This window comes from Erwinia phyllosphaerae (genome assembly GCF_019132875.1).
GTDB classification, from domain to species: Bacteria; Pseudomonadota; Gammaproteobacteria; order Enterobacterales; family Enterobacteriaceae; genus Erwinia; species Erwinia phyllosphaerae.
Window position 1 is genome coordinate 113,920 of record NZ_JAHSPF010000005.1, and the last position, 57,671, is coordinate 171,590.

Genomic DNA, 57,671 nt, shown 5'->3' on the forward strand with positions numbered 1-57,671 from the left:
AGGGAAGTTTTCTTCGGATCTTTCGAGGGGGATACTAACGACAATATGCTTATCGCTTCGGCTAAAAAGGGCGGTTATGCTTCCGGTCCGCAGCTGATGACGGCCTTTACCAGCGGCAAAATCAACATTGTCGATATTGTCGATATGATCCACGCGGCCGATCCGGCAAAACAGGCAGAAAGCTATGCGCAGGTTGCCCAACGGGTGATGGCAGCGGTAAAGGCAATTGCCCGTGACGCGCAGCAAAAGGGCGGGGGCAACGTGCTGGTTGTTACGCACGGCATGACGATTATGACACTGCTGCATGAGCTTGATGATAAAACGCTGACTCGTTCGCTCAGCAATGCCAGCGTCACCCGTATCCGCTATACCGATGCCGGGCAGTTTATTATCGAAGCCATTGACGATCTGAGCTATGTGCAGCGTGGCTCATAGCCGGAAGCCAGTATCAGGCACCGCCTGGTTACGGCTAGCCTGGGCTGCATAGCGCAATGGAGAAGCCCTAAAATTATTCCAGCGCGGCTAATCGTGGTTAACGTTACTGCGCTACGCCGCGCCGTTATAGCGAACGCAGCATGGTAACTTCGCAATCCACGTGGCCGGTGTTGCCCATCGGCCCGTCTATATGCTGGAAACCCAGATGCTCATACAGCCGCACTGCGCGAGTCAGCGAAGCGGTGGTTTCCAGATAGCAGCGCTTAAAGCCCCTTTCACGAGCGTAGTCCATCGCCTGCAGCGCCAGCGCTTTTGCAATACCCATGCCGCGCAGCTGCGGCATAAAATACATTTTTTGCAGCTCGCAAACGTCTGCATCGCTACCCTGTAGAGGCGCAACGCCGCCGCCGCCCATAATCTTACCCTCCAGCTCCACCACCCAATAGGCGCTGTTCGGCTGGCGATAGAGTTCACAAAGACGATCGAGATTGGGATCGGCCACCGTGAAGCCTTTATCGGCGGTCAGACCAAACTCGGCCGAAACGTCGCGGATGACGTTAGCGATAAAAGGGTTGTCTGCAGGCTCAATAGGTCGAACCCGCACGTTGTCCGGAAGCGTGTTAATCATAAAGCAGTGCCGTTTTTTTGGATTGTCTGGCAGTGTAATAACATCCGACGAATAAGGATGCAATCATCCGCTTTCCTGCCAGTCTAAGCGTCGGCCTGCCGCTGGGGCCTGAAAAAAGGCGGTTTTCGCCGTAGTACGGGCTTCTCGCCCCTTTTTTACCTGATACGCCGCGAAGGCATCATGCGCAGCAGCGTATTATCTTTGAGAAAATAGTGATGAAAGAGGGCGGCCAGCGCGTGCAGTCCGATTAGCCAGTAGCCTAAAGGCGCCAGCGTTTCGTGCCAGTGAATCAGCGTTTTCGCCAGTACCGGGTTGGGATTATCTGATGACGGCATGGCGATGCCAAACAGCCACCACTGACGGCCTGAAAGATAACGAGAGGAAAGGCCAAGTATGGGAAGCACGATAAACAATGTGTACAGCGCGCTGTGAACCGCATGTGAAAGCCCTTTCTGCCAGCGCGCTATCGGTGGCGTAATTGCCGGGCTGCGATGGCGACTGCGTAGCAAAAGACGCAGCAGCATCACCACCAGCACGCTAAAACCGGCGCTGAAATGCGTAACGATCAGTGCAAAACCTTGCCAGGAACCCCGTACGGCAAAGCCCCGCAGTTCAATCGCGGCATAGGCGATAGTCAGTAAAATCACCGTTAGCCAGTGAAAGGCAATCTGCGGCCTGGCATAGTTATCAGACATCTCTTTTATCCTTAAAAAATAACAGAACGCTAATCTACCACTATTTTCTTAAAGATATATTTGGACGGAATTTTGCGCAAAAAAAACACCTCGCCGGGCGAGGTGTTATTGGTAACGGGTTGAGCTAAGGTGCACCGATATTAAATTGCCCCGCCAGCAGGCGGGGCAAAAGCATTACAGCGCTTTGATAACCGCCTGCTGCTCAATCAGTTTGGCTTTCGCCTGCTCGAACTCGGTCATGCGCTCGCGCTCTTTCGCCACGACGGCTTCAGGTGCCCGGGATACAAAGCCTTCGTTAGAGAGCTTGCCTTCAATCTTGCCGATTTCCACTTCCAGCTTGCTCACTTCCTTCGCCAGACGCTCCAGCTCGGCGGTTTTATCCACCAGGCCCGCCATCGGGATCAGCAGCTCCGCACCGTCGATAATCTTGGTGACGGAGACCGGCGCTTTGTCGTCAGCGGTCAGACAGGTCAGGCTGTCCAGACGCGCCAGCGTTTTCAGGAAGTTGTGATTGTCGTTAACGCGACGCACCACGTCGGCGCTTGCGCCACGCAGCATCACTTCCAGCGGCTTAGAAGGAGCCAGGTTCATCTCGGCACGGATATTACGCACCGCGACAATCGCCTGCTTCAGCCATTCAGTATCGCTCAGTGCCGCTTCATCGACCTTCGCTTCTTCGAACTCCGGCATCGGCTGCAGCATGATGGTGTCGTCGCTGATATTTTTCAGCACTTTCACCTGCTGCCAGATGGTTTCGGTAATAAACGGAATAATCGGATGCGCCAGGCGCAGCAGGGCTTCCAGTACGTTAACCAGCGTATTACGCGTGCCGCGCAGCTGCGCTTCTGACCCCCCGTTCATTACCGGCTTGGCCAGCTCCAGATACCAGTCACAGAACTGGTTCCAGGTGAACTCATACAGAATGTTGGCAGCGATATCGAAACGATAGCTGTCCAGCGCGCCGCGATAAGCTTTCACCGTCTGGTTGAACTCGGCAATGATCCAGCGATCCGCCAGCGACAGTTCCAGCTCGCCGCCGTTAAAGCCGCAGTCCTGATCCTGGGTGTTCATCAGCACAAAGCGGCTGGCGTTCCACAGCTTGTTACAGAAGTTGCGGTAGCCTTCCAGGCGTTTCATATCCCAGTTGATATCGCGACCGGTAGAGGCCAGCGCGGCCAGCGTAAAGCGCAGCGCGTCGGTGCCGTGCGGTTCGATACCGTTCGGGAACTGTTTCTCGGTGCGCTTGCGGATTTTCTCCGCCAGCTGCGGCTGCATCATGTTGCCCGTGCGCTTGGCAAGCAGATCTTCCAGCGAAATGCCGTCAACCATATCCAGCGGATCGATGACGTTGCCTTTCGACTTGGACATCTTCTGGCCTTCTTCATCGCGGATCAGACCGGTCATATAGACGGTCTTGAACGGCACCTGCGGCTTGCCGTCTTCATCTTTGATGAAGTGCATGGTCAGCATGATCATGCGGGCGATCCAGAAGAAAATGATGTCAAAGCCGCTGACCAGCACGCTGGTTGGATGGAAGGTGCTCAGGTCAGGGGTCTTCTCAGGCCAGCCCAGCGTGGAGAATGTCCACAGGCCGGAAGAGAACCAGGTGTCGAGCACATCTTCATCCTGATTCAGCGCTACGTCTGCACCAAGGTTGTTTTCCGCACGCACTTCTTCTTCCGTGCGGCCCACGTAGACGTTGCCTTCGGCATCGTACCAGGCAGGGATGCGGTGACCCCACCACAGCTGACGCGAAATACACCAGTCCTGAATATCGCGCATCCAGGAGAAGTACATGTTTTCGTACTGCTTAGGCACGAACTGGATGTCGCCTTGCTCAACGGCTTCTACCGCTACTTTCGCCAGCGGCGCGGTGCGCACGTACCACTGGTCGGTCAGCATCGGCTCAATCACTACGCCACCGCGATCGCCGTAAGGCACGGTCAGGTCGTGCGGTTTGATTTCGTCCAGCAGGCCCAGCGCGTCAATAGCGGCAACAATAGCTTTACGCGCGGCAAAACGCTCCAGCTTCTGGAATTCAGCCGGAATATCGCTGGCATAAACGTCGGACTCTTCGCCGTTGGTATCGTAAACCTGCGCAACGTCGCGGATATCGCCGTCAAAGGTCAGGATGTTGATCATCGGCAGCTTGTGACGACGGCCAACTTCATAGTCGTTAAAGTCGTGCGCTGGCGTGATTTTCACGCAGCCGGTGCCTTTTTCCATATCGGCGTGTTCGTCACCGACAACAGGAATGCGGCGGTTTACCAGCGGCAGCACGATAAATTTGCCAATCAGATCTTTATAGCGCGGATCTTCCGGGTTAACGGCCACGCCGGTATCGCCCAGCACCGTCTCAGGACGGGTAGTGGCCACTACCAGATAATCTTTACCGTCGGCAGTTTTTGCGCCGTCGGCTAACGGATAGCGGATATGCCACATCGAGCCTTTCGACTCGCGGTTTTCCACTTCCAGGTCAGAGATAGCGGTGCGCAGTTTGGGATCCCAGTTTACCAGGCGCTTGCCGCGATAAATCAGGTTCTCTTTATACAGGCGCACAAATACTTCTTTTACCGCGTTGGAAAGGCCGTCATCCATGGTAAAGCGCTCGCGCTCCCAGTCCACGGAGTTGCCCAGACGGCGCATCTGGCGCGTGATGGTGCCGCCGGATTCAGCCTTCCACTGCCAGATTTTTTCGATAAAGGCGTCGCGACCGTAGTCTTTACGCGTTTTGCCTTCTTCAGCGGCGATTTTACGCTCTACTACCATCTGCGTGGCGATGCCCGCATGGTCCGTGCCCGCCTGCCACAGGGTGTTTTTTCCCTGCATGCGCTGGTAACGGATCATGGTATCCATGATGGTTTGCTGGAACGCATGACCCATGTGCAAGCTACCGGTGACGTTCGGCGGCGGGATCATGATGCAGAAGCTTTCCTGGCTGGTGTTGCCGTTCGGCTTAAAGTAGCCCTGCTGTTCCCAGTGCTCGTAGAGCGGCTGTTCGATATCTTGCGGGTTATATGTCTTTTCCATGTCTGCTATGTCGTTGGGGGCACGGGCGGCGTGGCCGTATTCAAGTGGAATCCGACGCTGCGATAGGCTTTATAGCGATCGCGCGCCAGCTGTTTCAATTCTTCTTCGTAAGGCACGAAGTCTATCACTTCCTGGAAAGCGGTGGCAAAATCTGCAAACTGCGGCAGCAGGCTGATCAGCAGATCTCTGGGCGCGTTGCCGCGACGCTGCGGCCAGGCCAGCTCGACCGGCGCGCCATATTTCGGCCCTTCGCCCGCCAGATTGTGCGGTACAAAGGCGTTGGCCGGACGCTGCCATAACGCTTCATCCAGGCGGATCGCCTGCGCTTCATCCACGCAGGCAACCAGCACTCGCTTTCCCTCGCGCCAGCGCGTTTCGGCCAGCTCGCAGACCAGCGCTTCCTGCGCGCTCAGCCCGTCAACCGGCGTATCGCTTTCCAGCAGATAGAAGGTGGCGTTTTTCATGTTTTAATCGTCGCCGTTCAGACCGGCGCGGTTCAGCAGGAACTGCGACAGCAGCGCGACCGGACGACCGGTGGCGCCTTTGGCCTTGCCGGAGCGCCAGGCGGTACCGGCAATATCCAGATGCGCCCAGTTATATTTACGCGTGAAGCGGGCCAGGAAGCAGGCTGCGGTAATCGCGCCGCCGGGACGGCCGCCAATATTCGCCATATCGGCAAAGTTGGAATCCAGCTGCTCCTGATACTCGTCCGCCATCGGCAGACGCCACGCGCGGTCGCCAGCCTGTTCGGAAGCACCGATCAGCTCGTGCGCCAGCGGATTGTGGTTCGACAGCAGGCCGCTGACGTGGTGGCCCAGAGCAATCACGCAGGCCCCTGTCAGGGTAGCGATATCAATCACCACTTCCGGATCGAATCGCTCGACGTAGGTCAGCGCGTCGCACAGCACCAGGCGTCCTTCCGCATCGGTATTCAGCACTTCAACGGTCTGGCCGGACATGGTGGTCAGCACGTCGCCAGGACGATAGGCACGGCCGCCAGGCATGTTTTCGCAGCCCGCCAGCACGCCGACGACGTTCAGCGGCAGGTTCAGCTCGGCGACCATACGCATGACGCCATAAACGGAAGCCGCGCCGCACATATCGTATTTCATCTCGTCCATGGCTTCGCCAGGCTTAATAGAGATGCCGCCGGAATCAAAGGTTACGCCTTTGCCTACCAGTACGATGGGACGGGCATCCGCATCCGGGCTGCCTTTATATTCAATAACCGACATCAGCGATTCGTTTTGCGAGCCCTGACCGACGGCGAGATAGGCGTTCATGCCCAGTTCTTTCATCTGCTGTTCGCCAATCACGCGCGTAGTGATGTTTTTCCAGGCGTCTGCCAGCTGGCGCGCCTGAGAGGCCAGATAGGCGGCGTTACAGATGTTTGGCGGCATGTTGCCGAGATCTTTCGCGGCCTTAACGCCAGCGGCGACGGCAAGGCCGTGCTGAATAGCGCGCTCGCCGCTGGTCAGTTCACGGCGGGTTGGAACGTTGAACACCATTTTACGCAGCGGACGACGCGGTTCCACCTTATTGCTTTTCAGCTGGTCGAAGCTGTAGAGCGTCTCCTTCGAGGTTTCTACCGCCTGGCGCACTTTCCAGTAGGTGTTGCGTCCTTTCACGTGCAGTTCGGTCAGAAAGCAGACCGCTTCCATAGAGCCGGTATCGTTCAGCGTGTTAATCGTTTTTTGAATTACCTGCTTATACTGGCGCTCATCCAGCTCGCGCTCTTTGCCACAGCCGATCAGTAAAATGCGCTCGGACAGGATGTTGGGCACGTGGTGCAGCAGCAGCGTCTGGCCTGGTTTCCCTTCCAGTTCGCCGCGGCGCAGCAGGGCGCTGATGTAGCCATCGCTGATTTTATCCAGCTGTTCAGCAATCGGTGACAGCCTGCGCGGCTCAAACACGCCAACCACAATACAGGCACTGCGCTGTTTTTCCGGGCTACCGCTTTTTACACTGAACTCCATGCACTCTCCTGAATCTTAAAGACAACGGCGCTTGCTGCGGCTAGAATGTAGCGCTTGTTGGCCGCATAGTGCGCGGAGCAACACGCCGTTAGCGTAACGGTCGTCAGATTTAGTTCGGATGATTTTTCCTTTCTGTCTGATGCTAAAACCGCGTTGGCTGCACAGTTTTCATCCCAGGCGTTTACGCATGAAATGAAGGTTTTGCCGCCTTGCTATAGCACCGGATAGTCTGGATAAAAGCAAAAATTTGCATCACCAGAACGTGATTATTGTCATACTAGTTTAGCTATGACCGAGGCCATTGATGAGAAAAAATGGCGTATAAGCGATGAAACTATCGATTTTCCTGCAAAAAGACAAGTTTTCACAGGCGTATTCAGCGTGATTATCATTAGATATCTGGTAAGAGAAACGCTCAAAAGCCAGCTGGCTATCCTCTTTATTCTGCTGCTGATCTTCTTTTGTCAGAAGTTAGTCAGGATCCTGGGAGCCGCGGCGGATGGCGAAATCCCCACAAATTTAGTTCTGACATTACTCGGCCTTGGCATTTCAGAGATGGCGCAGCTGATTCTGCCTTTAAGTCTGTTTTTAGCCATTTTGATGACGCTGGGGCGTCTGTACACCGAGAGTGAAATCACGGTGATGCACGCCTGCGGCCTGAGCAAGGCCGTGCTGGTCAAGGCGGCGATGGTACTGATGTTTTTCACCGCCGTGGTCGCAACGGCTAACGTCGCCTGGCTGGGGCCGTGGTCGGCGCGCTATCAGAACGAGGTGACCAAAAACGCCAAAGCCAATCCAGGCGCGGCGGCGCTGGCTGCCGGTCAGTTCCAGCAGTCCGGCGACGGTCAGTCAGTACTGTTTATCGAAAACGTCAAAGGCAACAATTTTGGCAATGTTTTCCTGGCGCAGCTGCGGCCTAAAGGCAACGCGCGTCCGTCGGTGGTGCTGGCAGATAAAGGCCATATGACGCAGCGAGCGGATGGCTCTCAGGTCGTGACGCTGGATAAGGGCACGCGCTTTGAAGGCACGGCGCTGCTGCGCGATTTCCGCATTACCGATTTCCAGAACTATCAGGCGATTGTTGGACACCAGGAAGTGCTGCTGGATCCGAACGACGCCGAGCAGATGAACTTCAACGCGTTGAAGCATTCCAGCAAGCCGGAGTTCCGCAGCGAGCTGCACTGGCGCCTGACGCTGGTTTTCTCGGTGCTGGTGATGGCGCTGATGGTGGTGCCGCTTAGCGTGGTGAATCCACGTCAGGGACGCGTGCTCTCAATGCTGCCTGCCATGTTGCTCTATCTGGTGTTCTTCCTGTTGCAGAGCTCGCTGCGCTCCAGCGGGGCGAAAGGGCGGCTCGATCCGGCTATCTGGATGTGGGTGGTCAACCTTTCTTATCTGGCGCTGGCGATTGTGCTCAACCTGTGGGATACGGTGCCGATGCGCCGCCTGCGCGCTCGTTTTACCAGAGGAGGCTCGGTCTGATGTTTGGCGTTCTCGACAGATATATCGGTAAAACGATTTTCAATACCATCATGGCGACGCTGTTTATGCTGGTGTCGCTCTCCGGCATCATCAAATTTGTCGACCAGCTACGCAAAACTGGCCAGGGCGACTACACCGCCCTGGGTGCCGGTTTGTATACCATCCTGAGCGTGCCAAAAGACATCGAGATTTTCTTCCCGATGGCGGCGCTGCTGGGCGCTTTGCTGGGCCTGGGCGCGCTGGCGCAGCGCAGCGAGCTGGTGGTCATGCAGGCTTCTGGCTTTACGCGGATGCAGATTGCCGCGTCGGTAATGAAAACGGCGATTCCGCTGGTGTTGCTGACGATGGCGATTGGCGAATTCGTGGCACCGCAGGGCGAGCAGATGGCGCGTAACTATCGTGCGCAGCAGCTGGTGGGCGGCTCGCTGCTCTCCACGCAAAACGGCCTGTGGGCAAAGGATGGCGATAACTTTATCTATATCGAAAGCCTGAAGGACAACAGCGAGCTGGGTGGCATCAGTATCTACAACTTCAACAAAGAGCGTCGCCTGCAGTCGGTGCGCTATGCCGCTTCTGCAAAATACGATAAGAATAAAAAGGTGTGGGAGCTGTCGGAGGTAGACGAGTCCGATCTGACCAATCCAAAACAGGTAACGGGCAGCCAGACGTTGACCGGCGAATGGAAAACCTCACTGACGCCGGACAAGCTGGGCGTGGTGGCGCTGGACCCGGACGCGTTGTCCATTCGCGGCCTGTATAACTACAGCAAATACCTCAAGCAGAGCGGACAGGTTGCCGGCCGCTATCAGCTGAATATGTGGAGCAAAATCTTCCAGCCGCTCTCCGTCGCGGTAATGATGCTGATGGCGCTGTCATTTATCTTTGGCCCGCTGCGCAGCGTGTCGATGGGAATGCGTGTGGTGACGGGGATTAGCTTTGGCTTCCTGTTCTACGTGCTGGACCAGATTTTCGGCCCGCTAAGCCTGGTTTATAACATTCCACCCGTGCTTGGTGCGCTGCTGCCGAGCGCCGCTTTTATGGCCATCAGCATTTATATGCTGCTGAAGCGCCGTTAGGTACTGCTGAGGCACCGGCCTACTGGTGCCATCAGGTTCTGCCGCCGCAGACGCTCGTCTGCGGCTTCTTCTGCCCGGTTCCCGCGCACTTTGTTCTGACTATCCTTTGTCAGGTTCTGGCGTACTTTGTTCTGATCATCCTTTGTCAGGTTCTGGCACGATTTTTCCCGTGCAGCAAAGCACGGTATTTACCCGTTTCGCTGTGGGCCTGTTTTCCTTTATTTTTAGCTGGTTGCGTACGCCATTCTCGCTTTATTAAAGGCAACGCGCATGCGCAGTCAACTATATTTGTCGTTAGTTCCGTTAATTTAAAAAAATAATTAATGTATATATAGTTAAGTCATTTACAAAATCTGTTACATTTTGCCGCTTAATTTGCCAGGCAATCCCGCAACAGTCTACTACTATTAATGGCGTGTGCAACAAAACATAGCGGCGAGCAAATAAATTGCTCATGATTTTAAATCTCAGAGGCTGATTTTATGGGAAATAAAAACGCGCCGCTTGCTGAAAAAATTGATGACGTTGTGTCGATGCCGCTTGCTGAAGAGCAGGCTCACATTACTAAGCAGCGCAAGGTTGACAGTCGGATTAGTCTGACCCGCTCTACGCACCACGTAGAGAAGTTACTGGAAACCGAGCTGGCCAGGGAAAATGTCGAAATCGAACACGTCGCAAAGAATTATCAGGTTGCCGATGATTATTCCGCTGAAATTCGTCAGGAAGGGGATGTGCTTATTATTCCCGTGATTGAAGAGCAGGTCGAAATAATCACAAAAAAAGTGCTTAAGGAAGAAATTCATATTCGCAAGCACGTTAATAAAGAAGAGTTTCAGCAGAAAGTCACTCTGCGTAATCAGGAAGTTAAAATTACGAAACAGAAACCTTAACCTATTTACGAGGATCTATTTATGTCACATGAAAAAATTGTCACCGCGTTTAACGAAGTTACTCAGGCGGAAGCGGCAAAACAGAAATTGATCGTCGAAGGTATTGCAGAGAAAAACATTGATATCATCTCCGGTGAGAGATTACGCGTAGAAGATAAAGAGATCCGTCACCCAAGCTTCTGGCAGCGCCTGTTTGGCGATGACGTTGATGACAACTACGCCAGCGAATACAGCAAAGCCCTGCGCTCAGGCGGCGTGCTGCTGACCGTTCGTGCACCGAAAGATGAAGCTGACCACATTGAACAGGAGTTAAGCGCCTTTGCTGCTGACTACTCTTCACTGAGCCACACGGACCGCGATCCGATTAATCGCAACTTTGCAGGCGAAACCAATGACCGTGGCCTGCTGTCCGGCAATCGCGATACGTCGTTAAATAACGATCTTAACACCACCAATAATATCGCGAATGGCGGCACGCTGGCAGACGACACGCTGATGGATAACCGTGATGCCATCAACGAACGTGACGCATTAAGAAACGAGCAGGATTCGCTGATCAATCGCGACCGTGCAGATATGGCCGTTTCCGAAACCAATCGTGATTCGCTGAAGCTGGCGGAAGAGCAGGTTGATATCGGCAAACGCCAGATTAACGACGGTTCCGTACGTCTGCGTCGCTTTACGGTAGAAGATGAAGTCTCGGAAGATATTTCGCTGTTCGATCAGCATGCAGAAGTATTCCGTCACGCGGTAGATGAGCCAGCCTATCTGAACGATGTGGACTGGTCAGATAAAACCATTGAGGTTGAGGAATCTCACGAGATCCCAACCGTGGCGAAAACCGCACGCATTAAAGAAGAAGTAGGCCTGCGCGGTGAAGAAACCGCCCGTGTTGAAACGGTGAAAGACAGCGTACGTCGTCAGGAAGTGGAAGTTGAGCATACCAATGAAAACCGTATGCAAAATAACCTGACCGGCAGTAACAACGCGCTTAAAGATGACGTGACTCTTAACGAGAACCGTCTGCGTGAAAACGAGCTGACCGATGACAAAATGGCACCAAACAACTTGACCGACAAGAAGTACTGATTCCCGGTAAGCTGACAACGCTTTAGTGGAAGATATGCAGCCCGCGTCCTGGTGACGCGGGTTTTTTTTATGCGGACGTAACCATGAATCGCTGACCAATCTGTTCTTTGCGGCAGGCCAGTAACATGTAAAACCCCTTGCCAGATTATCGTGACAGCAGCGCAGGCAGCAGCGACAGCACCCATAGCAGCAGGCCGATAGCGCCGCCAACCACGGTGCCGTTAATGCGTATCCGCTGTAGATCCTTGCCGATATTTAATTCCACCTGATGCGACATATCTCTGGCATCCCAGCTTTTTACCGTATCGCTGATATGACGGCTTAAAAATTCTGAAAACTCCGGCGCGACGCTAACGGCGGCTTCTTCCATGTGCTGGTTCAGCGAAGTGCGCAGCTGGGCATCCTGGGTCAGCGTTTCGCCCAGCCACTGCGCAGCGGCGCTAACCTTGCCGTGCAGTACCGAATCTTCTTTATCCAGATCCTGCTTCAGCCAGTTCCGCAAATCGCCCCAAATCTGGGCGATATAGGTGTTGAGCGCCTCATCCTGCTTCAGATAGGTTTTGATCTCTTCGGCTTTCAGCTCCATTTCCGGATCGCTGCGCAGCCGTTCAATCAGGCGCTGCACCGCACGGTTAAAGCCCAGACGCAGCTCGTGTGCGCCGTCCTGTTCGATATCATTGAGAATGGACTTCACCGCGTTCGCCGCCAGTTCGGCACTTTTTTCGCCAACCCATTCCGTCGGCAGCATTTTTTCTTTGATGGGATGCTCGCGCTTCAGCCAGCGCATCACCTGCTGCGCAATAAATTCGTGCGTGGTGGGCTTATTGACCAGATGCAGCAGCTGAGCAATTGCATCGTCGAGCAGCGCCTGATGACGGTTATTTTTGGTCAGGCTTTCCAGCACCATTGCGGCAGACTGGGTTAAATCTACTTTATCGATCGCTTTATGAATGGCACGACGCATAAAAGCCTGGATACGCGAGTCATCGGCCAGATCCAGGAAGCCGCGCCCCACTTTTAACAGATAGCCGCTAAGCCTGGCGGCATTGGCTGGCGCACTCAGCCAGCCAGCAATAATCTGTGCCGGATCGTGACGGCGGATCAGCGCCAACAGCGAATCGGTATTAAGGAATTTGTCCTGCACAAACAGCGCAAGGTTATCGGCGATGCGATCTTTATTGCGGGGAATAATGGCCGTATGGCGACCAACCAGCGGGATGGGTACGCGACGAAACAGCGCGCTGACCGCGAACCAGTCCGCCAGCGCGCCGACCATTGCCGCTTCGGATACCGCTTTTAACGCGCCGATCCACAGGTTCGCCGGTCGCCATAAGGGATAAAGCACCGTCGCGATAAACAGGAGAGCCGCGCCGCAAAGCAGCAGCAGCGGCAGACGTTTGGCTTTCGCCAGTTCGGTTTCTTTGTTCATAAAAGCGTAGCCCGGTTTAACCTTATAAAAAAACAACGCCATCAGGATGGCAGAAAAGAGCGGTTGCTGTAGTTTATTTATTTTTGTAGCGAGGAAAAAAATGGACGCGAACCTGATTGCAGTAGCCACGATATCCGGCGCGCTGGCGCTGGGCGCGATGAGCCCCGGCCCCAGTTTTATTCTGGTGGCGCGCACGGCGGTCGCATCTTCACGACGCGCGGGTATGGGCGCGGCATTGGGAATGGGCATGGGAGCAGTTGTGATTGCGCTGGTTGCCTTGCTGGGCTTGCATACGCTACTGGCGGCGGTGCCGTGGCTATGGCTGACGTTAAAAACCGTGGGCGGCCTCTACTTGCTGTGGATGGCGTTTAAGATGTTTCGCCATGCCCATAAGCCACTGGATGTGGACAAGAACGCCAGCGCGGGCAAAAGCTTTCGCCGTGCATTGATGAGCGCTTTTCTCACGCAAATCAGCAATCCGAAAACGGCGGTAGTTTTTGCCGGGATCTTCGCTGCACTGCTGCCGAGCCATATCACGCCAGCGATGTATGTAGCATTGCCGACTGCTGCGCTGGTTGTGGATGGTTTGTGGTACGCCTTTGTGGCCTACGCGCTGTCTTCCAGCGGCCCGCGTAAAACTTATCTGCGTTATAAGGCCGTATTTGATCGTATTGGCGGTAGCGTAATGGCGGCGCTGGGGGTTAAGCTGATTGTGAAATAGCGGATTGCCGAAAATGAGGGAAATAGCCAGGTTTCTATGAGTTGTGGCGACAGGGGCAGGGAACTCGAGCGGGTCGTAGCCATCCGTGGCCGGGGAAGGCAGGCGAGGGGACAGCCTCGCCAGCTTATTAAGAGATAAACTGTTTACTCTGTTTTAAGACCAGGTCGCAGGCCTTGGTTTTCACCTTTTTGCCCAGCTCCGTATTACCCAGGCTTTTCAGGTTCACCTGCTGGTCGCTGCCGGTATTCAGTAATCCCATCAGGCCCTGTTTATAGTCGGTAGTTTCCTGCGCTTTGGTGGTATCGGTCAGGCCCAGTTTGCTCATCAGCTGATCTTTAACCGAGCTAACGTTGTTGTTCACCACGTTATTCTGCACGCAGTATTGCAGCACGCCTGCGGCATTGGTCATGCTGTTGGAACTGAGCTGCTGGTTGCCGCCGTTCAGCAGGCCGCTCAGCGCGCCTAATGAAGTTGTGCCGTTTTGTCCGCTGTTCGCGGTAGTGCCAGAGTTGTTCTGGCTCAGCGAATTCGCTGCGCTGCTAAGCTGATCCTGCCAGCTGGCAGCAGAAGCCACACCGGCAAACAAGGATGAAGAAACCGTCAAGGCCAAAGCTATCTTAGTTGCTGCTTTCATTTTTATACCCTATTTGAATTGTCCGGCGCGATCCAACCCCGTCTCGCACCGATCTCCACAGTCGGACTACGGGATCTACATGGAGTTCCCGGCGGAGCGGTGTGCTGGTTCAGGTAGGGGTGATTTAAGAGTAGTCCTGGGCGCGGGAGAGAGTCGGATAACACATGGGGCTGTGAGTATGCGAGATTTCCATTTGCTGGAGTAAAGATAAGCGGCATGATTCAGTGTTGATAGCCTATGGCAGCTAAGCCTGGAAATGAGGCTGCATGAAAGATGGGATGGCGTTTTTTTCAGCGGTTGCGCATTTGCCTGCGGATAGGGGTTGCGGAAACAGAGGGTAAAGGTATAATCCACAACGTTTTCCGCATACCCTTCAGTGCCGAAGTGGCGAAATCGGTAGACGCAGTTGATTCAAAATCAACCGCCGCAAGGCGTGCCGGTTCGATTCCGGCCTTCGGCACCAGTATCCTGTCCATCCCCGTCCGGGGAAGTCCAAAAAAACCTTTAAAATCAATATGCAGCCTGATTTTATCATCCGGCGTCGTCCGAGCACATCCGTTGCAATCCAGACCCCACTGGGGGCATAATTGGGAGCATCCCCACTTCGATAAGAAATGTGCCCCAAAATCATGACGCGCCTCGCGTCTTTTTTGTGTTCGTGCTTCCTGGTGCCTACTTTTCGCGCAATGGGTTTCCTTCCCTTGCGCCTGTCGACTAATGGTGGCCCGGTAGGGGCTTCTCACGAAGCGCCGGTTTTCAATGTTGCCGGTTACGACAACCCTGTCTGGACCACCACCAATGAAATTGGCGTTTCTAGTGGTAGCTTTAACCAGCTAACCCTGAAGTCTGCCACTATGGTCGCAACCCTTATCCCTGCATGCTTGCAGTTCACCTTTTTATTTGCCGCCGTGCGCCGTGCCGACACCGCCGCCCGTCCCTGCATGCTGCGCACTACTGTCGAAACCGAATCCGCCGCCCGCCGTCTGCTGGCCCGCGATTACGTGCTGTCCTTTGCCGGTCGCCTGCCGCTCTGCGAGGTGGCTGCATGAATACTCTGTCAGCCCGACTCAACAACCACGACAGCTACCCCATTCCGCACGCCGATTTCCTGCGCCTTCAGCATGCCCACAGCGTGGGCGTGACCGTGCTCGACATGCTGAACGTTATCGAATGTTCCGGTAACCGCCGCAGCGGCCCGGACGGGGATGCGCTGGCGTCCGTGGTGGCGCTGCTCACCGACCAGCTCGGTAAAGTGGTCAGCACCTGTGAATCCGTCATGCTTAACGATATGGAGGTCTCCCGTGACAGCTAACAATTTTAATAATCAGTCCTGCCTGCCCGTTGAGGTGCGCACCGCCGTATACCGCCGTGCCGTGGCCCAGGGCTACCTGTCCGCCTGCGAGCACTACGGCCTCGACGTCTCCGCCTCGCTTGACGAAGTGCAGATGACCATCGCGCTGGAGCTGGAGGGCTATTACGTACGTAAATACGGCCCGGAAAACGGCATGGACATGGCCTGCACCATGCTCAGCGAAATGGTACAGCCTGACGTGCTGGTCGCCGCGCCGCGCCTGACGCGCATGGGGGAAACTATGATGGATGAACTGCTGTGCGGCCGCCTGGCCGCGTCCAAAGCCACGCTGCATTAAGGGGGCCGCATGAAACATATCGTCACCGACACCGTGCGCGCCGCCGCCGGTCACTGGCCTCAGCTGCTGCCCGCGCTGGGTATCAGTATCAACGCCGCCGGACAGCACTCGCCGTGCCCCGTCTGCGGCGGCAAAGACCGCTTCCGCTTCGACAATCAGGCCGGGCGTGGGACGTGGGTCTGCAACCAGTGCGGCGCGGGCGACGGGCTGGCGCTGGTTGAAAAGGCGCTGGACGTGAACACAAAGGAAGCCGCCTGCCGCGTGGCCGGGCTGATTGGCACGCTGCCGGTTAAGCTGGTGCAGGCACCCACGGAGAAAACGGACAAGGAAAAGGGGCAGGCACGCCTCAGGGCGGCAAAGGAAGCCGTCCGGCTTGTCGCCGGTGCGAAAGCGCAGGCCGATAACGCCTACCTGACCGGCAAGGGGCTGGCTGACGTATCCTCCCTGACGCTGACCACCGCAAAGCGCATCAGCGACACCACGTATCAGCCGGGTGACCTGATTGTGCCGCTGACGGACTTTACCGGTGAAACGGTCAACGCCCAGCTGGTTAACGCCAACGGCATCAAGCGCACGCTGGCGGGCGGTCAGGTGAAAGAGGCTTTCCACCGCCTGGGCGAACCCGGCGACACGCTCTGGCTGACCGAGGGCTACGCCACCGGCCTGACCGTGCACCGGCTGACCGGCCAGGCGGTTTACGTTGCCCTGAGCGCCAACAACCTGCCCGCGCTGGCCGAACGCCTGCACGCGGAATACCCGGAGGCGATAATACTGATTGCCGCTGATAATGACGAGAACGGCACCGGCCAGCTGCGCGCCGAATCGGCCGCGAAGCGTTGTAACGGCAAACCGGCATTACCACCCGTCACCGGCGACTGGAACGACGTCTTCCAGGCAGAAGGCGAAATAGCTGCTCAGGCGATGCTGACCGCGTTCACGCAGCCGAAAGCGCTCAGCCCGTTTGAGTCGGTGAGCGAGGCCGACCTGAAGGCCATGAGCGCCAGCCAGAAGGCGGAGCTGCTGGCCGCGCACTACCTCAATACGCTGGCCGTGCCGGTTGTGGGTGAAGACCTCTGCCGCTATGAGGGCGGCGCGTGGCAGGTGCTGCCGTACCGCGTGCTCAGCCGGGAAATCGCCGCGCTGTTTCAGAAGGTGCGCGCGCCGTTCTCCGCCACCGGTATCGGCGGCATCGTGGACACCCTCAAGCTGATGGTGCCGCAGATGGGCGCGCCGGCCCGCCGGCTGATTGGCTTTCGTAACGGCGTGTTTGACACCGTAACCGGCACCTTCGGCCCGCATAAAAAAGAGCACTGGCTCAGAACCATCAACAGCGTCGACTACACCACGCCCAAGGCGGGCGAGAATCTGGCAGACGATGCCCCGAATTTCTGGCAGTGGCTGACGCGGGCGGCCGGGCGTAATGAGGCGAAGCAGGAGCGTATCCTCGCGGCGTTATTTATGGTGCTGGCGAACCGCTACGATTGGCAGCTGTTCCTTGAGGTCACCGGCCCCGGCGGCAGCGGGAAAAGCGTGATGGCCTCGATTGCGCGCCTGCTGGCAGGCGAGGACAACACCACGGCGGCGACTATCGACACGCTGGAATCATCGCGGGAACGCGCCAGCGTGGTCGGCTACTCGCTGATTATCCTGCCCGACCAGGAAAAATGGAGCGGCGACGGCGCAGGCATCAAGGCGATTACCGGCGGCGACGCCGTGGCGATTGACCCGAAGTATCGCGACGCCTACTCAACCCACATTCCGGCGGTAATACTGGCGGTGAATAACAACCCGATGCGCTTCAGCGACCGCAGCGGCGGCGTCTCCCGTCGCCGGGTTATTTTGCCGTTCCCGGACGTGATACCGGCAAACGAACGTGACCCGCAGTTGCTGGAAAAGATTGCCGGAGAGCTGGCGGTTATCGTGCGTCACCTGATGCAACGATTTACGAAACCGGACGATGCCCGCGAACTGTTGCAGGCGCAGCAGTCGTCGGAGGAGGCGCTGGAAATCAAGCGCAGCGCCGACCCGCTGGTTGACTTCTGCGGCTACCTGACGCCGCTGAGTACCCCGACCGGGCTGTTTATCGGCAACGCGAACATACGTCCGATGAATCCGCGTCGCTATCTCTATCACGCCTACCTGTCCTTTATGGAGGCCAGAGGCCATCAGCACCCGATGAGCCTGACGGCGTTCGGCCAGGCGGTGCCGCAGACGCTGAATGAGTACGAGATAGAGCTGCTGAAGCGCAAGACAAAGAACGGTATCCAGACCAGCCTGGAGCTGAGCGAAGACTGCGAGGCAGACTGGCTGCCCCGTTGCGATACATAAGCTATACGAAAAGACCAAACCGGCTCCGGCCGGTTTGTGCCATAAGCGGAAGTTACAAACAATCAACAAAAGCTTTGTAAAACTGGGAAACCTTCTGAGATGAAAAGAGGCTCGAAAATTCGGGCCTCTTGTTACTGAGGTAACAGTGTCAAAAAGCGTGAATGGAAGTTCCCACCTTAAACAATAAGAACCTCAACTGCTGCCGCTTCTGCCACTTCTGCCACTTCTGCCACTTCTGCCACTTCTGCCACTTCTGCAGCTTCAGCCGCTTCAGCCGCTTCTGCAGCTTCAGCCGCTTCTGCAGCTTCTGCAGCTTCTGCAGCTTCTGCAGCTTCAGCCGCTTCAGCCGCTTGAGCGGGCACATCAGTGGGTTCAACAGGCGCTTCGTCAGGATTTGTTTCGGCCGCCTTTTCCTGCACAGCATCGGCGTTTTTACTTTCCTGGGTTGCATTCTCATTTGCCTTATCGGCCGCCAGTTTGTCTGCTGGTGCTTTTGTAGTCGCGTATTTTACCAGGGCCTTAATTCCTTCAATGATAGCGGTACTAACAAGAAATGTTGCAACACCGACACCCAGGTTTATGCCAATCATTTTCCACATCGATTGAGTTTGCCCTGAGGATGCAGCGCCATCTGGATTGCTGGTTGATCCTATCTGACCAAACACATTCCCCTTATCCGGAGAGTTATCACCCGCATTCCACACTTTGCCATAGAATTGGTTACCCGGTGTGGGATTGGCTTTGGTCGGGGTGCTGTTTTTATAGAAGTAGAAGGATGCAGAAGTTTTATTCCCGTCACTAGCGGACCAGGAGAGGGTACTATCTGCGTAGGTGAGTTTGTTAATAGCAGAACCATTCCAAATTACCGTGGGTTGATCATCACTTCCACCGAAAACGAGCGAACCACCGCTCTGGAAGCTACCACTCGTGTTTTTCTGGTATACGCTATAGGTGGCAAACCATGTTGATGCAGGTTCTCCTTTTACAGGGTTCGTTGCATTGCCGCCGCTGTTAGCGCCAACTTTACCAAAAATATTTGGTCTGCCTGGTTTACTCTGGCCCGCCAGCCAATAGCTCCCATAGAATTGTGGGCCTATATAGGCGTCAGCGGGCAACGGCTGACCATCGTCACTGGTTAGGAGCTGAAATGTTAGCGATGCCGAAGATGTATTGTTGTCCGAGCTGGACCAACTCAGGACCCCCTGGCTAAAGCTCCATTTCTGGATTGTGATGCCGTTAAAATAAACAACCCCATTCTGAATCAATAAGTCAGGTCCCGCGGCATTATTTAACCAAGTGCTGTACTGCGACTGATAAAAATCAAGGCTGGTATTCGCCTCCGTCTGGTACGCGGCATAGATATCATTAGCCGTTGTCGGATAGCCTTGCTGTGTCAACCATTGTTCAATGACACTTTCACCATTCTGATTTTGTTGATTCTGTTTAAGTACATCCGCGTAATCCATAGCAACTTTTGGATTACGGATCTCATACTGAACAAACTCCGTCGCCACCTGTAGAGACGTTTTTTTCATTGCTGCGCGCAAGCGTCCAGGCTGAGAGGAGATAATTGCAGCATGTTCTTGCGCAGAGAGAGGGTAGCGTTGCAAGAAAACGTGTTGATTACGACGCCATTTCTCTTTGGCGTCAGGATGCAATGACAATTGTGTCAGTGCATCAACCATACCCGGTGTTGTGCGTGTTCGTTTGTAATTAGCGGGGATGAGATGTCCATCAAGCCCGGAAACCGCCGCAAGTTCCCGTTCACCATAAGGATGTCCTGGTTTATAAGGGCCAGCATAGCCTACATTACCCAGCACTTTTAAGCCTAACAGTTTGCCAACGGCAGGATCTGCTTCTTTGATGGTTTTGGGTGGCAGATAGAACGTGGAGATACCTGTTACCCGTTTTACAATTGAGGGTTTGCGAAAATCAGCAATTTTATACTTCTCGATCAGAGGTTTTGCGATGGCAATTCCAGGTGCCACATACAAATAGACCTCATGATGAGGGCCATATTCTTTTATCAGTCGGTCAATCAGTACTTGGAAATGTTGATTTTTAAAGCCTTTGAAGTTGAAGCCGAGATCGCCAACGGCACCGACCTGGAAAATAATAACATGCGAATCGGTAAGCAGGTGGCGTTTACGTAGCAGCAGGTCCGTTGCTTCCAGCGTCTGGCAGCCTGGACGGGATGGATCAATACCGATATCGGCAAAGAGATTGTCTTCAGCAGAAACCCCTGCGAGCATCTCCGCACGGTATCCTTCCTCTCTGGCCACGGCGATGGCCCGGTGTGACGGGTTGACAAATACGCCAGGATGGCCATAAAAAATCCCAACGACATATTTCCCCTGACGCAATGCGCGAAGCATGACTTCAGCCATCTGGACATAAGTCTGAAACCGGGGTTTCCCGTCATCATAAAGAACATACATATCATGCGCTTTTTTCGCATTCTTCTCGATGAAGGCCTCAGTCAATGGATCGGCTACAGCATAGAAGACTTCATCAGCAGCTTTAATATGACCTACGGCCTCCATTGTGAACTGCGCCAGGCTTTTGATCCCTGACCCCACGATCACCAGATGGCCCGGTCGAACGCCGCCTGCATGTGCAACACGGCCTGGTTTGGTTCGAGTTGACCCTGCATTTTCTGTTGCCAGAGAGCTAAGTCTGGCTCCGCTGCGTGGTGTCGGACGAAACGCCTGGATCCGTTTTGGGGCGCTTATTGCTACTGATCGGGCAACGGCATCAACGATTTCAGTCACCTCAGCGACTTCAGCGACTTCAGCCACTTCAGCCACTTCAGCCACTTCAGCGGCTTCTGCTTGTTCTGGCGGGTTCTCGCCATCAACCCGAAACTCAGTATGGAAAAAATCGTTGCTCAGCTCTCTCAGCCGATTGCCAACGATATCAGCGGCAGGATTCTGTTGCTGATTGACACTGACATTATCGACGCCATTGAGCCAAATACTGCCTAATTCTCCATTGCGATGGAGATTGCCGCGAAGCCGGTATAACTGACCATCGAAATACATGCCGTCATTAAATGCGAAACGGTAAGTGTCGGTCGTTGGCGCTGGATCATATTGCAATTGCCCGTCAACGACGTTACGAACTTCGTCTGGGGAATTACGCAACCAGTCTATTAAGTCACTTCTTTTTGGTAATGGCATAGCGGTATCCTCAATAATGATTTAGCCCTCGTTACTCAGGAAATAAAACACCAAGTTGACAATAACGTGCCGCAAAAATATGCAATTAATAAGATCCTAACGCGAGGACATGTTTAATGAAAAAAATGTACCGTCTGTTTTTTGACAGCCATTGTATTTTAGCTGCCAGTTTTTTATTTTGGTATGCCATGTTTTACTTATTGACATATTATTAAAGCCATTAACTTCCTGAAGGAGTTAACATTGCACTTCTCCATAATACTCTCGCGTTGTTTTTCTATGGTGCGTGGGCTACGGCTTGTATGGCGAGCAATTTGTTTAGCCGATAGCCCCTGCGCGGTCATCAACCATATACTTAACTCGGTGGGAGTTATTTTTATTTCATTGTTTTTTATGAACATATTTATTTTTTCTAGAAGAATTGATGTGATATTACCATCAAGAGGCTGTGCCGCTATTTTTTGGTTTATTCTGCTGCTGTGGCGGACGACAGTATCGGGAGTTATACCTAATTGGCGGGCTATTAATTTATTACTCAGACCTTTTTTTATAAGTTCAAGTATCTCCTGTTCTTTTTTGGTGAGTAGTAGCAGTGAATCAGCGGAAATGGAAGCATTCCATTTTAACATGTTCAGTCCTATGAATTTAAAACTAATTGCTTCCTCTAGGTTTATACACGCTTTTATTTAGGCTCTATTGCAAAAACAGGCAGGCTGATAAGTTTCGGTGAGTTATTATCTTGAGGTTCCGCCGTAGAACCCTGAACTGATTGTCGAGCGAACGACTGCAGGTCTGGCCTCAGCAAGAACCCACGGTAGGAACGGCGGACGGCCTTACAAAATGATGCCAATAAAATTGCGCTTGGCAATGGCATCAATGGGACGGCCAGAGACGAAAGTCAGTACGTTATGCCAGGAACTGGGGATAACCCAACAAACTCTGTAAAGGCATATTTTCCGGATGGTCAACTGCGAGCTGACGGCATAAAGCTGCTCAGACGGAGATAATTTTGGCGGACGGAAAAATCTGGGATTTTAGCGTAGAACCCCATCAGCAGATGTCCGCTTTTCGCTCATACCAGCCTTTCACCTTAGACGAAAAGAATGGGTGAGTGAGTGACGTTTTTGCCATGATTTTCAGGTTGACTCCGATTTGCCAAGCCGTGAAGCCAGCCAATGGCTTCAGTGCGATAGATAACCATCTGAAAAGCCAAACTGGCCAGACCGGATTTGTACGCCTGAAAGTGAACAGTGTTCACCCTCGGGTGAAGAGTGATGAATAGTACAAATTTAAGTGATCACCACTTAACTATTTGATAATAATTAATAAAAATGAAAAGTGAACAGGGTGAACACTTTTACTTAAAATCTTTTTTTCTGGGTAAATGCTAAAATTTTAGGGTTAGCAGCACCGGTAAGGGTCTACTGCACGGAACCAAACCGAGAGAAAAATTTCATCAAAAAATGATGAATGATTTTTGCGCGATTTCATAACTATCTGTTTTTAAAGTGATAGCCACAAAGTATTGTGGGGGCACAAATGGGGGCACTCTTAGGTTTTCCTTATTAAAAAATTAGTAAAAACATAAGCTTGTATGGTTATTTGAGTCCGGCCTTCGCACCAGTATCCTGTCCATCCTCGTCAGAGGAAGTCCTAAAAACATTTAAAATCAACGTGGAGACTTTTTTCTCCGTCCTTGCACGTCCGAGGTCATCCATTGACATCCGGCAAGTTTAGGAGCCAGAGTGGGGGGCGGTAAGTATCCGGGGCTTAACTGTAGTAGATAATTTTAGTTGTGAATGTGTGGCTATCCACATGGGGCGTGGCCTGAAGGGATAATATGTTATTGCGGTACCGGACGAGCTGAAACAACTGAGCCGCAGTATCCCGTAGTGTATTCAGACAGATAATGGCAGCGATTTTATATCGACAGTGATGGACCGGTGGGCTTATGAAAACGGCATTGTGATGGACTTCTTAGGGCCGGTAAAGCCTACGGATACGCGTTTATCGAAGTCATTCAATGGCGTCTAAGTTGAAGAGGTCAATGGGCTAAGAGCGTAGAGCGTCCACTGTACCCTCAGTCCGTAATCGATAAAAAATCACGATCAGAAGTTGTACAGTATTTACACTTCCGCCAGTCACCACGTATTATGCTTTGTGAAAAAATTAATGGACGATAACACAAGGAATGTGTACTGATGACCGCACTAACGTTTCCCTGCATTATATTCCAGACGCAAAATCGAATGGATGACTACCGCGCTAAAGATATGCGCTGCGGCGATCTGACCGAAGCACAACTGAAAACGCATTACTGCCTGTTTGATGTTTCTACCAGAGCCAATCCTTATACCCTTGAGAAAATCACCCCATTCACTCAGCCACAGTCAATGTTTTATGGCTCCCGAGGGCAGGGAGAGAAAGTTACCCGGCAGCAATGTGCCGCTATACTGTTTGATGAGTTCCGTCAGCTATCCCGCCTTTTCTCAATATATGGGCCGTACAGCCACCTGATTGAAAGGATGATCACTCACATGCAAAACGGCAATGGTGCTCCCTTTCGTGATATGGCGTTGGACTGGGCACTAAAGGAGCATATTCTTAATGACAGGACGAGAAACAGTACCCGTCTTTTGCTGGAAGATGAACTTAAAAACAGCATTAACTGGGAACAGCAATATATGCCAGCGGATAAAAAAGACGCTTTGAGAGCTGTTATCCTTCAGGGGAAATTACCAAAATTCGACAGATTTCAGGATAGCTTTAATGGTATGGGAATAACCGTGCATGATATCTGGGCAACGCATATCACCATAAAATCGCTACAGATTAATAATAATCACTACCGGGCGGTTTTACATTACAAAGTTCAGGATCACTTTGGCCTTGATGTTGAAGATATTTCAAAATTCAAGTTCAATCAATTCCGCTTTTTCCGTATATGGTTTGTGCTGCAAAGATTTAATGAGTTTAGTTTCAAACCTTTCATGACAAATATTGAAGCTACAATTGAAATATCCGGAGAACGCAATGATGTTCAAAAATAAAAAGAAGCTCTTCATTTTCCTTCTCGTGGGATGTACATTGCTCGTTTACGCTATCCGAATATATCTGCGCCCGGTGGAAATCGTTGCGGTTCATGAGGGTAAGGGTTTTAGTTCTGTCCTGGTTAAAAATTTTCCTTCCACTGATAAAGGTAAAATAAGCTGGTGGATCCGAAATAAGGATGCGTTAAAAGAAAAATACGATATCCCTAAAGCAGATTCAGATGGTTCTTTTACCGTCACCTTCTGGGATTTTGGAGATGGCTACAAAGACACTGATGGTAACGACAGGCTTTGTTTTGAAGATATGCAACCACCAGTAAACTGCATTGATAAAAAATCCTTAATGTTTATTAAAAACGGTAAAAATACTGGTATGGCTTTTTGGGTTGATGATGGAATATATCGGGTAAAAGAAAGTGGCGAGATGGTAAAAACTAAATATAAGTAATCGCTTTCCGCATGTAAAGACAGTAATAAAACCATCCGCTATATCTAGCTTGCACCAATCATGCGGAAGTTGCAAAATGTCTGAGAGACTATCTTAACGGAGAGAAAAGCGAAGAGGCCTTACCGTTTACGCGGTTCTTTTATATAAGGCAATTGCTTGTAAGGTAGCGTAGCAGATGAAAGCTGAATCAAATCTCCTTATTTATTTTTTTGAAAATCAGTCAGTGCCTGTTGGACTAGCAGCGTTCAATGCCACAGAACCGCCATTTAAAACAAAATCTCGCCATTTCTGGTTCAATTGTTCTTGTATTAAAAATTATAGTTCCATCTCCATCGGTGATAAGAAAGCGCCGTCAGTCAAACCGTTAGAATAGCTTAGGAAATTTATTGGTAGATTGTGATAGGAAATTATTTGATCGCCATTATCAGGCATGCTGCTTTTCTTCCCGCCGAATAATCGCATTCAGCCATATTTCATCACTACGTCCAATCCGTAAGTCGCCAGTTTTCCATACTTTCACAATTCCAACAGTGATTTTATTCTCTGTTCCATTTCCTGAGCCAGTTCCGTCAACCATCCCAGCCCCAGCCCCAGCCCCAGCCCCAGCCCCATCTAAGCATCCAGCGCCATTCACCTCATCCACAATATTCCGCAGCCCAGCCTCATTCATATCCGTAAACCGACGCCCATCTTTTTCCCGTTCGCCGCTGCCGTATTTAAATGACAGATACCAGATTCCGCCTGGTTTCAGCGCTTTTGCCAGCAAAGCCATTACGCCGGGCAGTTCCGCCTCAGGAACATGCAGCAGCGAAGCGCAGCACCAGATGCCGTCATACCTTTCTACTTTGGTAATATCCTGAAAGCGCCCTAATTCAACAGCCTTACCGGAAAATTGGCGGGCCATCATCACCAGCTCAGCCGAGGCGTCAAAAGCCTCTACTACAAATCCCATCTCGCTAAACGCTTTTACGTCACGACCTGAACCACAACCGGCATCAAGGATGCGTGCGCCAGGCGGCAAACAGGCAACAAAAGGCTGATACAGGGCAGACATATTTACATCCACCGTTTCATCGTAAAAACGCTGTGCATTTGAACGGTAATAATTGTCGTTCATCAGAAAATGCTGTCTCCCTGTGCTTCAGGCTGCCACTCGTGCAGTAAGGCATATTTCGCCGTATTCCAGCTTTGCTGCAAAAAACTGTGTCGTAGTTCTGGCGTATTGCCCGTCTGACGAATCAGCGTATCGCGCAACGGCAGATGGCTGTTGATAAAGTACTCGTTGCGCTCGTGCAGGCGCTGCAACAACGTTGTTGAAGGGATGCGCGCAAATTTTCCCTGCGCGCCGCGATTGCAGGTCTGACAGGCCAGTACCAGGTTCCATACGCCGTTCAGGTTGCTAATCTGCTCGTTAAGCATCCACGGCAGGAAGTGATCGACATCCGCCAGGTTCTCTTCGCCGCCTGTTACGCTCACAGGGCGAAAGCAGTAAAAGCAGTGTCCTTTTTGATAGCCATTCAGGCTGCTGCGACAGCTGGTGATGGTAATACGACGGTTATTTTGACGGCTAAATAGCATCTGGTCGCTTTCATCGTACTCTACTGCTATCAGGTTACGCGAAACGTTCATCGCCCAGGCTTCCTCGACCAGTCGCCATCTCGCCTCGGTTTCCTGAACCAGGTTAGCAAACTGTGCATTTTCAGTCAGTTGATAGAAATTGTCGGTCAGGCGGATGCCTTTATTGTTTTTGCGCTCGTCCAGAAAAAATCGCTTATCGATTTCGGCGTGATTAACGTTATGAAAAGCATCAATCACGTTAGCAAATCCGCGCTTAACGGTGATAGCTATCAGCTGTGCTTCGCTAATCTCGCCCTCATTAAACTGCCTGCATGCCTCAAGGAACTGGCTGCTTTTGCTGGTAATTTGCTTTGGTGCATTGCGCAGATGGGCGCACAGATGCCGGGCAAAAGGCGCGGCCAGCGTTTCCAGAGTGATTAAATCGTTTCCCGGCTGCTTTAAATCGTACAGCGCGTGGGCGAGGGCAAACTTATAGGAAGCGACGTTTTTGCCGAAAAGAATGACGCCGCGCCAGTAGTTTTCAAGGCGGGGATCGGCCTGGTAGAAGCGCATGCGGGATCCTGTTTTGCGAGGCAGCTCGAAAAAATCAACGTAACAGGATCACATAACAAAACCCGGTATTTGTAAACCGGAAAAGGCGGGAGATAACAAAGCACAGTAAGTTAAGCAGGGCAGGATAGGCTGGTTACTAACAGGCAGCATAAATCAGCGTAAGCCATCAGGCACAATCACGTTGATAAGAATCTGTGGCTGCCGTGGCGGGTTGCCAGATCGGTATCAGCCCAAATTTAAGCGCCAATTAAAAATCCTCCGCAAAGCGGAGGATTGATAAGCACTAATCAGGCTGGCAGCTGTTCCGGCAGCGCCTGCGCCACCAGATTAAATCCTTTTTTATTACTCCATACGGCACGATCGCCAACAATGAATATATGATTCTTTGCTCGTGTTAAGGCTACATTTAGCAGATTAGGCTTGCTGGCCGCCCATTCCGCGCCGCCCTGATTGCTGGTATCACATCCCAGCACAAGAATGACGATATCGTTCTCTTTCCCCTGAAATGTATGCACCGTACCGATATTTTTGCTGCGCCAGGCCTTCAGCTCGGTACGGGACAGCTTGCTTTCACGGCTAAGCCGATCGACGGAATTTGGTTGCTCTAAAGCTAACGCCAGTCCCGCTTTTACTGCTTTAAACGGTGTAATAACGTAAATGTCCGCCAGCGGATAGCCAGCGGCGGCAAGCTTCACAAGCAGCGCTTGCGTATCTCGCGCCAGTTCAGATTTGTATTGCTTACGCACACAGTTACCTTCTGACGAAAACCAGCAGTTACTCAGATCGTTTTTCAGCGGCCTGCTGCGGATCGCTTGTTCATCCAGACCGTGGATCATGCGGTTATCGTAAGCTATCTGGTTTGACAGGCTGAACATAGGTTCAATGCAGCGCCGGTGAACCCATAAAGGAATGCCGACCCAGACCGGATTATCCATGACCAACAGCGTACAGCCATAGGGATTAGCCCTGTCGGCAATTTGCTGCACCGACCATTTTGCTGGCGTCCACTCTTCCGCATCGTTCGCCAGTGCCGCTTCAGTCAAATACCTGGTCAGACGCGGCGGCGTAACAAACACCGGCTCTATTTGCAAAGGATCGCCAACTACCAGCACTCGTTTGGCACGCCATAAAGCGCCAACCGCCGCCTGCGGTAATGCCTGGCCCGCTTCATCAATCATTAGCCAGCCCAGCTGCGCTTCCGTTACGCCGCTAAACATGCGGCCCAGTGAAGCAAAGGTGGTAGACACAACAGGCACCATCATAAATAAAAGCTGCCACATGCCCTGGCTATGAGGTTCAGAACCGGGTGAATTAAGGAAGGAACTCATTTTTATCAGGTTCTGGCGGAGTGCGTTGCTGCGCTGGGTTGCCTCCGCCAGCCATGCCTGATGCAACGCCATTGCTGCTATAAATAACAAAGACCGCTTGCGGTTTATCTCTTCGTTCTGCCAAAAAGCGTAGCGCTGGGTATCCGCATCCTGAATGTTATGCTGCGGGCCTGGAATAACCAGTTCCGGAAACGCCTGTTTCAGGTTTGCATAACGCTGCTGTGCGTCATTAAAAGCCGTATGAGCTTCTGACCATGCACGCCACGCTGCTTTTTCCTCTTTCTGGCGCTCAGCTAATCGATTTTCGGCGCTTGTCAGCTGCTCTTGCAAGGCCAGCCTGCTTTTACGTCCGGCAATATATTCCTGCTTTTTTGCTGCCAGTTCTTGCAGATAATTTTGATATTCGCGTCGCTTGAACAGGCGCTGCCACCAGGCTGGTTTACTCTCTTCCAGCGCTTCATATTCTTCCTTTAAAATACTTACTCTTTCATCCAGCTGCCCCATCTGCCGCTGAATTACTTCATGCTTATCTTCCGCCTCGCGCCGACGCGTAATAGCTTCGCTTTGCTTTACCTTCAAACCATGAACAGCTTTACCATCACCGTATTTTTGAAACCACAGGTTCAGCTCGTCCAGCTGCTGCAATTTCTTCTGCAATAATTCGACTTCCGCCAGAGCGGCCAAAAAGTTTTTCTTAGCCTCCGTGAAGGAAAGCGGTTTGTCGGTTTGATACCATCGCCAGTAATTTAGAAAATTAAACTCATCAGGACGAGCGGTCTCTTCAGGGCTGTCTTTTTCAAAATGACGAGAAAAGAAAAAACGCTGGCTGAATCGGGAGCGGTTTTTCTTGTTGCCCATAATAGCGGCAATCATGCCCCAGCACTGTTCCTCTTCCGTTAAAGGAAGCAGCTGTCCGTTTCTGTTTTCCCGCGCGTTTAGCTGATTAGCAATTGGACGCAGATAGCTCGCGTCACGAAATTCTTTAGCCAGTGATTTATATTGAGGTAATTCGCGGGAGATATTTTCCACTGCGGCATTGTTGTAGGAAGCCACAACCATTTCAAAGCCGGTCAGGCTTTTAGCCAGAAATCCGTTCTCATCAAGTGCTTCAGAGGCATAGCTAAAAGAGGCCAGAGCTTTGGCGCGCTCAACCACATTATGCGCAACCAGATCGCGCAGCATCGTCGTCTTGCCGGTACCCGGAGGGCCATTTACCGACAGTAATCCCCCGTCTTTTAGTTCCTTTAGCGCAGTATTGATTGAAAACTGCTGCATCAGCGACATGCTGAAGCGAGGGTCGGAAGGCCAACGGCCGTGTGGCATGTATTCGGGTGCCAGATGATGAGTTATTGTTTCCAGACCCTGAGAGGAATAAAGATCGCTGTGGCGATTTTGCCTGATTGAAAGATACTGGCGTAACGCTTTTCCCCCTTCATCCGCCGCGACAGCCAGCATCGCGCGCTCCAGGTCTTCCAGAAAAAAGCTGTTGAGAATAGGTAAGACTTCTTCACTGCTTTCCGATTCTTCATCTAACGTTGCCACTGCCGTAGTATCGGTCAGCTCATCCTTATTTAGACTCGCAGGAAGGCGCCGTACATTTTTATCTGTACCGGAGGCAGAGGCTTTTATTGGGTACCAGTCAAACTGAAGGACGAAAGGCGAAGAGGGCGAATATTGTGCCCAGTCACACAGAATTTGCAGCAACTTTACCAGTGAGCCTGCGGTCAGGTAGCTTTTGCCAGACTGCGGATGGCTCGGAAGCAGTAAGGCCAGTCGCTTTAACTCTTCATTTAACAGCGCATTTCTGTCGCGGAAAGCCGCCACGGAAAGCTGGGCAGCCGTACCTTGCTGTAGATGCCCTAACGCCCAGGGCAAGGTGCTGACGGACATGCTTTGAAAATCGGGCAAGCCTTCTTTATCCACGTTCAGCTTTGCAAAACAGGTCATTCCGTCCGTATCGAGCCGCTGTTCCTGCTCATAATTCGCCAGGGCGGAATCTTCCTGACCAAACAGCCGCTCGCTTAACTGTTCTGCTTCCTTTTTAGGGAACAGGCCAAGATGGAGCACATAACGTACGTTATCATCCTTTATTCCTGCCCGGTTACGCTGGCTTTCATTTAGCCAGGGAAGCAAAGAATCACCGTACCTTTCCAGTTCTGAGGCAGAAACCTGAATGCTTTTGTCTTCTGCCTCTACGTTATAGGTCTGGAAAAATTCAATAAGATGCCAGCTGTTGAGAATGCGTAACGCCTGTTGCTTATTCACTTTACCTGTCCCTGAGGTGTATATAAAATCACCGATTAAGTGTTGGTCAATGAGAAAAAAAACTTATCAATCGGTAGTGTAAGGGATCTATATTGTCGGGGCGAGCGACAAATGGCAGACGCTGCTGCTGGTGGATGAAGACTATAACGTTCTTAAGGAGATGCCGCCGGGGTTTGGCAGCGGGTAAATGCCTGATTGTCCTGAACAGCTGCTGAGCAGCGAAAGCGTCAGACAGGGGATAAACGGCAGAATGCAGGCGCAGCGGCCTGCATGCTTCGGCATCAGTAAATCTTACGATAGAGCGCAATAATATTATCCAGCGTTGCCTCTCTTGGATTGCCGCCGGTGCAGACATCATCCAGCGCCGCCTGGGCCAGCGCCGGGATATCTTCCTCCTTCATGCCTACATCGCGCAGGCGTGCAGGAATACCGACATCGGCAGAGAGCTTTTTCACCGCCTCAACGGCCGCTTCCCGCGCTTCGATCAGGCTCATGCTGCATACCTTCGTCACGCCCATGGCGCGGGCGATATCGCGGTATTTTTCTCCGGTAAAGTCCGCGTTCCACGCCATCACGTGCGGCAGAATAATGGCGTTAGCGACGCCGTGCGGCACGTTATAGAAAGCGCCCAGCGGATGTGCCATGCCGTGCACCAGGCCAAGCCCGACGTTGGAGAAACCCATCCCGGCCACGTACTGGCCCAGCGCCATATCCTCCACGCCTTTTTGCTCTCCGGCCACGGAAGCGCGCAGCGAACGGTTGATAATCTGAATCGCCTTCAGGTGCAGCGCGTCGGTCAGCTCCCAGGCTCCTTTAGTGGTAAAGCCTTCAATGGCGTGCGTCAGCGCATCGATACCGGTGGCGGCTTTGAGCGAAGGCGGCATGCTTGCCATCATTTCTGCATCAATAATGGCGACAACCGGAATATCATGCGGATCGATGCAGACAAACTTACGGCGGTTTTCTTCATCTGTAATCACATAGTTGATGGTCACTTCCGCCGCCGTGCCCGCGGTGGTTGGAATAGCAATAATCGGCACGCAGGGATTTTGGGTACTGGCGAAGCCTTCCAGACTGCGTACGTCAGCGAATTCAGGATTATTGATGATAATCCCAATGGCCTTGGCCGTATCCTGGGGCGAACCGCCGCCGATAGCGATCAGATAGTCCGCCTGGGCCGCTTTAAACGCCGTCACGCCAGCGGTCACCACGGCAATGGTTGGGTTTGGCACCACCTCATCGTAAATAACATAAGGAAGATGATGCTGGTCCAGCAGCGCAGTCACTTTTTCAATAACACCCGCTTTCACCAGCGTTTTGTCGGTCACCAGCAGCGCTTTTTTCAGGTTGCGCTGGCGGACCTCGGGAACGAGTTGCGAAAGAGAACCAGGGCCGAACCAGCACGTCTCGTTCAGGATCATTCTGTACAACATAATCTTCTCCAGTTAGCGCCATACATAGAAATGCAGCGCGTTATTATCACTGGCAGAAAATATGCGGAGGAACGTGTCGCTGTGTATTGATTGAGATCAGGCCGCAGCAAGTCAGCGGGCAGGAGAAACAAATGAAGAAGCGGCAGAGCGGCCCTGATGGTGTGCTGCTTTTCTTGCGGAGCGTGGTGTTCGCGGAGTTCTGGGCGTGCGCGGCTGACGCGGTTCCCGGGGCTCTCTCGGCTCGCGCGGTTCCAGCGTTTCTCGTGGCGTACGTGGTTGACGCGGAGTGCGAGGCGTGCGCGGTGCGCGGGGCTGACGTGGCATTGGCATCTCTTCTGAAGCCCGTGGCTGACGTGATGTTGGTAACTCTTCTGAAGCGCGTAGCTGGCGTGACGCTGGCAACTCTTCCGAAATACGTGGCTGACGTGACGCTGGCAACTCTTCCGAAATGCGTGGCTGACGTGACGCTGACAATTCTTCCGAAGTGCGTAACTGACGTGATGCTGGCATCTCTTCCAAAGTGCGTTGTTCCCGTGGTTCCAGCCTCTTTCCTGACGGATGCGGTAAGTTCTTTTCGTCCTGCTCTGCTTTTTCCTGCATAACGTTTTCCCGATGGGCGGTGTCGATCACCCAGCTTAACAAGCGCGAGGCCCCACGGGAAACGTTGCATTAAAAAACGCTTTGCCAACAGCCTCAGGCGGGTTGCTCCACCTGAAGGCTGCTGGTGCGGGCAGGTGAATTAGTTACGCACGTAGTGACCGGTGATTTTTTCGCTGCCGTCGGGTACCAGCTCATCCTCATCGGTAATCTCCGGCACCGGCAGGCTGGCCGCCACGCCCCAGTAATAGCAAACCAGTGAGGCGACCGTGACCAGCACCATATCTACAGGCGAGCCGACAGCGTTTATGCCGCCAAAGGTGCCCAGATATGACAGCAGCATCAGCGCAAAATAGTAGGCCAGCAGCCACCACGCGCAGTGCAGGTCGCGGCTGGCGTTCACGCCTTTTTTACCGAACGCGGCATAGCCAATCCATGCCGCGATCAGCACCGGCAGCAGGATTTCGTTGACCGACCAGCCGCTCCAGTAAATCAGCAGCGAACTGGCAATAAACGCCAGCGGGCTGAGCACGGCCGCGATGGGCAGCCGGAATGGCCGCTGCATGCCGGGCAGATGACGGCGAAACGCGCCCAGCGTCACCGGGCCAGGCATATAGGTAAAAACGGTTGCGGAGGTAACGGCACCAATCAGGCCGCCCCAGACCTGAAACTCTGAAGGTAACGTCCAGGCGACAGAGAGCACCAGCGACAGCCACAGCGCGCCGCGCGGTACGCCAGATTTGGCATCGACCTGGCCAAACACCTTCAGCAGATGGCCGTTACGCGCCCAGGCAAACAGCACGCGGCTGGCACCGGCCAGGTAAATATTGCCGGTACCGGCGGGCGAAATGACCGCATCGACCAGAATCAGGTTAATCAGCCAGGTGATGCCCAGGCTACGAGCCAGATCGGCATAAGGAGACTGAAACACCTTCTTCAGGCCATCCCAGCCGTTGGCCGACAGCGCTTTTTCAGGCACCGCGCCCATAAAGGCATACTGCAAAGCAATATAGATAATAAAGCTGACCACTATGGCGATGATGATCGACAGCGGCACGTTACGCTGCGGATTTTTCGCCTCGCTGGCGAAATCCACGGCCTGGCGAAAACCCAGATAGGCAAACACAATACCCGCACCGGTCAGCGAAGAAAAAATACCGTGCGCGCCGCCCGGAGGCGGAGGCGGCACGTTCAGGTTATCGCCGTGGAAATAGAGAAACAGCGTGCCGATAGTCAGCAGCGGCACGATAAATTTAAAGAGGGTAACAATGGTATTTACGCGCCCAAAGAAACTGACGCTCCAGTAGTTCAGCAGGAAAAAACCGACCAGCAGCAGGATCTGCACGGCAAAGCCCAGGCCGGTTGGGCTGCCGTCGCTGTTGCTGACCGCAGGCCACCAGTATTGGGCATACTGCCGCACCGCTTCTACTTCCACCCCGGCGGTACTGGTGTAGGCCAGCAAAGAACTGACCCCGATAACAAAGCCGACCACGTTGCCGTGTGAAAAGTTGGGGTAGCGCACAAAACCGCCCGCGCGTGGGATGGCAGCGGACAGTTCGGCAAAAACCAGGCCGATCAGCAGCACGATAATCGCGCCAAGGATCCATGCCCAGCCGGTTTGGGCTCCGGCATAGCCAGAGCTGGTCAGCGCGGCATAGAGCCAGCCCGAACCAATCATAGAGCCGATGCCCAGCAGGCTGAGATCGAGCAGCCCTAACTTCTGTTTAAATGCGCCCTTAGCCATATCAACCTCATTGTCTGTTACAAGCATTGGTGATGTTTCTTCCAGGGGATAAAGCATTTCGCATGCCAGAAAAACGCGAGAAGATGAATTGCTGAAAATGCCGGAGGTTGTTGAAGAGATAGCGGCGCTGTTTTGAAGATATCGGCAATCTAAGGCGGGAAGCGGGCTGAGGATAAGCGGTTGATCGGCGGACGGCTCAGGTGCGCCACGCACCACAATGATCCTTAATTCACGGAATGTTATGTCGTTTTACATAATGTCATATTACTGGCGCAGCCCGTTAAACCGGGCTGCGCGGTTATTCCACCGATAAAGCTATTCGCTTTCCATAATTGAAGCGGCCAGCTGTGCGCTGTCCGGCGTATTGCCAATCAGCTCGGTCAGGAGATTATTTACGCCGTCGCTCATGGCGGTAAAATGCGTTTCCGGCGAGCGCGTGACCACGATAAACACGCCGACGCTGTAGCGCGGCACCATCGCTATATAGGTAATAAAGCCGCCGCCGCCGCCGGTTTTCTGAATAATCCCCGGACGCCCGCCCTGCGGTGCCATATAAACCCAGCCCATACCCAGCGCCGAGGCTTTCCCCGGCACGTCCATGCCATCCACTTTCGTTAGCTGGCTACGCTGATAAATCATGGTCTGGATGCGATCGGCCTGCGCGGAACGTGCATGCATATCGGAAGAAAGGAACTGCTGCATCCAGCGTCCCATATCGTCCGGCGTGGAATAGATGCCGCCGCTGCCGATAGCCGCCAGCGTATTGGTGCAGGGACTGGCACCTTTTTCGGCCACCATCAGGCGCGAACACTGATCGGGAGAAGGGGTGAAGGTCGTATCCTTCATGCCCAAAGGCCGGGTGATTTCACGCTGTAGCAGCGTTGGATAAGGAGTGCGCGCCGCACGGGACAGCGCATCACCAAGCAGATCGAACGCCAGATTAGAGTAGGCGGCCTGGGTGCCGGGCGCGGCCTTCAGGTGCGCGGTTCTCAGCCAGCTCCAGCGCTGGCTGTTGGTTGGCCAGACGAACACCGGACGATGCGGTTTGCCGCCGGGCTGCTCGCGCGGCAGGCCGCTGGTGTGCGTCGCCAGGTTGATAAGCCGGATAGTCTGCCCGGCGTAGGCGGGAACATAGCCGCCGGGCGGCGCATATTTGCTGAGCGGATCGTCAAGCCGCACCACGCCTTTTTCTGCCAGCTTAACCAGCAGTTCGCTGGTCAGCAGCTTGGTCAGCGAGGCGATGCGAATAATAGAATCTTTCTGTGGCCGGACGCTGCTGCCCGGACGCACCGATCCCAGGCTGGCAAAGACGCGCTGGTTGGCGTCAATCGCCACCATCGCCAGTCCGGTCGCCTTGGTGTTGTAGTAAATATTTTGCGCGTAGCGGTCGACAATCTGCGAAGCCAGTAGCGGATCGGGAACGGTCTGCGCCATTGCGCCAAACGGAAGGAGAACACAAAGTGCCAGCAAGCGGTGAACGTATTTCAACGTGCGATATCCATCGGGAGCGAGAAAGGGACCTTATACTAATCTTTTTCCTAATGATGAAAAAAGAGCGGCGGCCTCTTTTTTACAGGCCGCCTTACTCATCAGCCGGCCGCGTGGCTGACTTTAAAAATGCTGATAGCCTGCGAGAGCTGTTCAGCCTGTTCCTGCAACGATTGAGCTGCCGCCGCCGACTGGTTAACCAGCGCCGCATTTTGCTGCGTTACCTGGTCCATCTGCGTAATCGCCATGTTGATTTCACCGATGCCGCTGCTCTGTTCATGGCTGGCAATAGAGATCTCACCCATGATTTCCGTCACGCTTTTCACGCTCGCCAACACTTCTTCCATCGTGCTGCCGGCTCTGGCGACCTGCTTGCCGCCTTCGTCCACTTTGTTAACGGAATCCTGAATCAGCTGGGCAATCTCTTTGGCAGCCGAAGCGGAACGTTGCGCCAGGTTACGTACTTCTGAAGCGACCACGGCAAAGCCCCGGCCCTGTTCGCCAGCGCGAGCGGCTTCCACGGCGGCATTCAGCGCCAGAATGTTAGTCTGGAAGGCGATGCTGTCGATAACGCTGATAATATCTACGATTTTTTTCGACGAGGCGTTGATGGTTTCCATCGTATTCACCACCTGATTGACTGCCGTACCGCTCTGAACCGCTACTTTGGATGCCAGCGCGGCCAGCTCGTTGGCCTGACGCGCGTTATCGGCGTTTTGTTTCACGGTTGAGGTCATTTGCTCCATTGCGGAGGCGGTCTCCTCCAGCGAGCTGGCCTGCTGCTCGGTGCGGGATGAGAGATCCATATTACCCAGCGAAATTTCGCCTGAAGCGGTGGTGATCAGCTCCGTACCGGAACGGACTTCCGTCACGATGCGCAGCAGGTTTTCGTTCATTTTTTTCAGCGCCTGCATCAGCTGGCCCGTTTCGTCGGCTGAATCAACGCGGATAACCGTACGCAGGTCGCCTGCCGCCACGTTTTCGGCAATCTGCACCGCTTCACGCAGCGGCGTAACGATGGAACGCGTCAGGAAATAGCCCAGGATGATAGCGGCCAGCGTGGCCAGCGCGGAGAAGATTAGCGTAATGCGGATAGCGGTCGAACCGTCGGCAACGGCATTAGCGCCTTCTGCCTGAAGCTGCTTAGACTGCGAATCGGCAAAGCTTTTAACAATATTGAGATAGGCCGACTGGACCGGCGTCATCTTCATCAATGCATAATCGGCGGCGGCGTCAACGTTGCCCGCTCGCACCAGATCTAACAGCGCGTTTTTAGCGACCTCAAACTGCCGGGCCGCCTCTTTGACCGCCTGAATCTTTTTAATACCCACTTCCGTGGTTTGCAGTTTAGCAATCTGCTCGATAGTCCGGTTAGTTTGTTGCGTTACGTCATCCAGCTGCCCGTAACGTTTCAGATTTTTTTCCGGATGCGCGGTTTCAATCACCATGCCGCGCAAAAACTTAATCTGATCGTTAACGCCGTCACGCACGTCAAAGGCCAGCCTTACTTTGATATAACGATCGTTAATAATTCTGTCGACCGCGCCGTTGATACTGCCGGTTTTAACAATGGCCGTCACGCTGACCACAATAAACAACAGTATGACCAGGCCAAGCGCTGCGCCCAGGCGTACGCCAACCTTCAGGTTTTTTACAGATGTCATCCGGATGATTCCTTGCTGTTTGATAGCGACTGAAGAAATTTTTAATGCCGTTGAGGCTTTTTAAATCGGCAGTGACGATCAAAACTTGAGCGTAATCGCGCATTTTCCTGACGGGCAAAACAGCAGGGAGAGAGAATAAAATAACGGAGATTCCCCCGGCCAGGCTGGCCGGGGGGGCAAGGTAACTTATTGCACGCCTTCAATTTTCAAACTGATAAGACCAATACCGAGTTTGCGTTCGGCATAACCGGCTACGTTGTCTTCCGCCGTTTCTTCCGGCACGGGCGGCGTAATTCTGAGCATTTTCGCTCGCGTTGGGTTGTTCAGATGCAGCCGAATGGTGCTGTCGCCGTTGGTCAGCCTGAACTGTTGGCTGACGTCGCCAATCTGCACGGTAAAAGGATGCTGGCTGTTGGCGCCAAAAGCGCGCGCCGTCAGCTCCATGTCAAAAGCGGCGGGCAGCGGATCGCGATATTCTATGCTGACCTCCGGCTGTAGCTTCGCGTTTGACCAGCGGCCACCCCAGGGCTCGATGCGGGAAAGCCCCGCTATTTTCTGTACCCGGGCGGGCAGGCCAGGCAGGGTGAACAGGATAGTGTCAGAGCTGTAGGTCATATCCGTGTCGGCAAGGCGTAACCTGGTGAGAGCGTGCTGGTAGCGCTCATCGCTGCGCTGGGCAACCCCCTGAAAATTAATGCGGCTTTGCGTCACGCCAGCTTTCATTACCTGAATGGATGGGAGAGAGTCGAGCGTGCCGTCCGCCACGCAGAACTGCGTGCTTAACGCCAGTTTTTCATCCCAGACGTTGCCCATCTTAAAGCAGCGGTCGATCCAGACAAATTTCTCGTCCGGCGCGAAGTCGGCAAGCTGCTGCTTTAACGGCGGAGCCAGATAAACATCAAACTTTGGTTCAATTTTGCCTGGCTTAACCGCAAGCAGCAGCGGCAGTTTAAAATGCACGCCGGAGAAGCTGAAGGTGTTGTTAACGGTATCGATTTTATAGTCGGCGATGGTTTTCGGGAAATTCCACAGCTTAATAATGTCTGGCTTCCACTCGTTGATCTTCTCTTTAATGTTCAGATAAGTAGCGGTCAGCGACGGGGAAGAAAGGCTGCTGCGGCCAAGACCGATAAAGTTATCGCCGCCCAGCGCGTCCAGTACCGTGGCACCGTTATCCAGCGTGCTGCGTTTAACCGCTATCACCTTACTGGTGCTGTTATCGCCGCGCAGCATAAAGAAGAGATCGCTGCGATCCTGCTGATTCAGGTATTTCCAGGCGCTGTTGTTCATCGCCAGGTGATCGGAGCTGACCACGATAATGGTGTTCTTAAACCACGGCGTAGCGCGAATCCGCTCGATCAGGCGCGCAATATGTTCCTGGCTACAGGCAACGGCGGCAAAAGATTTATTCTCTTTTCCCTGCCACAGGTAAGATTTTCGCTGGCAGCTACGGGATATAAAGCCGTCGGGATGGTGCGTATCCACCGTCAGGGCGAAAAGCGAGAAAGGGCGGTTTTGCTGTGCCAGCTCAACGTATTTATCAAAAACGATATCCAGCAGCGTATCGTCATACCAGCCCCAGTCGTTGCGGTATTTGGGGTCTTTCACCCGATCTTTGAGTTCTTTAAAACCGTAAGCGTGATCGAAGCCGTGTGAGGAAAGAAACAGGTCTTTACCGGCAAAGCTCAGGCTGGCCCCCTGATAAAAATAGTTTTGATAGCCTGCGGCCTTTAACACGTCGCCAAGACAGACGTTTTGCGGATAAAAAGAGGAAAGCGAGCTGGACGAGTTGCCATCGAACGGGGCGAACAGCGGAATGCCGCACTGGGAGGCAACCATACCGGCAATCGTGTACTCGGTGCCGGGAAGCTGCTGCGTATTGCTGAAGTCCAGCGATTCATTTTTAATGCTGCCCAGTTCCGGCGCAAGGTCAGGAAAGGCCGCGTCGTTAAAATAGGTACGCTCCAGGCTTTCGGCATAGATATAAACCAGGTTAGGTTTACTGCCGCGCAGCTGCGTCCCTGGTACTTTGTAGTGCGTGTAAAAGTCGGAGTCGCCCTTACCTAATTGTGATTTGACCAGGCTCGCAACCTGTTGATAAGCAGGCGTAGTTTTTATTGAGGCGAGCGCCAGCACGATAGCCAGCAGGGCCCAGAGTTTACCGCCGCTGTGCTTGTTACCCCGCCGTAAAATCCAGGTCAGAAAGATCAGCAGCAGCACCAGTCCGGCCGCCATTCCGGCGGCCGGAAGCAGGTATTTCCCTACGCCCGCACCGCTCAGGTTGCTGGTAATCGTATAAATAACCGCGTCGTTAATCCCTTCGCCGGTAAAGTAATTGCTCGCCAATAGCGAAGCATTCAGCACGATATAAATGGCGGAAAGCAAAGTAATAGCAATAAATGCTGATTTATTTCGTCCGGCCTTCAGGCGGTAAAGTATGGCCGACGCAATAAAGAGCAGTAATGAAAGCGATGCAGATCCCAAATTTTATTTTCTCCGAAAACAGCGCCCTGGCAGGCATTAAGCGCCAGTCCCTGGCGAATTGAGCAATCTAACGTGATGAGCCAGCGCTGGCAACTGGGCCTGCGCAAATAAAAAAAGCAGCGATCGTGCATTTATTACGGTTGGTTAAGGTTCTGTTTAAGTTATGCAGCAGTCATCGCATTGAACCTGGACGTTTTATGCGACGGTGCACGAATTCCTTATCTGAAAAAGTAACCCGAAGGTTAAATTAATTAAGGTTATGGTCGACGCTGCCGAAAACATATTTGTGTAATAAGTCAGAGCACGTTCACATTTTTGCACGCGTCAGCGTGCGGGCCGCGGTCTGACCTTTCGGTTGAATAAAGCGAGCGCCGGTAAGAGAAGAATTGTGTTACTTTCATCCTTCTTTACCTAAATAAAACAAAAGGATATAAGAAAATTTACAAAAGCCCATTTTGCATATTGCGTTTTAAGCTTTCATGCCTATAATCGCGCAAAAAATCGGCTTTATGTGATCTTTTCTTTCAATATCCCGTTCTCTTTTCTATGGCAAAGTTTTACAGGGCAACATAATGTTAACAAAAATGCGCGTGTTAAGTCAGGCTATTGGCCTGGCGCTGGTGGTCGGCAGTGCCTCTTTTGCAGCTCATGCTGAAGTAACATTGATTAAACAAAACCCGCAGGCGGGCGATCCGCTAAGCCGTCTCAACTTTACCGTTGGCGGCAGTATTCGTCCGCAATTTAATAACCTGACCGGCAGCGACGGTAAAAACGCCTATAAACGTAACGGCTTTGACGGCGGTACGCGTTTCCGTTTCCTGGCGGATTATTATCTGTTTGATGACGTGAGCTGGGTTGGTTATTACGAGGTAGGCGTGAATGCCCCTGCCATTTTTAACTGGGATAATCATTACGCCGCGAAGGCTCATGATACGACCCGCCGTATGCTTTATACCGGTTTCCAGAGCAAAACCTGGGGTAAATTAACCTTCGGTCAGCAAAACAGCGTTTATTATGATGTGGTTGGCGCAAAAACCGATATCTGGGATTATGACATGCTGGCCCAGGCACCTGGCAACGGCATCAACGGCGACTACGATGGATCTTACCGTTCCCGTAAAATGCTGAAGTATAAAAATACCTTTGGCGATGCGGACGTGCTGGCTTCTTACCTGTTTGCTGATAATGAATATTTGCCGGGCGATGGTCTGCGCTATAAGCGTCAGGGCGGCGGCTCGCTGGGCGTGGATTATCACCTGAGCAAAGAGCTGACCTGGGGCGCGGCCTGGAACTATACCCGTGCCGAAATGCGCAATCCGGGTACCGATCAGGGGAAAACCTGGGACCAGAATATTTACGGCACCTCTCTTAGCTGGAAGCCGGATAGCTGGACCTTCTCTTTCGGCGGCGGCTATTACCAGAACTTCCTGCTGAGCAAGAAAAAGAGCGTGGATAACTACTTTGCGGGAGATGCCTGGGGTATCGAATACATGGCGGGCTATACCATTCCGGTTGGCAATTACGGCCTGAAAACCTTTATGCCTTACGTGATGGGCGACCGCCTGGAATATATCAACGACCGCAATTACCAGCGTATTGATAACGGCGTCGGGATTACCTTCCAGCTCGACTACGGTTTCCGCGTCGACTATGAGCATGTCTTTACGTCAAGCAGCGATAACCTGGGCGATCTGAACCTGGTTCGTCTGCGTTACGACTTCTGATTGTGCTGCTCCCCGGCTCTGGCCGGGGAGCTACTGCCATCAGCTAAACAACCTGCGCTTCTCTCAGCCTTAAAGCTCGCCGGTCACATACTGCGCGACGCCGTTGCCAAAGCTCCAGTCGCCTTTGTCGTTGGTGATAAAACTTATCATCACGTCGCTGCCCAAAATGCCACAGCTCTCTTTCAGTTCGCGGCACAGTTCCGCCATAAAAAACTGTTTTTGCTCGTCGCTGCGCGGGCTGGTAAATACCCGCACCATCACCAGATTGTCGGTGCGCTTTAGCCCCAGGCCGGTGTCTTCGAAGACCATTTGATAAGGTTTGTTTTCGTGAACAATCTGGTAGCGATCGCGTTCCGGCACCTTAAAAGCGCTAAGCACGGCACGGTGGGCGGCATCCAGCATAGTTTTAAGTTCTGATTCGGAACGACCCTGAATAACGTCGAATTGCAGTAGCGGCATATCAATTCCCCTTAACGTGCTAGTGAAGCCCAAAAATGTTCGCGCTAATCTGGCGACTACTTTACGGCGCGCGGCGGCGAAGAAAAACCGCTATAGTTGAAATGATTATTTACTATAGTGAACAATAGCGATGGACATTAAAACTGACGCACTATGGATCCATCTGCACTGGCTGACCGTTCTGGCAGAGCAGGGCAGTTTTACCCGCGCGGCTGAGCGGCTGGAGGTCAGCAAGGCCGCCATGAGCCAGAAAATTAAAGAGCTGGAGCAGCAGGCAGGCGTTCCGCTGGTTACCCGTACGACTCGCAGTCTGCGGCTGACCAGCGCGGGTGAAAAGCTGGTCGAAGAACTGCGCGCGCCTTTTGCGCAGATAGAACAGAGCTTTTTTAGCGTGCGCGACGCTTCCGGGCCGCTGCGGGGCTTAATTCGCATCACCGCGCCGGTGGCGTTTGGCCGTCAGCAGCTGGTGCCGCATATCACGGCTTTCTTGCGCGAGCATCCACAGGTGCGCATTCAGCTTGAGGTTTCCGATCGGCTGGTTTCGCTGGCCAGCGAAGGATTTGACCTTGCCATTCGCCACAGCGATACGCTTCCTGAAACGCATGTTGCGCTACCGTTGTGCGCTACTCGCGCGCTGGTAGTCGCTTCGCCTGCCTATCTGGCCAGATATGGCGAGCCGCAAACCCCGCAGGCGCTAAGCCAGCATCAGTGTCTTTACTACCCGCGAGGGACAGAAACGCCGCGCTGGACGTTTACCTCACGTACCGCAGCTGGCGAAAAGATGTCTGTGAACGTTAGCGGCCCTTTTGCTACCAATAACAGTGAATCAATCAGGGATGCCGCGCTGGAAGGACTGGGCATCGCGCTGTTACCGGACTTTAGCGCACAAAGCGCGATCGACAGCGGCCAGCTGGTTGAGGTCTTGCCGCAATGGCAAACACTGGGCGCTTTTGCCGAAAACCTGTACGTGGTGCGTCCATGGGCCGCTCAGGTTCCACGTGCCGTCAGCAGCTTTACCCACTGGCTGCGCGAGGCTTTTAATCCTCAGAAGGAAAGCGATCTTCCTCACAAATAAAATTTATATTCCATATTTATATTATGTGAAATATAAAAATCTATTAGGCTAATGTCCATCTTATTGTTCTGTTAAAAGAGTGCATTATGTCAACTATTCCCGATCTGGAAACTTTGCTGCAGCAGGAACAAAACGTTCGCCTGTCCCGGTTTAGCTTTGAAGATGCCTGGCGGGTAGGTGAGGCGATTCGTCAGCGTGGGGTACAGGAAAAAGCGCCGATAGCTATCGAGGTATATGGTTTTGGACAGGTTCTGTTCAGCTGCGCATTAGCGGGTTCCAGCGCCGAAAACCTGGAATGGATAGCGCGTAAACGCCACACCACGCTACGTAACGGTCACTCTTCTTTGTACACGGGCGAGAAAAACCAGGCTGATGGCGTGCGGATGGAAAAAATGAATTTCATGGATCCCCAGCGCTATTCCGACCACGGCGGCAGCTTCCCGCTGCTGCTAAGCAGCGGAGGTATCATCGGTGCCGTCACCGTTAGCGGCTTGCCCTCCCATGAAGATCACGCGCTGGCAATGTGGGGCATTCAGCAAATTTTGTAACCTTTCCTTCAGCAGCGTGGCAACGTCGTGGACTACCTTTAAGGTAACTACTTCATTAAAGGAGAGATTCGTGACGTTAAAAAATCGCTATGGTTTGATTGCTGTCGATAAGCAGGGCAGCAACATGCTGTTTCTTAATCCTGAAACCTTTGCCGTCGAGAGGGAGCTGAACGCTTTTCCGCCGCGCCCGCATGAGCTGCTGATCCTGCCGCAGCAGCATAAGGCCTATGTACCTATCTTCGGCGACGGTATTCATGGCGACAATCCTCATCCTGGCCATAAAATTGCGGTGATCGATCTGCTACAGCGTCAGGTGCAGGGATTTATCGATGTCAGCCCGCTTGAATCTCCGCATACCGCGCGGTTGGGGCACGATGGCTATGTGTATCAATGCTGCGAAAACAGCGCCACGATTCTGGTTATCGATCCCAATAGCGACACCATTATTAACAAAATTGCCGTGCCTTCACACAATACACACCGATTAGCGATTCTGCCTTCCGGCCGTAAGCTGTTTACCGATAACGAAGAGGATGCCTCCGTAACGGTAGTGGAACTCTCTGGCGGCAACGGCAAAGTCATCGACACTATCGCTATGCCCGGCACCATCAGCGGGATAGCCGCTTCGCCGATTAGCGCATTTATTGTAGCGACGGACGGCGAGAAGCCGGGGCTACACGTGTTGGACAGTAATGAGCATCGCCTGGTGAAAACCCTGCCGCTGCCGGGCCATAAAAAATCTTCCCAGCTGGTTCGCTTTAGCGAGGATGGCTCGCTGCTGGTGGTTATTGGTGACGAGGAGCCGGTTATCAGCCTTTTTGACGGCGAGCTTAATCCGCTCGGTCAGATTAAAGTAGGGAATAAGCCGATGGACGGCTGTTTTAGCCCGGACAACCAGACGCTGCTTATCGCCAACGAGGACGACGGCACGCTAAGCGTAATTGATATCGCCACGCTGAACGTTATCGCTACGCCTGCCGTTGGCCGAGGCTGCGAAGTGCTGAGCTATTTTGCTATTCCCTGATGGCAAAGCCTGGAGAAATAAGAGTGGAACACAAGGAACACGGGATTGATGACATTATCGCGCCCGGACTCAGAGTGATTTTCTGCGGCATTAATCCCGGAAAATCTTCGGCCCATACCGGTTTTCATTTTGCCTATGCAGGAAACCGTTTCTGGAAAACAATCTGGCAGGCCGGATTTACGGCCAGGCAGCTCAAGCCGGAAGAAGAACGCGAGCTATTGGTCACGCGCTGCGGGATTACCATGCTGGTAGAAAGGGCGACCAAAGAGGCTTCGGAGCTTACGGCAACGGAGCTACGCGACGGCGGCAAACTGCTGGAGGAGAAGATCCTGCGCTATCAGCCTGATGCGCTCGCGGTGCTGGGTAAGCAAGCCTATAAACAGGCGTTCAGGGCGGGGAAGGTAGAGTGGGGCAAGCAGCCGCAAACCCTCGGCAAGACGGAAATCTGGGTATTACCTAATCCCAGCGGTTTGAATCGTGCTTCGCAGGATGAGCTGACCGCCGCTTATCAGGAACTAAACCGGGCATTACTGGCGGCAGATCGCTGATCTGATGCGCAGTTTCATGGCTGTTGCACAGAAATCAGGTCCAGCTCTGGGTTTAGTAAATTGCTGCGGGAACTGACGATGAAGTGCGCTACACTGCGCGACGGGTGCTCAGGATCTTTTTGTCCTGGGTAACCGGGACAGAAAGAGAAAAGCCCCACCTGACGCAAGTCAAAGTGAGGCACCTCTTACATCCCACAATGTAAAGGTAGCCTTTTACCCGCTGAAAAGCAATGGAAAAGGAGGCCAGTGATGGCACAAAAAATGTTCGTTTTCTGTTTAACGATGGTCTGCATAACGGTAATTACCCTTGTCTGGCTTACACGCGGTTCGCTGTGTGAACTGCACGTTAAACAGGGCGGCACAGAGATTGTAGCCAGCTTAGCCTGCGAACCCGCAAGGTAAGGCAACCGCTGGCGGACAGGTTGTTCGCCAGCGCATTGTTGATGTGATCCGGGAGCACCCTTTCCAGGTTCAACTGTTGATGTCAGCAGGCAGGCAACAGGCAAAAAAAAGCCCCGGCACAGGCCGGGGCTTATTACGCAGCCGGATAATTAATCGTCCAGGAAGCTGCGCAGCACTTCAGAGCGGCTTGGATGACGCAGCTTGCGCAGTGCCTTCGCTTCAATCTGACGAATACGCTCGCGGGTAACGTCGAACTGTTTGCCCACTTCTTCCAGCGTATGATCGGTGTTCATATCGATACCAAAACGCATGCGCAGGACTTTTGCTTCGCGAGCGGTCAGCCCGGCCAACACGTCGTGCGTCGCGGAACGCAGGCTCTCAGAGGTAGCAGAATCCAGCGGCAGCTCCAGCGTGGTATCTTCAATGAAGTCGCCCAGATGCGAATCTTCATCATCACCAATCGGCGTCTCCATGGAGATTGGCTCTTTAGCGATTTTCAGCACCTTGCGGATTTTGTCTTCCGGCATCAGCATACGCTCTGCCAGCTCTTCCGGCGTTGGCTCGCGGCCCATCTCCTGCAGCATCTGGCGGGAAATACGGTTGAGCTTGTTGATCGTCTCAATCATATGCACCGGAATACGGATGGTGCGCGCCTGATCAGCGATAGAGCGGGTGATAGCCTGACGGATCCACCAGGTCGCATAAGTAGAGAACTTATAGCCACGGCGATATTCAAACTTATCAACGGCTTTCATCAGACCGATGTTGCCTTCCTGAATCAGATCCAGGAACTGCAGGCCACGGTTGGTATACTTTTTAGCAATAGAGATAACCAGACGCAGGTTAGCTTCAACCATTTCTTTCTTCGCACGGCGCGCTTTCGCTTCACCGATAGACATGCGACGGTTGATATCTTTTACCTGTTCGATGGTCAGGCCTGTCTCTTCTTCAATCTGCGCCAGCTTCATCAGGCTGCGCTGTACGTCTTCCGCTACGTCCTTCAGCTTTTCAGACCACGGTTTATTCATGGCCAGCGCGGCGTTGAACCAGGTTTCGCTGGTTTCATTGCCGGTAAACAGCGTGATGAAGTTCTTTTTCGGCATCTTACAGATTTCAACACACAGCTTCATGATGATACGTTCCTGAGTACGAACGCGATCCATCATGGTACGCATGTTGTTTACCAGGTAGTCGAACTGCTTCGGCACCAGGCGGAACTGCTTAAAGACGTCGGAAAGATTCTGGATTTCGCTAATAGCGTCAGCATGGCTGCGGCCTTTAGCTTTGATCACCGTACGCGTTTTTTCGTACTGCGTGCGCAGCTCGGTGAATTTCTCGCGAGCCAGTTCTGGATCGATGCTGTTGTCATCGTCAGAGCTGTCGTCGTCAGACTCTTCGTCTTCATCTTCGTCGTCGTCACGCTCTTCTTCAGAGAGTTCAGAGCCTACGTGCGTAGCCGTAGGTGCAATGTCCTCTTCCGCGTTTGGATCGACAAAGCCGGTGATCATGTCGGAAAGGCGAGCCTCGCCCGCTTCAACGCGATCGTACTGCTCCAGCAAATAGGTGATGGCTTCAGGATATTCGGCAACGGAACACTGAACCTGGTTGATACCGTCTTCGATGCGCTTCGCGATGTCGATTTCGCCTTCGCGCGTCAGCAGTTCAACGGTACCCATTTCGCGCATGTACATGCGCACCGGGTCGGTGGTACGTCCGATCTCGGATTCAACGCTGGAGAGCACCTGAGCAGCCGCTTCGGCAGCATCTTCGTCCGTGTCGCTGCTGTTTTCGTTCAGCATCAGATCGTCGGCATCAGGCGCTTCTTCCACAACCTGAATGCCCATGTCGTTGATCATCTGGATGATGTCTTCGATCTGATCGGAGTCGACGATATCTTCCGGCAGATGGTCATTGACCTCGGCATAGGTCAGATAGCCTTGCTCCTTACCACGGGTGACAAGCAGCTTCAGCTGTGACTGCGGGTTTTGCTCCATAAGACGGTATCCACACTTCTGTTAAATTAGATTGGTGTTGGTCGGCTAAGCTTAAGCAGCCAACAATAACAGTGAGGGCGTTGGATTATTGCCGCTGCCCATCGTGGCGGCTGCCAGGCTCGACCTGGCGGATAATCGGCACTTAAGCCGCGGATATTCTGTGTGAAGCGGTTTCTTCTAGCCGCGCCCGCATTCCTTATCAGCCGGAACAGAGCGCTCAAAGTAGCAACGACGATATACGCTTCAAAATGTTGTACAACTCATTCTTCGCCGCTGCTTAATTACTGTTTTTTCAAGGCCTGGCTCAGCGTCCAGAATTCCCGCCGCTCCCCGGCATTTAATCCGTGGGTGCGGTCACGCGCGATAAGCTCTTCAAGCCTGCGCTCCAGCGCCGCGTCGTACATGCTGGCCAGCGAGTCCTTAAACATGGTTTCCACTTCATCCTCAACTATCATGTGGTTCCACGTTGCCAGCGTTTCAAGGCTCTGGCTAAATTTTGTGCCGCGATATAACTCTAGTAGCTGACCGGTGGTCAAGCCAGGATGCGCCACGCAGGTGCTGACCAGCTCGACAAATAGCGAAAAGCCCGGAAGCGCCGAGTTGTCCAGTCCTTCCAGCGAAGGCACTATCGTCGCCAGCTCCGGATTTTGAATCAGCAATCCAATCAGTATACGCATGGTTGTGCGTTTTAGCTGGGGCTGCTTAGGCACCTTCGAGCCTTCGCTCTGTTTCGGCAGCAGTTTTTCCAGCTGGCTATCGTCCAGAATGCCCAGTTTATTACCCAATTCCTGACGCAGATAGATGCGCAGCGTTTCACCGGGCACCTGGCTAATCAGCGGCAAAGCCAGCGTACTAAGCTGCGCTCTGCCGTCGGGCGTGCTCAAATTAACCTGCGGCAGCAGCGTATCGAACAGAAAAGCGGAGAGCGGCATCGCCTGCTCCATCCGCGTTTCAAACGTCTCTTTGCCCTCTTTACGCACCAGCGTATCGGGATCTTCACCATCCGGCAGAAACATAAAGCGTAGCTGACGACCGTCATTCATGTAAGGCAATGCGGTTTCCAGCGCGCGCCATGCCGCTTCCCGGCCCGCTCTGTCACCGTCGTAGCAGCAAATCACCGTATCGGTGGTGCGAAAAAGCAGTTGAATATGCTCAGGCGTAGTGGAAGTGCCCAATGACGCGACGGCATAGTCGATGCCGAACTGCGCCAGTGCTACCACGTCCATGTAGCCTTCAACCACTAACAGCTTTGCGGGTTCAGGATGTTTCTTTTGTGCCTCATAAAGGCCATACAGCTGGCGGCCTTTATGGAAAATTTCGGTTTCCGGCGAGTTCAGGTATTTCGGCAGGGCATCGCCAATAACGCGTCCGCCAAAACCTGTTACCCGTCCACGCTTGTCGTGAATCGGAAACATGATCCGTTCGCGAAAGCGGTCGTAACTGCGTCCCTGATCGTTGGTTACCAGCATGCCGGCATCCGTCAGCGACTGGCGGTCGTCCGGGTTACGGCCAAAACGTTTGAGCGCGTTGTCCCAGCCCGCAGGCGCAAAGCCGATGGAAAAATGCCGGATAACCTCATCGCTCAGGCCCCGCTGCGCAAGATAGTCTCGCGCGCCTGCCGCCTGGCTTTGAGAAAGCGACTGCTGATAAAAATCGTTCAGGCCACTCATCAGCTGATAAAGGCTCTGACGCTGATGCCGCTCAAGCTGGCTTGGGCCGGTGCCGCTTTCATAGGGCACTTCCAGACCGTACAGGGTGGCCAGCTCTTCAATGCTTTCGACAAACTCAAGCCGATCGTAATTCATCAAAAAATCGATGGCGTTGCCGTGTGCGCCACAGCCGAAGCAGTGGTAAAACTGTTTTTCACCGTTGACGGTGAAAGAGGGGGTTTTTTCATTATGGAAGGGACAACACGCGTGGTAGTTCTTACCCTGCTTTTTTAGCTTTACGCGCGCATCGATAAGATCCACGATGTCCGTGCGGGCCAGCAAGTCATTGATAAATACGCGTGGAATTCGTCCAGCCATAAGCCCCGGTTTATCAGCTCATAAACGAGAACAAGCCGCGCATTCCTTTCGGAAAGCACGGCCTTGTGTACTACTACTTGTCTGTGAAGCCTGAGGGCAAGCCCTCAAATATTAGTACAGACGAGTGCGGCGTGCGTTTTCGCGAGCCAGTTTCTTCGCGTGGCGTTTTACGGCAGACGCTTTAGCGCGCTTACGTTCGGTAGTAGGTTTTTCATAAAACTCACGACGACGAACCTCAGCCAGAACGCCTGCTTTCTCGCAAGAACGCTTGAAGCGACGCAGTGCTACGTCAAATGGCTCGTTTTCACGTACTTTAATTACCGGCATGTAACTCTCACCTCGATAAATTCGGTTTTGCTGCTGACGTCGGTGCCAGCTTGTTTCAAAATGGTGCGGAATTTTACTCCAACACAGGCTGCGTTGTAAAGCACCATAGCATAATGTCTCACCAACAGATGCGCCTGTGCGGCTGCCGGTTTTTTCAGGGCGATGATTATACACCAGTCAGCGGAGCGAGGCGATGAAATTTTCTTCTTATAGTTCAGTACGTCATCCTGATAGCGCGGAAAATTGCCGCAGCGGAGAGTGGCTTCATGCTACACTGCGCGCCGCAAGAATGAGGTAAATGCCATGCGTGTGCTCGGAATAGAAACTTCCTGCGATGAAACCGGTATCGCCATCTACGACGATAAAGCCGGCTTGCTCGCTAACCAACTTTATAGCCAGGTCAAACTCCATGCCGACTACGGTGGCGTGGTGCCGGAGCTGGCTTCGCGCGATCACGTGCGTAAAACCGTGCCGTTAATTCAGGCTGCTTTGCAAGAGGCTGGACTACAGGCACAAGATATTGATGCGGTTGCCTATACCGCAGGCCCTGGCCTTGTGGGCGCGCTGCTGGTAGGGGCGACGATTGGCCGCTCGCTGGCTTTTGCCTGGAACGTGCCGGCGGTGCCGGTACACCATATGGAAGGGCATCTGCTGGCACCCATGCTGGAAGAGAATCCGCCTGCGTTTCCTTTTGTCGCGCTATTGGTATCTGGCGGGCATACGCAGCTGATCGGCGTCACCGGCGTAGGTGAATACACGCTGCTTGGCGAATCCGTTGACGATGCGGCGGGCGAGGCGTTCGACAAAACGGCCAAGCTGCTGGGGCTGGATTATCCCGGTGGACCAATGTTGTCAAAAATGGCGCAGCAGGGCGTTGAAAAACGCTTTGTTTTCCCACGGCCAATGACCGACAGGCCTGGCCTGGACTTCAGTTTTTCCGGACTGAAAACCTATGCGGCTAACACTATCCGTGAGAATGCCAATGACGATCAGACGCGCGCCGACGTAGCGCGGGCATTTGAAGATGCGGTTGTCGATACGTTAATTATCAAATGCAAACGCGCGCTGGAACAGACGGGTTTTTCGCGGCTGGTGATTGCGGGCGGCGTCAGCGCTAACCGTACGCTACGTGCCAGAATGGCTGATGTGATGCGCGCGCGCGGCGGAGAAGTGTTTTACGCCAGGCCGGAATTCTGTACCGATAACGGGGCGATGATCGCCTATGCGGGGATGGTCAGACTAAAAGGGGGCACCAGCGGCGATTTGAGCGTCAGCGTGCGCCCGCGCTGGCCGCTTGCTGAACTGTCGCCGTTGCAGGCCGACTGATGTAAAAGCGCCATTGCCGTCAGGCAATGGCGCAAAACAGATGACTGATTCCTTGTCCGACAGGCTGTTCAGCCAGTCGCCAGAGTTTCCCCCTGCGCTGAGCCGGTGTTTCTGCCTGGCCCGGACAAAAAAACAATCTCCGATTCAGATTATCAGCTACCCGGCATCTTCTAACCGCTGGTGAGAGCGGGCGCTTTTAGTAGTGCAGTAAGCTCTTTAAGTTCTATAAGATATTATTAGTACAGCCAGAAACAATGTTGCTCGTGTTTAAAAGGTCACGAGGAACCAAGGTAGAAACAGTATTAATAATGTCCCGAGGATCAAAGGTACAATCAATATTAATAATGTCCCAGACAGAGCCCGGAAAAATGGTACCTGGAGAAATAATAGCGGGCTCATAACCAATGTTACCATTACTATCGATAGTGGCAGCACCGCTAACCAGTTCTACTTCTTGCTGTGTTAAATTTTTCATTACATATTCCTTGTAATTAACGTTTTTACATAAACCCACATCTGCTGAGTGGGTTTTGCAATCCTATTGAACCGTGCCGGAATTTGCAATGAAAAATAACGATATAAAACAGTAAGTTATTGGAATTTATTTGCGTTTTTTCTTCCAGATTTTTGTTTCCTGACCGCGCCACAAACGCTGGATATTGTCGTGATGACGCAACAGAACCAGGCACGATAGCATCGCCACCGGAAAGGTCAGCTGTGGCTTAAACCACCACACATAAAAAGGCGCAATCAGTGCGCTGATAATAGCGCCTAAGGAAGAATAACCGCTTAGCAACACGGTCAGCAGCCAGGTGCCGGTCATCAGTCCGGTCAGGTCCCAGCCAATCGGCGCGATAGCACCAAATGCCGTCGCCACGCCTTTACCGCCTTTGAACTGAAAAAAGACCGGATAGATATGCCCCAGGCAGGCGGCAATAGCGGTCAGGCCAAGCCAGAAGGGGGAAAGTCCATAGTGGTAAGCCAGCCACACCGGCAGCATACCTTTCAAAATATCGAACAGCAGTACGGCCAGCGCCGGCACTTTGCCGCCGATGCGCAGCACGTTGGTGGCACCAGGATTGCCGGAACCATTTTGACGCGGATCGGGTAGTCTGAACAGTCGGCAAACCAGAATCGCGCTGGAAATGGAGCCGCACAGATACGCGAAAATAATCATACCAAGCGCGAATACACTCATAACACCGTTCCGTCTTCAGGGGGTCGTTTTGTTCTCGTCATCCGTGGATAATACGCATAAACCGTCGGAAGTGGTATCCGGCAACCACAAAAACAGAGACTCGTATCATGGATATTGTATTTATTGAACAGCTGTCGGTCATCACCACCATTGGCGTTTATGACTGGGAACAGACCATTTCGCAGAAGCTGGTGTTCGATGTCGAAATGGCCTGGGACAACCGCAAGGCGGCGGCCAGCGACGATGTGAATGACTGCCTGAGCTACGCCGACGTCTCTGAAGCGATAATTGCGCACGTGGCCGGCGGTCGTTTTGCGTTAGTTGAACGAGTAGCAGAAGAGGTTGCCACGCTGCTACTGACCCGTTTCAGCTCTCCATGGGTTCGCATTAAGCTAAGCAAGCCTGGCGCAGTGGCACAGGCGTTGCAGGTTGGCGTAATTATCGAGCGGGGGACTATTCCGAAATAACAGCAAGGTGATTGCCATCACGATGAAACCAAATCACATTATTGAGGTCTTGATGATTGGCCTGCTTTGCAGCGGGCGCAATTTTGGCGGTGGCGTTAAGCGACCGCCTTTTTAATGGCTTTTATACGGATAGGGGTAGATTTGATGGCAGATATTCATCAGCTATGGGTGGCAGCAATCCTTGGGATTGTTGAGGGGTTAACGGAGTTTCTCCCTGTTTCTTCCACCGGGCACATGATCATTGTCGGTCATCTGTTAGGCTTTGAAGGTGATAAAGCAGATACTTTTGAAGTGGTTATCCAGCTGGGTTCCATCCTGGCCGTGGTGGTCATGTTCTGGCGTCGTCTGTTTGGTCTAATCGGTATTCATTTCGGCAAGGTGCCTCACGAAGGCACAGGCAAAGGCCATCTGACGCTGATTCATATCCTGCTGGGCATGGTTCCGGCTGTTGTCATCGGGCTGATTTTCCACGATAAAATTAAAACGCTCTTTAACCCCATCAATGTGATGTATGCGCTGGTCGTCGGCGGCCTGCTGTTACTGGCGGCAGAGTACCTGAAGCCAAAACAGCCGAAAGCGGTAGGGATTGATGATATGACTTATCGTCAGGCCTTTATCATTGGCTGTTTCCAGTGTCTGGCGCTGTGGCCGGGCTTTTCTCGTTCCGGTGCGACCATTTCCGGCGGGATGCTGATGGGCGTCAGTCGTTATGCGGCTTCCGAGTTTTCCTTCATTCTGGCCGTACCGATGATGATGGGCGCGACGGTGCTGGATCTCTATAAAAGCATGGGCTTTTTGACCATGGCCGATATGCCAATGTTCGCCGTTGGTTTCCTGACGGCTTTTGTCGTGGCGCTTATTGCTATCAAAGTGTTCCTGAAGCTTATTCAGCGTATCTCTTTTGTTCCTTTCGCCATCTACCGCTTTATTATTGCGGCAGCGGTGTACATGATTTTTGTGTAGAAAAAAAGCCGGACTTTGGTCCGGCTTCCTTTTAACGCTGCTGTTCCTGCCACTTTTGTAGCGCTGCAATACGTCTTCGCGTTAACTCTTCCCTGACTTCAATACCCTTAAAGCCTGCGGCCACCACCTCTTTTGTTGAGACGTTCTGCACAACTTCAAACGCCTGGCGTAAGTAATCGCCCTGCGGATAGGCATTGTTTTCAAAACCTGTGCGGCCACGCGCGTCAGCCTCGCTGGTCAAGGCAATCTGCTCGACGCGGTGCGGCTTGCGCCATGCATCAATACGATCGAAAAGGCCGATCAGCGCTTCCGGACTTTGCCGTTCTACGGTATGCACCAGATCGTGAAATTCCGTTACCAGCAGCGCCAGGTCGCGCACGTTATTCGGTACGCGCAGCCGCTGGCAAAGTTGTTCTACCAGCGGAACGCCAGCCAGACCGTGACCGTGATGGCTTGGCCATTTTTCCTGTGGCGTTAACGCTTTGCCAACGTCGTGAAACAGCGTAGCGAAACGAACATCTACCTCGTCGCTTAACTGTGCCGCAATCGCCAGCGTCATCAGCGTATGCACGCCGGTATCAATTTCCGGATGCCATTTAGCCGGAGCGGGCACGCCATAAAGGTTGTCCAGTTCAGGAAAGAGTACCGCCAGCGCGCCGCAGTCCCGTAACGTCTGAAAATAGACCTGGGGATCGGGCGTTTCCAGCGCCTTTTCCGTCTCTTTCCAGACGCGTTCCGGCGTTAGCTCATCCAGTTCGCCGCTGGCCGCCATCTCGCGCATCAGCGCCATTGTCTTATCCGCAATCTTAAAACCAAGATGGGCAAAACGCGCGGCAAAGCGCGCCACGCGCAGGACGCGCAGCGGATCTTCTTTAAAAGCATCGGAAACGTGACGCAGCTGGCGCTGTTCTATATCAGCCCGGCCGCCGTAGGGATCGTAATAGCGCCCGTCTTCATCGCAGGCGATAGCGTTAATAGTCAGATCGCGACGCTGCAAATCCTGCTCCAGCGTCACGTCCGGTGCGGCATAGCAGACAAAGCCGGTATAGCCGCTACCGTTTTTACGCTCGGTACGTGCCAGCGCGTATTCCTGCTGCGTCTCAGGATGCAGGAAGACCGGGAAATCACGGCCAACCTGTTGATAACCAAGCGCTAGCATCTCGGCAGGTGACGCGCCGGTCACGACCCAATCTTTGTCTTTGACCGGCAAATTTAACAGTGCGTCGCGTACCGCGCCACCGACAAGGTAACTCTTCACTACTTACTCCCGGACGTAAAATTTTCAGGCATCATACGTGAAGTGTAGAGCCTCTCCCACCGTTGTGCAGAGCCTTGCCTGAGAGCTGAAGCGCAAAAGGGCAGCAAAAAGTGTCAGAAACACCTAGTTCATCCAGCGATCTTTTTTCTTTCTGCTGGGGATCATGTGCGGCAGCAGCAGGCCCAGCAACAGGCCGATACCAGCAACGCCGCCACCATACATAAACCACTGCATAATAATGGTGCGCTGCTTATCGTCCAGCTGCACGTTAGCGGCATTCACCTTCTTCTGCGCAACGATCAGCTCGTTTCTAAGCTTTTGATTTTCTGCTTTCAGGCCGTTAATCGCGTTATCGCTACCCGCTACTTTCTTTTGCATCTCTGCCGTACGCTGATTCCAGCTGCCGTCGATATTCGCCAGCTTATCGGTCAGATCTTTGACCTGCTGTTCCAGCTGCGGCACGCGAGTACGCAGGCTTGGCTGCTGGCTTAACTGTGCCAGCGGGATCCAGGAAGTATGTCCGCTGGCATCGCGAATCTGTCCATAATGAGTTTCATTATTGGTTTGCACCAGCGTCACTTCTTCGCCCGCGTTGAGCGTGCCGGTCAGGCGGTAGCTGTCGCTGGGGCCGCTGCGCACCCAGGTAGAAAGCTCGTCGGAAATGTAGCGTTTTTCTTCGGCGTGGAGCGATGCGGCAACGCTAAAAGTCAGTAAAGTGAGGCCAATAAAATGCGTTTTTTTCATTCGGAATCTTTTTTGTGAGAGCGGAAAAAAAGTAATGGCACAGTCTGGAGATGGCTCGCATAAAGCTAAATGAGAACTATCCTGGACTCGGTCCGTCGCGAGCCAGCGCGCAAAGCGCCACGAAAGTCAGGACAGCCAGAGGGGTTGTGCATTACTCTTTTCGTCATATCTGGCTGAGCCTCGTCCATATCCGGGCGGTTTTCGACGATGTGCCGAATAAAAGCCGACTACCCTGAGGTATAATCAGGCTTTTGTTAACCGTGCCGCTAATCTGATTAAGAAAATATGACCATAGAAATCGAGTTAAAGTTCATTGCTACGCCCGAAAGCGCTGAAAAGCTGCCGACCTCTCTTGCTGCCTGGCCAAATCTGCATAGCGCACCGCAAAAATTGACCAATATCTATTTTGAAACGCCGGAGCGCCAGCTGCGGCGCTGGGACATGGGGCTGCGTATTCGTGGCTTTGGCGACAGCTATGAAATGACGTTGAAGGCGGCGGGGCAGACCGTCGGTGGCCTGCATCAGCGTCCGGAATACAATGTTCCGCTACAGGAACCGGTACTGGCTATCGACAAGCTGCCTGCGGAAATCTGGCCGCAAGGTTGCGATCTTCAGGCGCTACAGGCGCAGCTGAAGCCGCTGTTCAGCACCCATTTTGTGCGTGAAAAGTGGGTAGTTACTTACCTGAATAGCGAGATAGAAGTTGCTCTGGATCGCGGTGAAGTGCAGGCAAACGAGCTTAGCGAGCCGCTTAACGAAATTGAGCTGGAGCTGAAAAAAGGCGAGCGTGCCGAGCTGCTGGCTTTTGCTGCCGAACTGGCGGAAATGGGCGGGTTGCGCCTGGGTAGCCTGAGCAAAGCGGCTCGCGGATATCAGCTTGCCCAGGGACAAACCCAGGCTGAACTGCGTCCGTTGCCTATCCTGAAAACCAGGCCGAAAGCCACGGTTGAAGAGGGGATGCGTGCCGCCTTCACGCTGGCGTTAAGCCAGTGGCAGCATCACGAAGAGCTGTGGATGCGCGGAAACCCGGCAGCGCTGAAGGAAATTCATCAGGCACTGGAAACGCTGCGTCAGGCCTTTTCTCTGTTTGGTACGCTGGTGCCGCGCAAAGCAAGCAGCGAGCTACGTCAACAGCTGGCCGCGCTGCAGGACAAGCTTTCGCAGGAAAAACTGCAGCCGACCCTCTGCTTTACGCCGCTCTGGCTACAGACCCAGTTAGCGCTTACCAACTGGATAGCAAGCGACGGCTGGCGTTCATTTATGGATGCAAAGAGTGACAGCAAACTGCAGGGCTCTTTCAAACGCTTTTGCGACATCATGCTGGGCCGCCTTTCTGCCGATCTAAAAGAAACCTTTAGTCGGGTGCGTCAGGTAAATGAATATCAGGACAAGCTGGCCCGTTTGCAGCATCAGCTGCTGGCGGCACGTCTGCTGGCCGGGGCTTATAGCGAAGCGGACGTCACCTCCTGGCTGGAGCTGTGGGAACAGCTGGCCCACGCCATTAAAACCCATCAGGAAGCCTGGCTGGAAACTTATCGCCAGCAGGCGCTGAAACAGCCGGTCTTCTGGAAAAACGGCAGCGCCTGATTTAAGCGCTGACCGACTACACAGGGAATTATCTATGTCGCCTTTATCCTTAACGCCGTTGCCCCCGTTGCTCGCCGGACAGCTGAACGCTGACTGGCACGAAGCGGAGCCTGCGCTGCAGGCCGCCG

Annotated in this window: 49 protein-coding genes and 1 tRNA gene (2 of these 50 only partly in view); 25 read left to right on the forward strand and 25 right to left on the reverse strand. The window is 53.2% G+C overall.

The genetic code is table 11. The annotated features are described in order from the left end of the window. Positions 1-435, forward strand: partial view of a histidine phosphatase family protein gene (locus KUE00_RS10740; RefSeq protein WP_246759869.1) — the 3' portion only. It extends 306 nt beyond the left edge of the window; the window shows 435 of its 741 coding nt (coding positions 307-741); its start codon lies off the left edge, out of view; its stop codon occupies positions 433-435. A 124-nt stretch (positions 436-559) separates the two neighbouring features. Here KUE00_RS10740 and KUE00_RS10745 read toward each other — a convergent pair whose 3' ends face one another. The 5 genes from KUE00_RS10745 to pepA form a co-directional block, all read right to left on the reverse strand. After that, positions 560-1,063 (reverse strand): GNAT family N-acetyltransferase, encoded by a 504-nt coding sequence (locus KUE00_RS10745; protein WP_246759870.1) that lies wholly within the window; start codon positions 1,061-1,063, stop codon positions 560-562. A gap of 155 nt (positions 1,064-1,218) precedes the next feature. After that, on the reverse strand, positions 1,219-1,758 hold the full coding sequence (gene cybB / locus KUE00_RS10750) for a cytochrome b561 (RefSeq protein ID WP_246759871.1): 540 nt from the start codon (positions 1,756-1,758) through the stop codon (positions 1,219-1,221). 174 nt (positions 1,759-1,932) lie between these two features. Beyond that, on the reverse strand, positions 1,933-4,788 hold the full coding sequence (locus tag KUE00_RS10755; protein ID WP_246759872.1) for a valine--tRNA ligase: 2,856 nt from the start codon (positions 4,786-4,788) through the stop codon (positions 1,933-1,935). Between the two features lie 5 nt (positions 4,789-4,793). Then, a complete protein-coding gene (locus tag KUE00_RS10760; protein WP_246759874.1) occupies positions 4,794-5,252 on the reverse strand; it encodes a DNA polymerase III subunit chi in 459 nt (152 codons plus the stop codon). A 3-nt stretch (positions 5,253-5,255) separates the two neighbouring features. Continuing rightward, positions 5,256-6,764: a leucyl aminopeptidase gene (gene pepA, locus KUE00_RS10765; protein WP_246759875.1), complete on the reverse strand. Its 1,509-nt coding sequence runs from the start codon at positions 6,762-6,764 to the stop codon at positions 5,256-5,258. A gap of 381 nt (positions 6,765-7,145) precedes the next feature. On the opposite strand from pepA, the gene lptF reads away from it, so the two are divergent. The 4 genes from lptF to KUE00_RS10785 all read left to right on the forward strand — a co-directional run bounded on the left by lptF (position 7,146) and on the right by KUE00_RS10785 (position 11,301). Continuing rightward, positions 7,146-8,246: an LPS export ABC transporter permease LptF gene (lptF, locus tag KUE00_RS10770; RefSeq protein WP_246759876.1), complete on the forward strand. Its 1,101-nt coding sequence runs from the start codon at positions 7,146-7,148 to the stop codon at positions 8,244-8,246. Continuing rightward, on the forward strand, positions 8,246-9,322 hold the full coding sequence (gene lptG, locus KUE00_RS10775; RefSeq protein ID WP_246759877.1) for an LPS export ABC transporter permease LptG: 1,077 nt from the start codon (positions 8,246-8,248) through the stop codon (positions 9,320-9,322). The genes lptF and lptG overlap by 1 nt, the downstream gene beginning before the upstream one ends. A gap of 482 nt (positions 9,323-9,804) precedes the next feature. Next, complete coding sequence (locus KUE00_RS10780) at positions 9,805-10,212, forward strand: YsnF/AvaK domain-containing protein (protein ID WP_246759878.1); 408 nt, start codon at positions 9,805-9,807, stop codon at positions 10,210-10,212. 21 nt (positions 10,213-10,233) lie between these two features. Next, positions 10,234-11,301, forward strand: a complete 1,068-nt coding sequence (locus KUE00_RS10785) for a YsnF/AvaK domain-containing protein (RefSeq protein WP_246759879.1) — start codon at positions 10,234-10,236, stop codon at positions 11,299-11,301. Between the two features lie 145 nt (positions 11,302-11,446). Here KUE00_RS10785 and KUE00_RS10790 read toward each other — a convergent pair whose 3' ends face one another. After that, positions 11,447-12,730 carry a DUF445 domain-containing protein gene (locus KUE00_RS10790; RefSeq protein ID WP_246759880.1) on the reverse strand — a complete coding sequence of 428 codons (1,284 nt, stop codon included), beginning with the start codon at positions 12,728-12,730 and terminating at the stop codon, positions 11,447-11,449. A 100-nt stretch (positions 12,731-12,830) separates the two neighbouring features. Between KUE00_RS10790 and KUE00_RS10795 the strand changes: the two genes are divergently transcribed. Then, positions 12,831-13,451 (forward strand): LysE family translocator, encoded by a 621-nt coding sequence (locus KUE00_RS10795; RefSeq protein WP_246759881.1) that lies wholly within the window; start codon positions 12,831-12,833, stop codon positions 13,449-13,451. Between the two features lie 127 nt (positions 13,452-13,578). Here the strand turns inward: KUE00_RS10795 and KUE00_RS10800 are convergent, their stop codons facing one another. Next, on the reverse strand, positions 13,579-14,085 hold the full coding sequence (locus KUE00_RS10800; protein WP_246759882.1) for a YjjA family protein: 507 nt from the start codon (positions 14,083-14,085) through the stop codon (positions 13,579-13,581). Between the two features lie 378 nt (positions 14,086-14,463). Between KUE00_RS10800 and KUE00_RS10805 the strand changes: the two genes are divergently transcribed. The 5 genes from KUE00_RS10805 to KUE00_RS10825 all read left to right on the forward strand — a co-directional run bounded on the left by KUE00_RS10805 (position 14,464) and on the right by KUE00_RS10825 (position 18,062). After that, a tRNA-Leu gene (locus KUE00_RS10805) sits at positions 14,464-14,548 on the forward strand. Between the two features lie 205 nt (positions 14,549-14,753). Then, positions 14,754-15,134 (forward strand): host cell division inhibitor Icd-like protein, encoded by a 381-nt coding sequence (locus KUE00_RS10810; RefSeq protein WP_246759883.1) that lies wholly within the window; start codon positions 14,754-14,756, stop codon positions 15,132-15,134. Then, positions 15,131-15,397, forward strand: a complete 267-nt coding sequence (locus KUE00_RS10815; RefSeq protein WP_246759884.1) for a hypothetical protein — start codon at positions 15,131-15,133, stop codon at positions 15,395-15,397. The genes KUE00_RS10810 and KUE00_RS10815 overlap by 4 nt, the downstream gene beginning before the upstream one ends. Continuing rightward, positions 15,387-15,734, forward strand: a complete 348-nt coding sequence (locus KUE00_RS10820; RefSeq protein ID WP_246759885.1) for a DUF5375 family protein — start codon at positions 15,387-15,389, stop codon at positions 15,732-15,734. The genes KUE00_RS10815 and KUE00_RS10820 overlap by 11 nt, the downstream gene beginning before the upstream one ends. A 9-nt stretch (positions 15,735-15,743) precedes the next feature. Then, positions 15,744-18,062, forward strand: coding sequence for a primase-helicase zinc-binding domain-containing protein (locus KUE00_RS10825; protein WP_246759886.1), 2,319 nt, complete (start codon positions 15,744-15,746; stop codon positions 18,060-18,062). Between the two features lie 176 nt (positions 18,063-18,238). Here the strand turns inward: KUE00_RS10825 and KUE00_RS10830 are convergent, their stop codons facing one another. Both KUE00_RS10830 and KUE00_RS10835 read right to left on the reverse strand, forming a co-directional pair. Then, complete coding sequence (locus KUE00_RS10830) at positions 18,239-21,241, reverse strand: SAM-dependent methyltransferase (RefSeq protein WP_246759887.1); 3,003 nt, start codon at positions 21,239-21,241, stop codon at positions 18,239-18,241. A gap of 197 nt (positions 21,242-21,438) precedes the next feature. After that, a complete protein-coding gene (locus KUE00_RS10835; RefSeq protein WP_246759888.1) occupies positions 21,439-21,870 on the reverse strand; it encodes a response regulator transcription factor in 432 nt (143 codons plus the stop codon). Between the two features lie 1,572 nt (positions 21,871-23,442). Here KUE00_RS10835 and KUE00_RS10845 point away from each other — a divergent pair. Both KUE00_RS10845 and KUE00_RS10850 read left to right on the forward strand, forming a co-directional pair. Continuing rightward, positions 23,443-24,291 (forward strand): YPO3983 family protein, encoded by an 849-nt coding sequence (locus KUE00_RS10845; protein ID WP_246759889.1) that lies wholly within the window; start codon positions 23,443-23,445, stop codon positions 24,289-24,291. Further along, positions 24,275-24,739, forward strand: coding sequence for a DUF943 family protein (locus tag KUE00_RS10850; RefSeq protein WP_246759890.1), 465 nt, complete (start codon positions 24,275-24,277; stop codon positions 24,737-24,739). Before KUE00_RS10845 ends, KUE00_RS10850 begins: the two co-directional genes overlap by 17 nt. Before the next feature lie 424 nt (positions 24,740-25,163). Here the strand turns inward: KUE00_RS10850 and KUE00_RS10855 are convergent, their stop codons facing one another. The 4 genes from KUE00_RS10855 to fucO all read right to left on the reverse strand — a co-directional run bounded on the left by KUE00_RS10855 (position 25,164) and on the right by fucO (position 31,895). Continuing rightward, positions 25,164-25,856 (reverse strand): class I SAM-dependent methyltransferase, encoded by a 693-nt coding sequence (locus tag KUE00_RS10855; protein WP_246759891.1) that lies wholly within the window; start codon positions 25,854-25,856, stop codon positions 25,164-25,166. Then, complete coding sequence (locus KUE00_RS10860) at positions 25,856-26,869, reverse strand: HNH endonuclease family protein (protein ID WP_246759892.1); 1,014 nt, start codon at positions 26,867-26,869, stop codon at positions 25,856-25,858. The genes KUE00_RS10855 and KUE00_RS10860 overlap by 1 nt, the downstream gene beginning before the upstream one ends. Positions 26,870-27,156: 287 nt before the next feature. Continuing rightward, positions 27,157-30,462 (reverse strand): DEAD/DEAH box helicase, encoded by a 3,306-nt coding sequence (locus tag KUE00_RS10865; protein WP_246759893.1) that lies wholly within the window; start codon positions 30,460-30,462, stop codon positions 27,157-27,159. 281 nt (positions 30,463-30,743) lie between these two features. Next, positions 30,744-31,895 (reverse strand): lactaldehyde reductase, encoded by a 1,152-nt coding sequence (gene fucO / locus KUE00_RS10870; RefSeq protein ID WP_246759894.1) that lies wholly within the window; start codon positions 31,893-31,895, stop codon positions 30,744-30,746. Positions 31,896-32,026: 131 nt separating this feature from the next. On the opposite strand from fucO, the gene KUE00_RS10875 reads away from it, so the two are divergent. Then, positions 32,027-32,497, forward strand: a complete 471-nt coding sequence (locus tag KUE00_RS10875; protein WP_246759895.1) for a hypothetical protein — start codon at positions 32,027-32,029, stop codon at positions 32,495-32,497. Positions 32,498-32,634: 137 nt separating this feature from the next. Here KUE00_RS10875 and KUE00_RS10880 read toward each other — a convergent pair whose 3' ends face one another. From KUE00_RS10880 to opgB, 4 genes are all read right to left on the reverse strand, one after another. Beyond that, positions 32,635-34,236 carry an APC family permease gene (locus KUE00_RS10880; RefSeq protein ID WP_246759896.1) on the reverse strand — a complete coding sequence of 534 codons (1,602 nt, stop codon included), beginning with the start codon at positions 34,234-34,236 and terminating at the stop codon, positions 32,635-32,637. 315 nt (positions 34,237-34,551) lie between these two features. Then, the gene (gene ampH / locus KUE00_RS10885; protein ID WP_281434576.1) at positions 34,552-35,724 is read right to left on the reverse strand and encodes a D-alanyl-D-alanine-carboxypeptidase/endopeptidase AmpH; all 1,173 of its coding nucleotides are present in this window, start codon (positions 35,722-35,724) and stop codon (positions 34,552-34,554) included. A gap of 101 nt (positions 35,725-35,825) precedes the next feature. Then, positions 35,826-37,388 carry a methyl-accepting chemotaxis protein gene (locus tag KUE00_RS10890; protein ID WP_246759897.1) on the reverse strand — a complete coding sequence of 521 codons (1,563 nt, stop codon included), beginning with the start codon at positions 37,386-37,388 and terminating at the stop codon, positions 35,826-35,828. Positions 37,389-37,574: 186 nt separating this feature from the next. After that, the gene (gene opgB, locus KUE00_RS10895) at positions 37,575-39,872 is read right to left on the reverse strand and encodes a phosphatidylglycerol--membrane-oligosaccharide glycerophosphotransferase (RefSeq protein ID WP_246759899.1); all 2,298 of its coding nucleotides are present in this window, start codon (positions 39,870-39,872) and stop codon (positions 37,575-37,577) included. A 572-nt stretch (positions 39,873-40,444) separates the two neighbouring features. Between opgB and KUE00_RS10900 the strand changes: the two genes are divergently transcribed. Beyond that, positions 40,445-41,596 carry a porin gene (locus KUE00_RS10900; RefSeq protein WP_246759900.1) on the forward strand — a complete coding sequence of 384 codons (1,152 nt, stop codon included), beginning with the start codon at positions 40,445-40,447 and terminating at the stop codon, positions 41,594-41,596. A gap of 69 nt (positions 41,597-41,665) precedes the next feature. On the opposite strand, the gene KUE00_RS10905 is transcribed toward KUE00_RS10900, so the two are convergent. After that, positions 41,666-42,055 carry a tautomerase family protein gene (locus KUE00_RS10905; protein ID WP_246759901.1) on the reverse strand — a complete coding sequence of 130 codons (390 nt, stop codon included), beginning with the start codon at positions 42,053-42,055 and terminating at the stop codon, positions 41,666-41,668. A gap of 130 nt (positions 42,056-42,185) precedes the next feature. On the opposite strand from KUE00_RS10905, the gene KUE00_RS10910 reads away from it, so the two are divergent. From KUE00_RS10910 to KUE00_RS10930, 5 genes are all read left to right on the forward strand, one after another. Continuing rightward, on the forward strand, positions 42,186-43,130 hold the full coding sequence (locus KUE00_RS10910; protein WP_246759902.1) for a LysR substrate-binding domain-containing protein: 945 nt from the start codon (positions 42,186-42,188) through the stop codon (positions 43,128-43,130). Positions 43,131-43,216: 86 nt separating this feature from the next. After that, positions 43,217-43,678, forward strand: coding sequence for a heme-degrading domain-containing protein (locus tag KUE00_RS10915; protein WP_246759903.1), 462 nt, complete (start codon positions 43,217-43,219; stop codon positions 43,676-43,678). A 124-nt stretch (positions 43,679-43,802) separates the two neighbouring features. Further along, on the forward strand, positions 43,803-44,702 hold the full coding sequence (locus tag KUE00_RS10920; protein ID WP_246760120.1) for a beta-propeller fold lactonase family protein: 900 nt from the start codon (positions 43,803-43,805) through the stop codon (positions 44,700-44,702). Positions 44,703-44,725: 23 nt separating this feature from the next. Next, the gene (gene mug / locus KUE00_RS10925) at positions 44,726-45,250 is read left to right on the forward strand and encodes a G/U mismatch-specific DNA glycosylase (protein ID WP_246759904.1); all 525 of its coding nucleotides are present in this window, start codon (positions 44,726-44,728) and stop codon (positions 45,248-45,250) included. 261 nt (positions 45,251-45,511) lie between these two features. Next, positions 45,512-45,652, forward strand: a complete 141-nt coding sequence (locus KUE00_RS10930; RefSeq protein WP_281434589.1) for a Hok/Gef family protein — start codon at positions 45,512-45,514, stop codon at positions 45,650-45,652. Positions 45,653-45,801: 149 nt separating this feature from the next. Here KUE00_RS10930 and rpoD read toward each other — a convergent pair whose 3' ends face one another. From rpoD to rpsU, 3 genes are all read right to left on the reverse strand, one after another. Continuing rightward, complete coding sequence (gene rpoD, locus KUE00_RS10935) at positions 45,802-47,646, reverse strand: RNA polymerase sigma factor RpoD (RefSeq protein WP_246759906.1); 1,845 nt, start codon at positions 47,644-47,646, stop codon at positions 45,802-45,804. Positions 47,647-47,927: 281 nt separating this feature from the next. Then, positions 47,928-49,673, reverse strand: a complete 1,746-nt coding sequence (gene dnaG, locus KUE00_RS10940; RefSeq protein WP_246759907.1) for a DNA primase — start codon at positions 49,671-49,673, stop codon at positions 47,928-47,930. Between the two features lie 111 nt (positions 49,674-49,784). Beyond that, complete coding sequence (gene rpsU / locus KUE00_RS10945; RefSeq protein ID WP_001144069.1) at positions 49,785-50,000, reverse strand: 30S ribosomal protein S21; 216 nt, start codon at positions 49,998-50,000, stop codon at positions 49,785-49,787. Between the two features lie 303 nt (positions 50,001-50,303). Between rpsU and tsaD the strand changes: the two genes are divergently transcribed. Further along, positions 50,304-51,326 carry a tRNA (adenosine(37)-N6)-threonylcarbamoyltransferase complex transferase subunit TsaD gene (gene tsaD, locus KUE00_RS10950; RefSeq protein WP_246759908.1) on the forward strand — a complete coding sequence of 341 codons (1,023 nt, stop codon included), beginning with the start codon at positions 50,304-50,306 and terminating at the stop codon, positions 51,324-51,326. 223 nt (positions 51,327-51,549) lie between these two features. Here tsaD and KUE00_RS10955 read toward each other — a convergent pair whose 3' ends face one another. Together KUE00_RS10955 and plsY are read right to left on the reverse strand one after the other, a co-directional pair. After that, the gene (locus KUE00_RS10955; protein WP_246759909.1) at positions 51,550-51,801 is read right to left on the reverse strand and encodes a thioredoxin domain-containing protein; all 252 of its coding nucleotides are present in this window, start codon (positions 51,799-51,801) and stop codon (positions 51,550-51,552) included. 126 nt (positions 51,802-51,927) lie between these two features. Further along, positions 51,928-52,524, reverse strand: a complete 597-nt coding sequence (gene plsY / locus KUE00_RS10960) for a glycerol-3-phosphate 1-O-acyltransferase PlsY (RefSeq protein WP_246759910.1) — start codon at positions 52,522-52,524, stop codon at positions 51,928-51,930. Between the two features lie 107 nt (positions 52,525-52,631). Between plsY and folB the strand changes: the two genes are divergently transcribed. Together folB and bacA are read left to right on the forward strand one after the other, a co-directional pair. Further along, the gene (gene folB, locus KUE00_RS10965) at positions 52,632-52,991 is read left to right on the forward strand and encodes a bifunctional dihydroneopterin aldolase/7,8-dihydroneopterin epimerase (RefSeq protein ID WP_246759911.1); all 360 of its coding nucleotides are present in this window, start codon (positions 52,632-52,634) and stop codon (positions 52,989-52,991) included. A 144-nt stretch (positions 52,992-53,135) separates the two neighbouring features. After that, a complete protein-coding gene (bacA, locus tag KUE00_RS10970; RefSeq protein WP_246759912.1) occupies positions 53,136-53,954 on the forward strand; it encodes an undecaprenyl-diphosphate phosphatase in 819 nt (272 codons plus the stop codon). 31 nt (positions 53,955-53,985) lie between these two features. On the opposite strand, the gene KUE00_RS10975 is transcribed toward bacA, so the two are convergent. Together KUE00_RS10975 and KUE00_RS10980 are read right to left on the reverse strand one after the other, a co-directional pair. Then, positions 53,986-55,212, reverse strand: coding sequence for a multifunctional CCA addition/repair protein (locus tag KUE00_RS10975; RefSeq protein WP_246759913.1), 1,227 nt, complete (start codon positions 55,210-55,212; stop codon positions 53,986-53,988). Between the two features lie 123 nt (positions 55,213-55,335). Then, positions 55,336-55,956 carry a TIGR04211 family SH3 domain-containing protein gene (locus tag KUE00_RS10980; protein WP_246759914.1) on the reverse strand — a complete coding sequence of 207 codons (621 nt, stop codon included), beginning with the start codon at positions 55,954-55,956 and terminating at the stop codon, positions 55,336-55,338. Between the two features lie 285 nt (positions 55,957-56,241). On the opposite strand from KUE00_RS10980, the gene KUE00_RS10985 reads away from it, so the two are divergent. Further along, positions 56,242-57,543 (forward strand): CYTH domain-containing protein, encoded by a 1,302-nt coding sequence (locus KUE00_RS10985; RefSeq protein WP_246759915.1) that lies wholly within the window; start codon positions 56,242-56,244, stop codon positions 57,541-57,543. Between the two features lie 34 nt (positions 57,544-57,577). Then, on the forward strand, positions 57,578-57,671 hold the 5' end (the start) of the coding sequence (gene glnE, locus KUE00_RS10990) for a bifunctional [glutamate--ammonia ligase]-adenylyl-L-tyrosine phosphorylase/[glutamate--ammonia-ligase] adenylyltransferase (protein WP_246759916.1). Its footprint extends 2,732 nt past the window's final position; only the first 94 of its 2,826 coding nucleotides appear in the window; its start codon is at positions 57,578-57,580; the stop codon falls past the right edge of the window.

Bases quoted from the DNA above. Each gene is read 5' to 3' on its own strand.
- KUE00_RS10755 (WP_246759872.1), bottom strand. From the start codon at position 4,788: ATGGAAAAGACATATAACCCGCAAGATATCGAACAGCCGCTCTACGAG.
- KUE00_RS10915 (WP_246759903.1), top strand. From the start codon at position 43,217: ATGTCAACTATTCCCGATCTGGAAACTTTGCTGCAGCAGGAACAAAAC.
- KUE00_RS10920 (WP_246760120.1), top strand. From the start codon at position 43,803: ATGCTGTTTCTTAATCCTGAAACCTTTGCCGTCGAGAGGGAGCTGAAC.
- KUE00_RS10790 (WP_246759880.1), bottom strand. From the start codon at position 12,730: ATGAACAAAGAAACCGAACTGGCGAAAGCCAAACGTCTGCCGCTGCTG.
- cybB (WP_246759871.1), bottom strand. From the start codon at position 1,758: ATGTCTGATAACTATGCCAGGCCGCAGATTGCCTTTCACTGGCTAACG.
- KUE00_RS10855 (WP_246759891.1), bottom strand. From the start codon at position 25,856: ATGAACGACAATTATTACCGTTCAAATGCACAGCGTTTTTACGATGAA.
- KUE00_RS10880 (WP_246759896.1), bottom strand. From the start codon at position 34,236: ATGGCTAAGGGCGCATTTAAACAGAAGTTAGGGCTGCTCGATCTCAGC.
- tsaD (WP_246759908.1), top strand. From the start codon at position 50,304: ATGCGTGTGCTCGGAATAGAAACTTCCTGCGATGAAACCGGTATCGCC.
- KUE00_RS10930 (WP_281434589.1), top strand. From the start codon at position 45,512: ATGTTCGTTTTCTGTTTAACGATGGTCTGCATAACGGTAATTACCCTT.
- KUE00_RS10745 (WP_246759870.1), bottom strand. From the start codon at position 1,063: ATGATTAACACGCTTCCGGACAACGTGCGGGTTCGACCTATTGAGCCT.
- KUE00_RS10985 (WP_246759915.1), top strand. From the start codon at position 56,242: ATGACCATAGAAATCGAGTTAAAGTTCATTGCTACGCCCGAAAGCGCT.
- dnaG (WP_246759907.1), bottom strand. From the start codon at position 49,673: ATGGCTGGACGAATTCCACGCGTATTTATCAATGACTTGCTGGCCCGC.
- KUE00_RS10785 (WP_246759879.1), top strand. From the start codon at position 10,234: ATGTCACATGAAAAAATTGTCACCGCGTTTAACGAAGTTACTCAGGCG.
- KUE00_RS10830 (WP_246759887.1), bottom strand. From the start codon at position 21,241: ATGCCATTACCAAAAAGAAGTGACTTAATAGACTGGTTGCGTAATTCC.
- KUE00_RS10795 (WP_246759881.1), top strand. From the start codon at position 12,831: ATGGACGCGAACCTGATTGCAGTAGCCACGATATCCGGCGCGCTGGCG.
- folB (WP_246759911.1), top strand. From the start codon at position 52,632: ATGGATATTGTATTTATTGAACAGCTGTCGGTCATCACCACCATTGGC.
- KUE00_RS10980 (WP_246759914.1), bottom strand. From the start codon at position 55,956: ATGAAAAAAACGCATTTTATTGGCCTCACTTTACTGACTTTTAGCGTT.
- KUE00_RS10825 (WP_246759886.1), top strand. From the start codon at position 15,744: ATGAAACATATCGTCACCGACACCGTGCGCGCCGCCGCCGGTCACTGG.
- KUE00_RS10850 (WP_246759890.1), top strand. From the start codon at position 24,275: ATGATGTTCAAAAATAAAAAGAAGCTCTTCATTTTCCTTCTCGTGGGA.
- plsY (WP_246759910.1), bottom strand. From the start codon at position 52,524: ATGAGTGTATTCGCGCTTGGTATGATTATTTTCGCGTATCTGTGCGGC.
- KUE00_RS10780 (WP_246759878.1), top strand. From the start codon at position 9,805: ATGGGAAATAAAAACGCGCCGCTTGCTGAAAAAATTGATGACGTTGTG.
- KUE00_RS10905 (WP_246759901.1), bottom strand. From the start codon at position 42,055: ATGCCGCTACTGCAATTCGACGTTATTCAGGGTCGTTCCGAATCAGAA.
- rpoD (WP_246759906.1), bottom strand. From the start codon at position 47,646: ATGGAGCAAAACCCGCAGTCACAGCTGAAGCTGCTTGTCACCCGTGGT.
- fucO (WP_246759894.1), bottom strand. From the start codon at position 31,895: ATGTTGTACAGAATGATCCTGAACGAGACGTGCTGGTTCGGCCCTGGT.
- KUE00_RS10800 (WP_246759882.1), bottom strand. From the start codon at position 14,085: ATGAAAGCAGCAACTAAGATAGCTTTGGCCTTGACGGTTTCTTCATCC.
- KUE00_RS10955 (WP_246759909.1), bottom strand. From the start codon at position 51,801: ATGAAAAATTTAACACAGCAAGAAGTAGAACTGGTTAGCGGTGCTGCC.
- KUE00_RS10900 (WP_246759900.1), top strand. From the start codon at position 40,445: ATGTTAACAAAAATGCGCGTGTTAAGTCAGGCTATTGGCCTGGCGCTG.
- KUE00_RS10910 (WP_246759902.1), top strand. From the start codon at position 42,186: ATGGACATTAAAACTGACGCACTATGGATCCATCTGCACTGGCTGACC.
- KUE00_RS10860 (WP_246759892.1), bottom strand. From the start codon at position 26,869: ATGCGCTTCTACCAGGCCGATCCCCGCCTTGAAAACTACTGGCGCGGC.
- KUE00_RS10875 (WP_246759895.1), top strand. From the start codon at position 32,027: ATGAAGAAGCGGCAGAGCGGCCCTGATGGTGTGCTGCTTTTCTTGCGG.
- bacA (WP_246759912.1), top strand. From the start codon at position 53,136: ATGGCAGATATTCATCAGCTATGGGTGGCAGCAATCCTTGGGATTGTT.
- KUE00_RS10890 (WP_246759897.1), bottom strand. From the start codon at position 37,388: ATGACATCTGTAAAAAACCTGAAGGTTGGCGTACGCCTGGGCGCAGCG.
- KUE00_RS10835 (WP_246759888.1), bottom strand. From the start codon at position 21,870: ATGTTAAAATGGAATGCTTCCATTTCCGCTGATTCACTGCTACTACTC.
- KUE00_RS10845 (WP_246759889.1), top strand. From the start codon at position 23,443: ATGACCGCACTAACGTTTCCCTGCATTATATTCCAGACGCAAAATCGA.
- pepA (WP_246759875.1), bottom strand. From the start codon at position 6,764: ATGGAGTTCAGTGTAAAAAGCGGTAGCCCGGAAAAACAGCGCAGTGCC.
- lptG (WP_246759877.1), top strand. From the start codon at position 8,246: ATGTTTGGCGTTCTCGACAGATATATCGGTAAAACGATTTTCAATACC.
- rpsU (WP_001144069.1), bottom strand. From the start codon at position 50,000: ATGCCGGTAATTAAAGTACGTGAAAACGAGCCATTTGACGTAGCACTG.
- KUE00_RS10760 (WP_246759874.1), bottom strand. From the start codon at position 5,252: ATGAAAAACGCCACCTTCTATCTGCTGGAAAGCGATACGCCGGTTGAC.
- KUE00_RS10815 (WP_246759884.1), top strand. From the start codon at position 15,131: ATGAATACTCTGTCAGCCCGACTCAACAACCACGACAGCTACCCCATT.